Source organism: Prevotella sp. AGR2160, assembly GCF_000424185.1.
GTDB lineage: Bacteria > Bacteroidota > Bacteroidia > Bacteroidales > Bacteroidaceae > Prevotella.
On the sequence record NZ_AUJK01000001.1, the window covers coordinates 1 to 57,671 of the forward strand.

The 57,671-nt window shown below is 53.1% G+C and carries 45 protein-coding genes, 2 tRNA genes and 1 other RNA gene (1 of these 48 running past the window's edge); 28 read left to right on the forward strand and 20 right to left on the reverse strand.

The genetic code is table 11. The annotated features are described in order from the left end of the window. Window positions 1-692: 692 nt before the first annotated feature. From G604_RS0100010 to G604_RS0100030, 5 genes are read right to left on the reverse strand one after another with little or no spacing between them, the layout of a single operon-like run. On the reverse strand, window positions 693-5,120 hold the full coding sequence (locus G604_RS0100010; RefSeq protein ID WP_028908739.1) for a hypothetical protein: 4,428 nt from the start codon (window positions 5,118-5,120) through the stop codon (window positions 693-695). A 15-nt stretch (window positions 5,121-5,135) separates the two neighbouring features. Then, window positions 5,136-6,611: a fimbrillin family protein gene (locus tag G604_RS0100015; RefSeq protein WP_081657582.1), complete on the reverse strand. Its 1,476-nt coding sequence runs from the start codon at window positions 6,609-6,611 to the stop codon at window positions 5,136-5,138. A gap of 3 nt (window positions 6,612-6,614) precedes the next feature. Further along, complete coding sequence (locus tag G604_RS0100020) at window positions 6,615-7,964, reverse strand: fimbrillin family protein (RefSeq protein WP_196801070.1); 1,350 nt, start codon at window positions 7,962-7,964, stop codon at window positions 6,615-6,617. Window positions 7,965-8,013: 49 nt separating this feature from the next. Further along, window positions 8,014-10,761 (reverse strand): hypothetical protein, encoded by a 2,748-nt coding sequence (locus tag G604_RS0100025; RefSeq protein WP_081657584.1) that lies wholly within the window; start codon window positions 10,759-10,761, stop codon window positions 8,014-8,016. Further along, complete coding sequence (locus G604_RS0100030; protein ID WP_081657585.1) at window positions 10,758-12,125, reverse strand: fimbrillin family protein; 1,368 nt, start codon at window positions 12,123-12,125, stop codon at window positions 10,758-10,760. The genes G604_RS0100025 and G604_RS0100030 overlap by 4 nt, the downstream gene beginning before the upstream one ends. A gap of 153 nt (window positions 12,126-12,278) precedes the next feature. Here G604_RS0100030 and G604_RS0100035 point away from each other — a divergent pair, with 153 nt between their 5' ends. From G604_RS0100035 to G604_RS0100045, 3 genes are all read left to right on the forward strand, one after another. After that, a complete protein-coding gene (locus G604_RS0100035; RefSeq protein ID WP_081657586.1) occupies window positions 12,279-13,001 on the forward strand; it encodes a DUF3575 domain-containing protein in 723 nt (240 codons plus the stop codon). Then, entirely contained in the window at window positions 12,998-13,999 is a 1,002-nt protein-coding gene (locus G604_RS0100040) for a DUF5119 domain-containing protein (RefSeq protein WP_028908745.1), read from the forward strand. Before G604_RS0100035 ends, G604_RS0100040 begins: the two co-directional genes overlap by 4 nt. A gap of 158 nt (window positions 14,000-14,157) precedes the next feature. After that, window positions 14,158-15,612, forward strand: a complete 1,455-nt coding sequence (locus G604_RS0100045) for a fimbrillin family protein (RefSeq protein WP_081657588.1) — start codon at window positions 14,158-14,160, stop codon at window positions 15,610-15,612. A gap of 164 nt (window positions 15,613-15,776) precedes the next feature. Here G604_RS0100045 and G604_RS0100050 read toward each other — a convergent pair whose 3' ends face one another. Continuing rightward, on the reverse strand, window positions 15,777-16,619 hold the full coding sequence (locus tag G604_RS0100050) for a patatin family protein (protein ID WP_028908747.1): 843 nt from the start codon (window positions 16,617-16,619) through the stop codon (window positions 15,777-15,779). A 155-nt stretch (window positions 16,620-16,774) separates the two neighbouring features. Between G604_RS0100050 and G604_RS0100055 the strand changes: the two genes are divergently transcribed. From G604_RS0100055 to G604_RS0100065, 3 genes are read left to right on the forward strand one after another with little or no spacing between them, the layout of a single operon-like run. After that, the gene (locus G604_RS0100055) at window positions 16,775-18,175 is read left to right on the forward strand and encodes an aminopeptidase P family protein (RefSeq protein ID WP_028908748.1); all 1,401 of its coding nucleotides are present in this window, start codon (window positions 16,775-16,777) and stop codon (window positions 18,173-18,175) included. Between the two features lie 49 nt (window positions 18,176-18,224). After that, window positions 18,225-19,430, forward strand: coding sequence for an aminopeptidase C (locus G604_RS0100060; protein WP_028908749.1), 1,206 nt, complete (start codon window positions 18,225-18,227; stop codon window positions 19,428-19,430). A gap of 45 nt (window positions 19,431-19,475) precedes the next feature. Then, on the forward strand, window positions 19,476-20,111 hold the full coding sequence (locus G604_RS0100065; protein ID WP_028908750.1) for a hypothetical protein: 636 nt from the start codon (window positions 19,476-19,478) through the stop codon (window positions 20,109-20,111). Window positions 20,112-20,190: 79 nt separating this feature from the next. Here the strand turns inward: G604_RS0100065 and G604_RS0100070 are convergent, their stop codons facing one another. Next, entirely contained in the window at window positions 20,191-20,658 is a 468-nt protein-coding gene (locus G604_RS0100070) for a nucleoside deaminase (protein ID WP_028908751.1), read from the reverse strand. A 140-nt stretch (window positions 20,659-20,798) separates the two neighbouring features. On the opposite strand from G604_RS0100070, the gene dnaN reads away from it, so the two are divergent. From dnaN to G604_RS0100100, 6 genes are read left to right on the forward strand one after another with little or no spacing between them, the layout of a single operon-like run. Next, the gene (gene dnaN / locus G604_RS0100075; RefSeq protein WP_028908752.1) at window positions 20,799-21,923 is read left to right on the forward strand and encodes a DNA polymerase III subunit beta; all 1,125 of its coding nucleotides are present in this window, start codon (window positions 20,799-20,801) and stop codon (window positions 21,921-21,923) included. 4 nt (window positions 21,924-21,927) lie between these two features. Then, complete coding sequence (locus tag G604_RS0100080; protein WP_028908753.1) at window positions 21,928-22,788, forward strand: 3'-5' exonuclease; 861 nt, start codon at window positions 21,928-21,930, stop codon at window positions 22,786-22,788. A gap of 9 nt (window positions 22,789-22,797) precedes the next feature. Next, window positions 22,798-24,012 carry a bifunctional phosphopantothenoylcysteine decarboxylase/phosphopantothenate--cysteine ligase CoaBC gene (gene coaBC / locus G604_RS0100085; RefSeq protein ID WP_028908754.1) on the forward strand — a complete coding sequence of 405 codons (1,215 nt, stop codon included), beginning with the start codon at window positions 22,798-22,800 and terminating at the stop codon, window positions 24,010-24,012. Next, window positions 23,984-24,862, forward strand: a complete 879-nt coding sequence (locus tag G604_RS0100090) for a DUF4835 family protein (RefSeq protein WP_028908755.1) — start codon at window positions 23,984-23,986, stop codon at window positions 24,860-24,862. The genes coaBC and G604_RS0100090 overlap by 29 nt, the downstream gene beginning before the upstream one ends. Before the next feature lie 48 nt (window positions 24,863-24,910). Continuing rightward, on the forward strand, window positions 24,911-26,578 hold the full coding sequence (recN, locus tag G604_RS0100095) for a DNA repair protein RecN (RefSeq protein WP_028908756.1): 1,668 nt from the start codon (window positions 24,911-24,913) through the stop codon (window positions 26,576-26,578). Then, entirely contained in the window at window positions 26,575-28,218 is a 1,644-nt protein-coding gene (locus G604_RS0100100) for a tetratricopeptide repeat-containing serine protease family protein (RefSeq protein WP_028908757.1), read from the forward strand. The genes recN and G604_RS0100100 overlap by 4 nt, the downstream gene beginning before the upstream one ends. 780 nt (window positions 28,219-28,998) lie before the next feature. Here the strand turns inward: G604_RS0100100 and G604_RS0100105 are convergent. From G604_RS0100105 to G604_RS0100125, 5 genes are all read right to left on the reverse strand, one after another. Continuing rightward, window positions 28,999-29,277 (reverse strand): hypothetical protein, encoded by a 279-nt coding sequence (locus G604_RS0100105; protein ID WP_028908758.1) that lies wholly within the window; start codon window positions 29,275-29,277, stop codon window positions 28,999-29,001. A gap of 122 nt (window positions 29,278-29,399) precedes the next feature. Continuing rightward, window positions 29,400-30,464, reverse strand: coding sequence for a glycosyltransferase family 2 protein (locus G604_RS0100110; protein WP_028908759.1), 1,065 nt, complete (start codon window positions 30,462-30,464; stop codon window positions 29,400-29,402). Then, window positions 30,461-30,907: a hypothetical protein gene (locus tag G604_RS13070; protein WP_155941813.1), complete on the reverse strand. Its 447-nt coding sequence runs from the start codon at window positions 30,905-30,907 to the stop codon at window positions 30,461-30,463. The genes G604_RS0100110 and G604_RS13070 overlap by 4 nt, the downstream gene beginning before the upstream one ends. A gap of 4 nt (window positions 30,908-30,911) precedes the next feature. Beyond that, on the reverse strand, window positions 30,912-31,526 hold the full coding sequence (gene recR / locus G604_RS0100120) for a recombination mediator RecR (RefSeq protein WP_028908760.1): 615 nt from the start codon (window positions 31,524-31,526) through the stop codon (window positions 30,912-30,914). A 139-nt stretch (window positions 31,527-31,665) separates the two neighbouring features. After that, a complete protein-coding gene (locus tag G604_RS0100125; RefSeq protein ID WP_028908761.1) occupies window positions 31,666-33,174 on the reverse strand; it encodes a carbon starvation protein A in 1,509 nt (502 codons plus the stop codon). Window positions 33,175-33,280: 106 nt separating this feature from the next. On the opposite strand from G604_RS0100125, the gene G604_RS13075 reads away from it, so the two are divergent. From G604_RS13075 to G604_RS0100140, 3 genes are all read left to right on the forward strand, one after another. Continuing rightward, window positions 33,281-34,660, forward strand: a complete 1,380-nt coding sequence (locus G604_RS13075; RefSeq protein WP_036904165.1) for a glycoside hydrolase family 10 protein — start codon at window positions 33,281-33,283, stop codon at window positions 34,658-34,660. A 71-nt stretch (window positions 34,661-34,731) separates the two neighbouring features. Beyond that, a tRNA-Lys gene (locus tag G604_RS0100135) sits at window positions 34,732-34,804 on the forward strand. 38 nt (window positions 34,805-34,842) lie between these two features. Next, window positions 34,843-34,915, forward strand: a tRNA-Lys gene (locus G604_RS0100140). 40 nt (window positions 34,916-34,955) lie between these two features. Here G604_RS0100140 and G604_RS0100145 read toward each other — a convergent pair. Both G604_RS0100145 and rnpB read right to left on the reverse strand, forming a co-directional pair. Next, a complete protein-coding gene (locus tag G604_RS0100145; protein ID WP_231376002.1) occupies window positions 34,956-35,375 on the reverse strand; it encodes a hypothetical protein in 420 nt (139 codons plus the stop codon). Between the two features lie 40 nt (window positions 35,376-35,415). Continuing rightward, an RNA gene (gene rnpB, locus G604_RS14645) (RNase P RNA component class A) lies at window positions 35,416-35,789 on the reverse strand. Window positions 35,790-35,999: 210 nt separating this feature from the next. Here rnpB and G604_RS0100150 point away from each other — a divergent pair. The 6 genes from G604_RS0100150 (at window position 36,000) to G604_RS0100175 (ending at window position 41,009) form a co-directional block, all read left to right on the forward strand. Next, window positions 36,000-37,484, forward strand: coding sequence for a Do family serine endopeptidase (locus G604_RS0100150; RefSeq protein ID WP_036904168.1), 1,485 nt, complete (start codon window positions 36,000-36,002; stop codon window positions 37,482-37,484). A gap of 176 nt (window positions 37,485-37,660) precedes the next feature. Then, a complete protein-coding gene (locus G604_RS0100155) occupies window positions 37,661-38,521 on the forward strand; it encodes an RNA polymerase sigma factor RpoD/SigA (RefSeq protein WP_028908764.1) in 861 nt (286 codons plus the stop codon). 12 nt (window positions 38,522-38,533) lie between these two features. After that, window positions 38,534-39,187 carry a hypothetical protein gene (locus tag G604_RS14620; protein WP_155941814.1) on the forward strand — a complete coding sequence of 218 codons (654 nt, stop codon included), beginning with the start codon at window positions 38,534-38,536 and terminating at the stop codon, window positions 39,185-39,187. 2 nt (window positions 39,188-39,189) lie between these two features. Further along, the gene (locus G604_RS0100165) at window positions 39,190-40,098 is read left to right on the forward strand and encodes a hypothetical protein (protein ID WP_028908765.1); all 909 of its coding nucleotides are present in this window, start codon (window positions 39,190-39,192) and stop codon (window positions 40,096-40,098) included. A gap of 35 nt (window positions 40,099-40,133) precedes the next feature. Then, complete coding sequence (locus tag G604_RS0100170) at window positions 40,134-40,616, forward strand: S24/S26 family peptidase (RefSeq protein ID WP_028908766.1); 483 nt, start codon at window positions 40,134-40,136, stop codon at window positions 40,614-40,616. A 126-nt stretch (window positions 40,617-40,742) separates the two neighbouring features. Beyond that, entirely contained in the window at window positions 40,743-41,009 is a 267-nt protein-coding gene (locus tag G604_RS0100175; RefSeq protein ID WP_028908767.1) for a PqqD family protein, read from the forward strand. A gap of 138 nt (window positions 41,010-41,147) precedes the next feature. On the opposite strand, the gene G604_RS0100180 is transcribed toward G604_RS0100175, so the two are convergent. Then, window positions 41,148-43,340 (reverse strand): DPP IV N-terminal domain-containing protein, encoded by a 2,193-nt coding sequence (locus tag G604_RS0100180; protein ID WP_028908768.1) that lies wholly within the window; start codon window positions 43,338-43,340, stop codon window positions 41,148-41,150. A gap of 4 nt (window positions 43,341-43,344) precedes the next feature. Then, the gene (locus tag G604_RS0100185) at window positions 43,345-44,151 is read right to left on the reverse strand and encodes a gliding motility protein GldB (RefSeq protein WP_196801071.1); all 807 of its coding nucleotides are present in this window, start codon (window positions 44,149-44,151) and stop codon (window positions 43,345-43,347) included. A 244-nt stretch (window positions 44,152-44,395) separates the two neighbouring features. Between G604_RS0100185 and trxB the strand changes: the two genes are divergently transcribed. Further along, on the forward strand, window positions 44,396-45,325 hold the full coding sequence (trxB, locus tag G604_RS0100190; RefSeq protein WP_028908770.1) for a thioredoxin-disulfide reductase: 930 nt from the start codon (window positions 44,396-44,398) through the stop codon (window positions 45,323-45,325). Window positions 45,326-45,406: 81 nt separating this feature from the next. Here the strand turns inward: trxB and G604_RS13085 are convergent, their stop codons facing one another. The 3 genes from G604_RS13085 to mazG are packed head-to-tail and all read right to left on the reverse strand — an operon-like array spanning window position 45,407 to window position 47,766. Beyond that, window positions 45,407-46,348 (reverse strand): ribonuclease Z, encoded by a 942-nt coding sequence (locus tag G604_RS13085; RefSeq protein ID WP_051220127.1) that lies wholly within the window; start codon window positions 46,346-46,348, stop codon window positions 45,407-45,409. Between the two features lie 2 nt (window positions 46,349-46,350). Then, entirely contained in the window at window positions 46,351-46,911 is a 561-nt protein-coding gene (locus tag G604_RS0100200; RefSeq protein ID WP_028908771.1) for a hypothetical protein, read from the reverse strand. A gap of 6 nt (window positions 46,912-46,917) precedes the next feature. Beyond that, a complete protein-coding gene (gene mazG / locus G604_RS0100205; protein ID WP_028908772.1) occupies window positions 46,918-47,766 on the reverse strand; it encodes a nucleoside triphosphate pyrophosphohydrolase in 849 nt (282 codons plus the stop codon). A gap of 241 nt (window positions 47,767-48,007) precedes the next feature. On the opposite strand from mazG, the gene G604_RS0100210 reads away from it, so the two are divergent. The 3 genes from G604_RS0100210 to G604_RS0100220 all read left to right on the forward strand — a co-directional run bounded on the left by G604_RS0100210 (window position 48,008) and on the right by G604_RS0100220 (window position 53,098). Then, window positions 48,008-50,698, forward strand: coding sequence for a valine--tRNA ligase (locus tag G604_RS0100210; RefSeq protein ID WP_028908773.1), 2,691 nt, complete (start codon window positions 48,008-48,010; stop codon window positions 50,696-50,698). 8 nt (window positions 50,699-50,706) lie between these two features. Further along, window positions 50,707-52,029 (forward strand): clostripain-related cysteine peptidase, encoded by a 1,323-nt coding sequence (locus tag G604_RS0100215; protein WP_036904176.1) that lies wholly within the window; start codon window positions 50,707-50,709, stop codon window positions 52,027-52,029. A gap of 67 nt (window positions 52,030-52,096) precedes the next feature. Continuing rightward, window positions 52,097-53,098 (forward strand): GYF domain-containing protein, encoded by a 1,002-nt coding sequence (locus G604_RS0100220; RefSeq protein ID WP_028908775.1) that lies wholly within the window; start codon window positions 52,097-52,099, stop codon window positions 53,096-53,098. Between the two features lie 1,271 nt (window positions 53,099-54,369). On the opposite strand, the gene G604_RS0100225 is transcribed toward G604_RS0100220, so the two are convergent. Continuing rightward, window positions 54,370-55,158: a DUF4738 domain-containing protein gene (locus tag G604_RS0100225; protein WP_028908776.1), complete on the reverse strand. Its 789-nt coding sequence runs from the start codon at window positions 55,156-55,158 to the stop codon at window positions 54,370-54,372. Window positions 55,159-55,319: 161 nt separating this feature from the next. On the opposite strand from G604_RS0100225, the gene G604_RS0100230 reads away from it, so the two are divergent. From G604_RS0100230 to hisH, 3 genes are all read left to right on the forward strand, one after another. Beyond that, the gene (locus tag G604_RS0100230) at window positions 55,320-56,459 is read left to right on the forward strand and encodes an SPOR domain-containing protein (protein WP_028908777.1); all 1,140 of its coding nucleotides are present in this window, start codon (window positions 55,320-55,322) and stop codon (window positions 56,457-56,459) included. Between the two features lie 6 nt (window positions 56,460-56,465). Beyond that, a complete protein-coding gene (locus G604_RS0100235) occupies window positions 56,466-56,990 on the forward strand; it encodes an FHA domain-containing protein (RefSeq protein ID WP_028908778.1) in 525 nt (174 codons plus the stop codon). A gap of 208 nt (window positions 56,991-57,198) precedes the next feature. After that, a protein-coding gene (hisH, locus tag G604_RS0100240) for an imidazole glycerol phosphate synthase subunit HisH (RefSeq protein WP_028908779.1) crosses the window boundary here: on the forward strand, window positions 57,199-57,671 show its 5' portion. Its footprint extends 115 nt past the window's final position; only the first 473 of its 588 coding nucleotides appear in the window; it begins with the start codon at window positions 57,199-57,201; its stop codon lies beyond the right edge, outside the window.

Consider the following 57,671-nt stretch of genomic DNA (forward strand, 5'->3'; position numbering starts at 1 on the left):
CGGACTGACTTTTATAGCAGCTGCTATATCTTTTTTCTTGGAATTGTTTGCAAGCAACATAGAAATTGCGTACCTTTGCTCTGAAGTCAAATGTTTGTACATAAGCAATGCAAATATATTTGATTTTGGGGAGAAAGCGTTCTCCCCTTTTTCTTTTTATCTGTCATTGCCAGTTTTCTTAACCTATATCAAGTACAAGATATCTTGGGGGCTTCTCGCCCCCAGTCCCCTCGGTGTTTTATGGTATATATTTTTTCAATATATTCCTCAACTCCGATTGCACTTCTATCTTGAACTTGCAAAGCCATCAAACTATATATCTCTATAAAATTGAATATCAACCGATTACGAGCCTATCCGATAAGACTGTTATTCAACGGAGACAGTGTTGTAACTTTCGAAGAAAAAAAATTATCTTCGAAAGAAAATCCTGTCAATAACTACTTTTGATTTCATTACAAAATTACAAATTACAAATTACAAATTGGTCATCTGCACCCCAAGGGGGGGGGCATGGGACAGCTTAGGGGATATATTATATATATAATATATCCCCTACCCTTCACAAAGCGAGCAAATATATAATGAATAGGCAATTTGTAATTTGTAATTTTGTAATTTTCCCATTCAGTAACTCTTTACTCATCCCCTCATGTTTGGCCGGGCATGAGTCGTCCGGCCAAGGCCCCGCCTTACCGGATCACTTTTTTCCCATTGACGATATAGATGCCGGGGGGCAGGGATTGCAGGCGGCTGCTGTCGCCAAGGAAGGCGCCCTGGAGGCTCCAGATGCCACGGCGGACCCTGCTGCCGCTTGGCCGGGGGCTGTCGGCCTCATCCATGCTGATCTCCTTGATGTCCGTCACGGGGCCGTCCTTTTCCGTCTCGTCGCGGTCGGCCACGGCCATCGCCATCATCTTGGCGGGCGAGGCGGTGAGGGGTTTCAGATACGCCCGGTAAGCCGCCAGGGCCTGTTCCGACTGGGTATGGTAGATACGCTCTCCGGCAAAGATATAACTGCCCCCGGGGGCTGTCTCGGGCGCGAAGATGCCGCGGGAAGAATAGTCCTGTGCGGGATCCGTGATGTCCAAAGCGCCGTAGTCCGCCTCCACGGAGACGTTCTTGATGGTGTCACCGCTGCTGATATTCTTCGAGGGACAGATGAAGAAGGGCCGGTTGGCCACCAGCATATGGTAGACATGCTGTGAGAAATAGCCCGTCTGATCCGCGATACTGTCGAAGGTGATGACCTGTGCCTGATCGCCGAAGAAGGCCTTGAATTTTGTCGGTCCTATGGAGAAGGGCAGGCAGATGCCCGTCCATTTTCCCTTCCCGAACTTCCGGTTGATCTTCACGTTGACATTTTTCAGTTCCGTAGCCGTAGATCCCACGGCAGCCGCGAAGACCTTCTTGAAGTCGTCATCATCATTGAGCACGACGGTCTGCTGCCCGGGGTCCATCTTATGAAAATATTCGGGTACGAAGGAGAAGCCGCACGGAGAGAGTTTCGAGCCTTTCTGGAACACGAAATAGGTCTTTCCCGCCTTGACCTGGAAAGTATATCTCACGTAGGCTTTCGAGACCAGCGTATAGCCCTGCGGGAGGTTGATGATCTCCTGACGGGCATAGGTCGGCGTACCGTCATATTTCTTCCATTCCGTCATGATCGAGTCGAGATCGGCGGGGCGGTTCTTATAGTTGGTGACGAGGTCATAGGGGCAGTCCTGATAGGCCTTGGGATTCTGGAACGTGAGTTTATGGTTGGCCAACTGTTTCGTGGCCCAACTGTCATCAAACGTACTTCGATACAGACCCTCGGTATAACTTCCCGCATGGGTGTCCTGGGTACTGTTGCTCGGGAGCAGCGACTTATCGATCACCCAACTGTTGTCCAGGGGTACCTCACGGTCATTCTCATCCATGATAAAGAGAGGTCGGTATTTCAGGACATATCCCGCCTTCAGGTCGTCCCACTGTTGGGAACCGGTATAATCGAGGGCGCCGTTCTGCAGGAGGTAGAGGATCAGCGTTCCGTTCTCCTCGGGCTCAAAGGTGAGATAGGTACCGCGGCACGGGAGCTCCCAGGGGAGATGATCGCCCATGGCAATGGTATCCTGAAAACTCTGATTATCCTCATCACGGGCATCCTGGGTGCCCTGGGAAGCATAGAGGAAGCCGTCAATGGTCATGCCGTTCTGTCCCACGGTATCCGTCTTGGCCTCCTTCCAGGAGTCAAAGATATCTTCCAGCAGCTGCGTCTTCTTGTTCCTGTATTTATAAGGACCGCTGCCGTCCTTCCATCCGCCGAAGGTCATAGTGATTTTCGTAGCCATATTCGTCGTCGACACACGCTCTCCCACACTCGGTTTCTCACCGTCCTGGATGATATAGGACGGGATATCGGAGATGAAGAGATAGAGCCGTGGATGGCGGACCACGGCCGTGCCTTTCTCCTTATTCCATACCGTGGCCTGGATGAGAATCCGGTTGGCATAGCTGCCGGTCGTGGCCTTCGTGATGCCCGAGGTGTTCTTCTTCGGGATCACCGCGCCGGTAGAGGCATCCAACGAGAGATAATCCGCGGGATCGACGCCGTCATTGAGTCCCTCCTTGGACAAGGCGAAGGAGACACGGTCTGAGGGATCATCCAGGAGCGAGCTGATCGTACCGGTGTATCCATTGACGAAGGTCGTGCTCAGCAGGGAGGGCTCCTTGGCGTCATCACCGGCGATGAAGGCCGGCTGATAGTTGATGCCATGGAGGAGGACGGAGCTGTAGGAGCCGTCCGCCGAGCCATAGTTGTAGAAATAATAGGTATGTCCGGCATTCAGCGCCACGGGGAAGCGGTAGGTCCCCTTGGTTGTCGTCACCGGCTCGTATCCATAAGTCCGTACGATCTTTCCGTCACTGACCTCAATGATCTGATACAGGTTTCCGCTCGTCCATTTGCAGTCGATGGAGATGAAGCCGTTGGTGTAAGGCCGGAGAATGACATACATACCATCGTCGGGCACGCCGTTATCATCGACGGCAACGGGATTATTGACCGTGTGCACTTTGCCCCAGTTCGTGCCTTTCTTCTCTCCTTCCTCATCCATATCATTACTGTCATCCGACTGGCCGAGGACCCATTCCGCGTCATCGGGCTCGCCGAACTGTATGGAGAGTCCGGGGATACCGTTGATCACCGTTCCGGAACTCATCTTTCCCGTTCCGGTGAAATGGAATTTGCCATAGGTCACGCTGTCCGTGGCGTCACTGATGATCTCGTAGTCGAAATTGCTCAGGGCGATGCGGATCGTATAGGAGGCATCGGCGGGCAGGGTGTACTTTCCTGTCTTGTCCGTTAAGGTGGCGGAGACCGTCACCTTCAGCATTCCCTCCGCCGTCGTCGATCCGTCATACGATACTTTTCCCGTGGAGGTGTCGATCGAAAATCCTTTCACGCTGCTGTCCGCCGTCATCGTGTAAGCAAGGGAGAAGGCCGACGTGACATCATCGCCGTTACCGTCCCTCACGGAGACATCGGGCTCATTGAAGCCACGGAACGTACCATTCACGATATTTCCCGAGAGGGCGGACTCCGAGAGGCGGAAATGCGTCGCCACCTGCTTGTCGATGACGAGTCCGTAGGGGAAGATGCGCTCCTCCATATACTGTCCGCTGTAGTTCGGCAGGATATTGATGATCATGAAGGGGGCGTTCTCGGCAGTGGCGGGGAGTTCGTAACCCGTATAGTCGATCTTCCAGGTTCCATAATCCGCATGGGGGAAGCACCAGCTCTCCGCCCTGTAGAGGACATAGCGCACGCCCCGGTAGGTGACGGTATCATTCAGTTCGGCACCATTGGTATTTCCCGTCACCTTCACGCCCACGGGGATACCGATCCTTCGGGAGAGGTCGTTGGTGATACTTCCGTTCTGGTCATAGACGGTGATGGTGGGCAGTGCCCAGTTGTCTTTGGAGAGCACCTGATTGCCGGCGTAGAGATGGAAGGAGGCGGGATCGGCCTTCACCGTCCAGGTGATCTTCCGGCCCACGATCTTACAGGTATCCACGGCCTGCGCATAGCCTTGCGGCGCCTGGTAGTCACTGTTCCAGCTCAACCGGTAGGTAGAGACCCGGATGAGGGCCTCACCGTTGATGATCGACTTCACGTAGATGTACCAGGAGCCATAGAAAGCATTATTCGAGGTCCACATGTTGCCGACGACATCCGATTTCTCACCGAGCAGCTCATATTTGTAGGTAAAGAGCAGACTGACGTCATTGCCGTACTTGTCGCGCACGACGGGCACGGGAGCCTTGTAGGTGTTACCATTCTCGCAGACGATACTGTCGCTCTGCGGCCAGTCCATATGCGTGGGCATGACCTCACTGTTGTCCCATTCATACATCCTGACGTTGAAGGTATGGGTGTAAGGCCCGTAAGAGGCGGCATAGCTGCTCTTCGGCGTATAGGTCATGGTCAGCGTCTCCCCGTCGGTCACCGAGGCCGGGGCCTTGAGCATATAGCCATTAAAGAACGGCACATAGGTTTCGGGATCATTCGTGACCTTCGAGATACCGCTGCTCCAGGAATAACTGACGTCATAATAGTCGTTGACGATAGAGTCGTTGAGTCCGTAGAGCGTGGCCGTGGGCAGTCCGAAGAGCTGGGAGGAATGGACGTAGATTGAGTCCTGTGAGAGGACGACGTCAGGGACATAGGCGGGGATGGTGATGGTATAGACGCTCTCGAGATCGCTCACTCCGGCATAGCTGCCGTCGGCGCGTGCCTTGGCAATGATGCGGATGGTATCGACACCGGCCCGCGAGCCGATCTTCACGATGCCGTAGTTCTGCGACACGGAGGTCCCCGTGACGGGGTTCACCGTGGCCTTCTTCCCCTCGATGGTCTTGAGATTGCTCTCCTGGCCCTTGACGTAATAGTTCAGGTAGAACTGGTTCGTCACGTCCTTCGTACCGTCGACGACGGAGACCTGGGGACGCGTGAACTTATATTGGTTGATGGTGGCCGTGAGCGCCGTCGCCGACAACTTCAGCTCCGGAGCCGCCGAGAGACGGCAGAGCGCCAAGAAGGCGAGGAGGACAGTCAGCCAAAAAGTTTTCTTACTCATCTTTTCTTCCTTTCTTCATCGTTTGCTTTTCCTGACCCGGCGGTAGGGCTTCGCCATCCACGGCTTGTCCTCATCCGAAGGATCACCTTCCTTGATATCCGGTCCCTGCAGGTACTCCTGTTGGGTTTTGTCGAAGATGACACTGCTGTTGGTCACGTTCCAGATCTCAATGTCACTGTCGAACCGCACACTCTTGATACCCAGATGGAGGGTGAGGCGGTAACGGCGCGACATCTGCGGACAGTGCTTGAGGATGATCGTACGGACAAGACGGTAAGGGACCTCGGAATAGCCCTTCTCCAGTTTCGTGTCACGGGTTCTGACGATCGTCTTGATCCGGACGCGCAAGACGGGCCACTGTCCGGCGACGGGACAGATCAGCATCGGCTGCAGCTCCTGCCGGTACACATTGCGTGCGGTCGTGACGACACCGCCGGGGACAGAATCCCAGAGCAGGGTTCCCGTGAGATGGTGGGGCTCGGCGAGATGGACGTTGAGCAGGCCGTTGACACCGGCCGTGAGGGCCGTGTCGGCCACGAGGAGGTGGCGCAGGGGCGAGAGCTTCGTCGTGTCGAGGGTCTCCGTCCGGTCAAAGGTCCACTGTCCGCTGCAGAGGTCGAACACGCCCCCCGTGGTCACCGTGGAGGAGAAGGCTCCGGTGATGCTGTCGACGACACCGATCTGCTCGATCATCAGACTGTCGATGGTCATCCGCGTGGTCGACGGCTTGTTGGCGGCGCTGCCGTCGACGATATAGCCGTTATTGTCGACATCGAGAACGGCGAGGATGCCCGTACTGTCGCCTTCCTGCTGCTGGATGCCCCCCACCTTCGTCAAGGCATGGCAGAAATAGAATTTCACCTGTCCGCCGGCCGTGAGCTTCGTCTGGTTGAGGACGGGCGTACCGTCAGCCCCGCGGCCCCAGAGCAGGTCCGTATTCTTCCCGTCATCCTGGGCCAGCCGGTAGGTCACGGCGGGATGGGCGGTGGAGCCGTTACCGGTGAAGGCTGTGATGCCCGTCGTGGCGCCACTGGTGACGGCGCCACGTGTCGAGGCCGCGGTATAGGGGGCATAGGCGAAGAACGACAGTTTGCCGTTACTCCCCGTGCCGTCGACATTCACGCCGTTGGGCCAATATTTCACGGGGTCATAACTCCACGTCACGACACCATCAGCGACCGTGCCGCTGACGAGCTGGTCGTACATGAATCCGGGATAGAAGGTATCCGCGGCATAGTCCTCTGCCCCCGTACTGTAGGCGAAGACGCCGAAGCCCGTGGCCGCCAGTTCTCCGATGCCGAAGATGCTCCCTACCGACGCCGAGGAGGCCCGTGACAGCCCTCCCCTGCTCCCGCGGGTCACGGCGCCGTAGCGACTGGCATAGGCGGAGAAGGCCAGAGGCTCCCCGTCCCCGGCGGGATCGTCCGCCGAGGTGCTGCAGGCCGTCAACAGGACGGCCCCGAAAAGGATCAACCATTCGTTTCTTTTCATCGTCTATGGGGTTATCGTGACTTGTTTGATCGTGACCTCATCCTGAGAATTCTTCGTATAGAAGGTCAGAAGAGGAACATTCCAGTCATAATACGTTCCTTTGAAATAATCAATGTCATCCTGGTCCAGCGTCAGCGTGAGGCTCAATGCCGTACCTGCAGACTGAGCCGGGAGATTCGTCTGATAATAGAGAGAATGGCCATTATCATAGCCGATGGCAACACCCAAGTCATAATTTCTGCTTCCCGAAGTGAAGACATAATCAACCTTGATCTGCGACCCCACTTTCAGGATATGTGTCGTCAGGAAATTACGGAGGGTCTTCTCTTTCCAGATTTCCAACTTACTGTTGGCGCTGGAGATGGACTGCGAGCCTTCCCAGATCCAGTAGTCATCCCCATTCTTCTTGATGACGCTGGAGGAGCTGGGCTGGAGGATAATGGTCCGGCGCGTACCCTCCTGGAGACGGGGAACACCGATCGTTTTCAGTTGAGTGTAGAGGAAGCCGTTACTGCCGTCTGCCGCCGTATAGCGGGCATAGACATAGGCCGTGTCGGGGACCGTCTGGGGAGGGAGGAGGAACCAGCTGGAGACCTGGGAGGTGTCGACGGCGGTGGCATAGACGGTACCGGGAACGGAAGCCGTCATACGGCGCGTACTCGTCGAGCTTTTGCTCGTCAGGGCCGTAGTCAGGCGGGTACAGACCTGCTCCAGCCGTACGGTGTCGAGGGAGGCCACGGTGGTCCCCAGGCCCGACTGACTCAGGTCGACGACGAAGCGCAGGCCGCTCAGCAGGTGATGAAACTGAAAGGTGACGGGATCGGGGGTTTCGACGGTGTCCGGCCAGTACTGATCTGTGATGAGATCCGTGAGCAGCAGGTCCTCCTGGTCCTTGGCATCGGGCTGTACGGTGAAGGACAGGGAACCGGCGCCGCGTCCCTTGCCGATACTGTCGGTGTTGATGTCCACACCCTTCGCCTTCGACCCCGTCGCGCTGAAGGGGTAATAGGCGAAGAAGCTATAGTATACGCCCGGTGACCAGTAACGCGGGGGGGAATAGGTCAGCGTGTTCTGCGGCGTCACCGTCATGGGGGTGTTATACATGAGGTTGGCCGTCTTCGGTGACCAGTTATCCCAGAGCGTATCCCCCTGGGCAAAGGCGAAGGTGCCTACCTGTCCGCCCTCGGGGAGATCACTGCCGCTGACAAAATCTGTCGCCGCGGCACGGGAACCCGGCATGCAGAACGTCATCAGGCGCGATGTCCGCGGCCCGTCGGGCACGCCCGTACTGTCCTCCCCACACGCCGTGAGGAGAAACAGCAGAGCAATATATATCATTGGTGTAAGTTTCATATGCATTTTAAGCTTTTCCTTTCGTAACCAGTTCATCCTTCACGGCTCCTCATTGATCCGTAACGGGACGGATACTCCGCGCCACCCAGGGGGCTGCCTGACGGTTATCATTCGACAGGATATAAAAATCCTTGTTGCTGCCGTTGTTGGCATAATAGAACCACAGAGATCCGGCGCGGCTCACACTGATGCTCCGGTATCCTGCCGTCCAGTAGGAGCCGGCAACGCCCCAGTCATACAACATGCCGTCTGTCTCGCCCCGATAGCCCGTGGCGGGAAAGAAGATCACGTTTCCCGTCTGTGTCATCGTGTAAGGCTCCGTGAGGAAATTGAAACCGATACTCAGCCAGCCGCCAACGGCATTGGCGTCATTGAAATCAGACGAGTTGCCAGCATCTGTGTTGATGAATCCCGAATAGGCATTCGTTGCCGGCACATGGAAGGGATAGGGACAGGGATCATAGATGGTGGGCGTGACCGTGGCGTCAGAGGCCCCGTCACTGGTCTGGTTGGCATCCCACAGATTCAACCGGTCCTTCGGCAGCCAGTGGTTGTCCTTCGGATTCTTCGTGTTCACCAGCATCCAGGTAGGATGGAGGATCGTCGCGCCCACTGCCGTCGCCGCCTTCCCCTGGCCATCAAAACCGGAAACCAGCTTAAACTCCTGAGCAGTAAACTTCACGTTCCCTTCGGGTCCTTTGAAGACGGGAGTATTCCAAATATCAAACGGATCTTTCCGGCCCCATTGATAGTAGGTGTTGCCGCCATTCTGCCAGAAGCCGACATGGGAGGTCACCGTCATCGTTGCCGTCTTCCCTGATTCCGGCTGCTGGAAGACGATGGTGGCCGACCGCTGGGGATAGCTATAGCTCTTCTCATTATAGTCAACATAGCCGAGGTTGACGGGCATCATCTTATACCCCACTCCGCTGCGGTTCGTCACCGTGACCGGCGAGAGATCCTCATCTGTCACCCAGATATGCCAGCTCCAGAGAATCGGGGCGTCAGCAGCTGTAGAACTGTGCAGGGCGATGACGAAGTTGCCGGGATAGATATGGGCGGGATCAACATAGAAGAGGATATAGCCTGTACTGTCCGTAGCATTGAAAGTGGTGATCACATTACTCTGTTTCACCATTTCGTCATCGTTAACGTCCGTCCAGAGGATGGAGGCGAGGCGGGTGTTGGACTGTGCGGAGAGGACCGACTTGAAATAGTCCGTCTTCGTGATCCAGGGCTGTGTGATGGCCAGCCCTTGGGAGTCGTAGAAGTCAGCCAGCACTTGATCGGTACTCACCGTGGGATTGAAAGCGACATGGTTCGTCTTCCCGCCGCGGATGGCATTACCGAAGACCATCGGGATGGCATACCACCCGCCTTTGTGGATGACATAGCAGTTGGCGGTATTTCTCACATTCGTGATATTCCCGTAAGCGTCACGCAGGGAGAGGTCGCCGAGCGTGGCGGCATCACTATAGCGGGAGGCTTTCAGCGCGGCGACCAACGACTTATATTCCGATGTGCCGCCGTAAGGGAAGACATTCCAGGCCCCCTGCATGCGCTCATGATGGGTCTGCGTGTCCTGTACATACGACTGCATGGAGACCGACAGCGTCGTCGTCAGCCCCTGATCACCGGAGACATCCGTGAGAGAGAGCCAGGAGGGGGCTGTCGTCTGATACGTGCCTTCCGTGATATAACCCGCGACCTTCCACGGCTGCACGGCCGTCGTGCCCAGACTCGTCTTCGTGCTCTGGATGGTCACCGAGGAGGAGCCACCGGCGAAAGAGAATTCCACGGAAGGCGTGACGGTGAGGTCGTAGCTCCAGTTGATGGATGACGTGGATACCTTATAGGTACAGATCGTTCCCGCCGTCCATGTCTGTCCGCCGATAGAGGCCTCCAACTGTCCCGTCTTGCCGTCGGTATCGGTATAGTCGAGGACGACACGGGCCGTGGAGGGCAGGGTCTGCGGCAGGAGCATGAAATAGTTGCTGCCCGTCTCGATAAACGTATTCTTGTCCTTGATGACGAGGTCGACGGTATTCGTCACCGTGCCCGTCGTCGTATAACTGTCCCATGTACCCGTCCGGAAATGGTAGGTGGCAACGGTATAGACATTCTCCAACGTCACCTTATTGATCGTGATCCCTTTCTTCACGTCATCAACGGCGAAGCGCACACCCGTGAGCAGATGACTGAAGGTCAGCGGCACCTGGGACGGACGGTCTGTCGAGGGGAAGGTGGCTGAACGGGTACCGAGGAGGTCCTGCTGCGCCGAGGCCGTCGACGGAGTATGATAGGTGAAGGCAAACTCCTTGGCCGTCGTCGTGGTGTTCGCCGTCGTCAGCACCGAGGAGGAGAGGTTCGCGGGGGCATAGGCATAGAAAGCCACGGGATTCGTCGCACTCTTCGGCCACGACTTCCCCGAATACCATCCCGAGGCCTTCGTCACCTCAAAGGGAGCGGTGAAGACGGCTGCCGAGGAGACGGTGTCGAAAGCCACAACATCCATGGCATCATAGAAGGACGATGAGGTGACGGCGGTACCCCGTGAGAGGGCCTTCGGGCGCCCTGCTGCCGGTGCCGCCAGGGTATGGAGGTAGACTCTTCGCCCACCGACGCGGCCGCGCATGGCCGCGACATGCCTCCCCGTCTTCGCCGAAATCGCCGAAGTCTCACGGGTGGCAATGGCGAAGCCGATCCCCCCAGCCGGCCCGTCATCAGTCGTTAACAGGTCGGAGCAGGAAGAGAAGAGAATTACGCCTATAATGAGTGAAAGAGATAATCTGTTCATTGTTCTACCGTTGTAAAATCGAGACTGCCGCCATCTTTGTCGCGCCACTCCTCGACACTGGGGTCATACCAGATCTCTACCGGGTCACGCCACGTATCGGAGGTGACCTTGAAAGAGAGGGACCGGAAACTGATATCGAGCTCGATATGATAGCTCATCCCGGGCTCCAGGGCATCCATGATCAGAGGGGACTCCAGCGTCACCTCCTCACGGTGATAGCCACCCGTGAGGACGAGGGAGGAGTCTACGGTCTGTATCGTATAAGTCACGAGGAGCTGCAGGGCACATTTCTTCAGGGCCGTGTCGGTAGGTACGAGGAGGAGATAACCAATGGTGTTGGCACTGCCGCCCCATGCCCGCTCGTCAGTAGTCTGCAACAAGGGCTTGGCGGTGGCGGTGACCCCTCCCACCCGGCAACGGCTGTTCCACGTCGCCGTGTCCGTCTTGGCCCAGTCGACATCGCGGAGACCGGTATAGAGGGAGGTAGTGTCGAGGTCCAGCGTGGTATGGCCGTAGGGACAATACTGTTGGATACTATCGTCCTCCACGGGATCAGGGTCATAGTCATAACCCTGGTAGTCCCAGAAGGGAGCTGCCGATGAACTGTAGCTGTGGAGGTCGAGCTGCCCCATGCGGGCGATATTCCCCTTGAGCTGCAGCGACTTGATGAGGATGATCGTACCCTGACGGGGATTCACGGCTCCATCCGTGGAGGGCAGACTGGCATCGGAAGCCACGGAGAAGGTCAGACGGCTCAGGGCATGACGGAAATGGAACTTCACCACGCCGTCGTTGGTCTCCTTCGTCTGGTCCATCAGCGGCTCGGCATAGAGGAGATCGGTGGCCGAGGCCGGATAAGGGGAGATACGGTATTGGATTTGCGGATCACCGGCCGTGGCGACATTCGTCATGGCCGTGATCCCCTCACTGTTGCCCGTCTCCTGAAGGCCCTCCGTCGTACTCTTCACGACATCCGTGTAAGGCGCATAAGCGAAGAACGTCAAGCCGCCCGTACCGTCGGCATCGGCATCCGGCCAGTATTTCAGTGGATCATATTCCCAATACTGCGTACTGTTGTTGTACGCCACGCCTTGATTCCACATAAAAACGGGCTTGCCCGTTCCGTCATATTTCTTACCATCCTGATAATAGCCGAAGACGCCGAAGCCCAACCGCTGCAGCTTCGTCAGATTACTGATGCTACTGCGGGAACGGGACGACTTCACATAGGTATCGAAGGAGATGGACATACGGTCCCCTCCCGATGAACTGTCATCGGAGACGCTCTCTGTACACGCCGCTAACAAGGGAACAAAACAGAGGGATGTTATCCTAAACCAGGAAGGAAAAGGCCCTATTCTCATAACTTTGCAAAAGTACTACATATTTCATAGATCACAAAATGAAACTTTATCCTTTTTTTATAATTTAACATATATCTGAGGTATAGAAAGCAGAAATATCGTAATTTTGCAACGAGATAAACGGGAATACGTTCAAGAAGAGAAAGAAGAAATATGCGCAAACTGCTGATAATCCTGTCTTTATTGATGATTATGATCAGTGGCAAGGCCCAGAATGCTGTCTACGACTTACAGTATAAGGCTTTGCGCGACCGCCTGTTGTGGCAGTCCGTGCGCCCCGATACCATCTACCGCTTTATCTTCTCCGATCCCTCCTCCCCTATCAATCCGAAAGCTGCCCCTCTCGTGGTCCCGAAGCCTCCAAAGAAGACCGGGGATCCTGTATTGGCCCTCAAGACGAATCTGCTCTACGACGCCCTCATCACCCCGAATATAGAACTGGAATACTGGCCCTGCCGACATCTCTCCTTCACCGGCGAGTGGCTCTTCCCCTGGTATACCTCTGCAGACCATGCCCGTGCTTATGAGCTGACGGAAGTCGGCGGTGAGCTGCGATGGTGGCCGCGCCCGTATCATTTCTTCCTTGGTGCCTATGGCGCTTGGGGTTATTATGATCTCGAGGCGAAATGGAAGGGTGTACAGGGACATTTCATCTCTTACGGCCTCTCCACGGGATGGCAGTGGCGACTCAGCCGGCATTGGCGGTTGGAGGGGTCCGTGGCCTTCGGCTATCTGAAGAGTCCCTATACCCATTATCGGGATATCAAACACGATGACCGCCTCGTCCGTCAGTATAGTAAGGAACGCACGTATCTGGGTCCGACGAAGATCCGTCTGTCCCTGGTATGGGTCATCGGAGAAAGGAGGCGCCGATGAAGTTCGTTCAACTGTTTGCCGGCTGTCTCCTGCTCCTGTCCTGCGGTGAGAAGGAGTTTCTGGAGCGCCGTGATCTCGTCGATCCCGACGCGCCGACGATGACCACCATCCATGTCGACTGGACAACGCTCTTCGGGAAGTTGCCCTCGGGAATGACCGTGGACCTGTGGGACTCCACGGGAGTCGTACACCGCGATCTGACCAATAACGTCACCTCTTATAGTAAGTACCTGAGCGACGGCCCCTGGCGGCTGCTCATCCATAACCTCTCGGCCGGCGAGTTGAATACGTTCCGGTTAGAAGACGAGGACAACTACGACTCTATCCGTATCACCGCCCTGCCCCTCTCCGACCATACCGCCGAGAGCTGGGAGGGTGACGGCACGATCATCCAGACGCCGGAGCCCTTCGGCATCGCCCTGGACACGCTGGACATCAACAACGAAGAGGAGGCGCGGCAAGACACGGAGGTCGTCAGACCGATCACCACGCCCCTCACCGTCAATATCCATTTCGAGGATATCGAGAACCTGCGGTCCGTGAAGGCCGTCATCAACGGGTTCTCCACAGGCTATCTGCTGACACAGAACCGGCCGGAGGAGAGCAAGGGAAAGTTCTATCTCGACACCTGGACCAAGACGCTCGACGACACGAATAAGAAGAACGGTACCGTCTCTACGACCATCGCCACCTTCGGGCTCCCCGACCGCCATCTCGACATCGCCACACGCGACAGTATGGCCAATATGCTGACCTTACAGATCACCCTGCGCAACGACTCCGTCATCCAGCGGCAGGCGGCCATCGGCAACCGCTTCACCGTCAGCCTCGACGAGTTGGGACTGTCCTTCGCCCAGTATAACCTGTCTGTGACCATCGGCAGTACGACCGATCCGATCCCCCTGCCCAATGTCCCCGACAGCAACCAGAAACAGAGCGGATTCTCGGCCGACGTGGACAAGTGGGAAGATGGCGGAAATACGGACGTTCATTTTTAACCCCCAAAAAAAATCATAAAATTTCTTGCAAAAAATTTGCACAGTTGAAAAATTGTGCTTAAATTTGCACGCCAAATCAAAATGACAGAATTGAAATAATTCTCAATTAAAAAACTATTGCTAAAAGGGATATAAGAATTTATTGAATCTTTAAGGTTATGAATAAGGTTATTAAGTTTGTACCTGCAATGATCGCACTGGCTCTTGCCGGCTGCTCTCAAAGTTCCGATCTCACAGGTGAGGATCAGGCTAACACGAACAAGCAAGAAGTAAAAATTCCTGTTAATATGACGACTTACCAGGCCCGCGCCAATGTGCAGGGCCGTGCCGGTACGGCGGGCAGCATCAACTCCGTCGATGACCTCGTCGCCAAAGGTGGCTTCGGCGTCTTCGCCTATCAGACAGGAAGCAAAGACTATTCTGCCGCACAGACTGAGTTCTACCCCGACTTTATGTACGATCAGCGCGTCAGTGGAACAGCAAGTTCTGATGGCTCTTCCTATACTTGGGACTACACCCCGAAGAAATTCTGGCCGAACGACAACACGGTGGCCGACAACTCCACGAATAATGCCACTGGCGTGAAGAATACCGGCAAGGTCTCCTTCTTCGCCTATGCACCGTATGTCGCTACTTCTGACGCTACCAAGGGTACCGTCGAAGACGCAACCTCTGGTATCACGGGCTTCTCTGCTAACGGAACTAACGGTGATCCGACCGTCAGCTATACCCTTCCTTCCGATGGTAATGTCGTTGACCTCCTCTGGGGTACGGCAGGCTCCAACGGTACAACGACCAATGGTACAGCCCAGGCCGGCAAGACGCTCTCCGGTGGTAAAGGCGCCGTGAATGTAGACCTGACGAAGATGAAGACCGACGGCAAGATCCAGTTTGTCTTCAAGCACGCCCTGGCTAAGCTCGGTGGTAAATCATCTGGTGATGATGTCAGCGGTCTGCTCATCAAGGCAGATCCGGATATTGATATTAAGGACCAGCTCGGCACGAAGGGACCGACGAAGATCACCGTGACGGATATCACCATCACTACCGATCAGCCGGGCACAGATGGTAATCTCGTCGCTCAGAGTTTGGTCAACAGTGGTATCTTCAACTTGGCTACCGGTGTCTGGACTGCAGGAAAAGCAGAAACTGGAACGGTTAAGACAGAGATCACCAACAGCAAAGACAAAGGCAATGCCGTCCTTGCTGACGCTATCGCTGAGCCTGCGACAGTAAGTTCTTTCGATAATCTCCCCGCAGGTGTCACGGAGACCTCACAGAATGTCTACAAGGAAGAGACGAACCCGATGATCTTCATCCCGGGCAGTACGCTTCCGAAACTATATGTCACCATCACCTATACCGTTCGTACCAAGGATGAAAATGTTAAAAATGGCTTCACATCGACCGTCAACGTGATCAGTAAGGTCATCGACTTCAACAGCAAGACGGTGGAGCTCAACAAGCGCTACACCCTCACCCTCATCCTCGGTCTGACGAGCGTGAAGTTTGAGGCTACCGTCAGCGACTGGGAGAAGGCAGAGAGTGGTACCGACACCAAGACGGTGGACAATACTGATGTCTATCTGCCGATCAACGTCAAGGACGCTTAGTCAACAACCGGCAGTAGAAATTAATCCGATCCTTTTGTAGGTGGCTGCAACGTGGCGGCCACGCCAGAGAATCAATTCCCCGCCAACAATATACAAAAAAGACAGAGTAACAGATGATTCATCATCTGTTACTCTGTTTTTTATATCCTCAAGAACGGGGTATCTTATACCTGTTCTTGGCAGAACTTCTCACCCAGTTCGAAGCCTTCCTCATAGAGGCGTTCGAGCTTGGCAGTGTCTTTCTCTATCCGTCCCACCTCCAGCGGGCGCAGCGGACGGATACACGTGATCTTCCCCGCCGCCTCGAGGTCGTCAACGAGCTGTAACTGGCGGTTATACGCCACATGACGCTTGCTCAGGGCCAGCCGCAGCCGCGGATAGTTCTTATAGATGAAGTTCGGTGTCTTCCGGTCCACGCCCGTGTCGCGCCACCCTTTGTTACGCGTCAGGATGACCACGTTATGTTCGTGTCCCGTAGCAATGGCCCGCTCCACGGGGATACTGTCGAGGATTCCGCCGTCGAGCATGGGGATGCCGTCGACCATCACGATCTTACTGACATAAGGCAGACTGCTCGAGGCCCGTACGATATCGAGCGCCCGCTGCTTGTCCTTCGTCTCGGAGAGATACATCGGCCGGCCCGTCAGACAGTTCGTCGTCACCATCTCAAAACCCGCGGAGTGTTTGAAAAACTCGTCGAAGTCAAAAGGCAACAGTTGGTTGGGAAATCGATCATACAACAGTTGCCGGTCGAAGATACAGCCCTGGGTCACGAGATGGCGCAGACCGATATAATGGTAACGGGCGAGGTAGTCGATATTTGAAATGCGTGCCCTCCGCGGCTGACGGGAGATATACGACATGCCGTTGCAGGCTCCCGCGGAGACGGCGACGGTATAGCGGAAGTAGAGCTGGTACTTCATGAAAGCGTCCAGGACACCACTCGTGAAGACACCGCGCATCCCTCCCCCTTCAAGGACAAGACCCGTATTCCAATTGATTTTCAACATACTCAACGCTTCGTTTATTGCTTAATTTATTATAAATTTTCCGTTTTTATTCATTTTTCCATGCAAAGATAATACTTTTTTCCGAAAAAATCTGTAACTTTGCAATCAAATTCCGATCATCAACGGAAAAAGGTAAAAAATTGTAAGAAAATATGTTCAGTAAAGAGACTTATATAGCCCGCCGCGAAGCCTTGAAAAAGCTGGTCGGTCAGGGCGTCATCCTCATCTTCGGCAATAACGAATCCCCTGCCAACTTCCCGTCCAACGGCTACCATCCGTTCCGGCAGGATTCGTCCTTCCTGTATTTCTTCGGACAGAACCGGGACGGACTCGTGGGCGTCATCGATGTCGACAACGACATGGAGACCCTCGTCGGTGATGATATCGACATTGAGGACATCGTCTGGTACGGAAAGGTAAAGACGGTGTCGGAGATGGCCAAGGAAGTGGGGGTCAACTCATCCGCGCCGATGAAGACACTGAAGACCATCTGCAATGATGCCATGGCGAAGAAGCGCAAGATCCATTATCTCCCGCCCTACCGCTATGATATCAAGTTGCAGATCTTCGATCTCCTCGGTATCCATCCTAACCAACAGAAGGACGAGGCGAGCATGCCGCTCATCAAGGCAGTCGTCAAACTCCGTTCTACGAAGACGGCTGAGGAGATTGAGGAACTCGAGCGGGGTGCCGTCATCGGTTATAAGATGCACACCACGGCTATGAAGCTCACCCGTCCGGGCATCCTCGAGCATTACATCGGCGGACAGGTTGACGGTATCGCCAACAGCTACGGAGCCATGGTCTCTTTCCCCACGATCTTCACGCAGCATGGTGAGATCATGCACGGCAACCCGACGATGGCACCGCTGGAGAGCGGACGGCTCGTCCTCTGTGATGCCGGCGCTGAGACCATCAACAACTACTGCAGTGACAACACGCGTACCTATCCGGTCAACGGTAAGTTCACGCAGCGCCAGTTGGAGATCTACTCCATCGTCGAGGCCTGCCATGACTACACGTTGCAGGTGGCTAAACCGGGCGTGAAATGGATGGATGTTCATTTTGATGTCTGCCGACTGATGATCGAGCGCCTGAAAGAGCTCGGCTTCATGAAGGGAGATACCGAAGAGGCGCTCCGCGCCGGTGCCCACGCGATGTTCATGCCCCACGGCCTCGGTCATATGATGGGTATGGATGTCCACGACATGGACAGTCTCGGTCAGACGAATGTCGGTTTCGACGAGGAGACACGTCCTATCCTTGACCAGTTTGGTACGAACTGCCTGCGTATGGGCCGTCGACTGGAGAAGGGCTTCGTGATCACCGACGAGCCGGGTATCTATTTCATCCCTGACCTCATCGACGACTGGAAAGCCAGCGGCCACTGCAAGGAGTTCCTCAACTTCGACAAGCTCGAGGAGTATAAGGACTTCGGCGGTATCCGTATCGAGGATGATGTCCTCATCACCGACGACGGCTGCCGCTTCCTCGGCAAGGACCGTATCCCCTATCATCCGAAAGATGTGGAGGCATTCATGGCCAACAACTAAGTAAATTCAAGATAACAATTATAGTACAAGAAAAAATAAAAGAGATTACATGAGAAAAATTTTCGCAGCCGCCTTGTTAGCCGTGGTGGCTATCAGTGGCAATGCCAAGACGGCCAAAGACAGTGTAGTAAACAAGAACAAGCCGGTCTTCACCGTCATCAAGGAGAACCCGATCACGAGTATCAAGGACCAGAACCGCAGCGGCACGTGCTGGGACTATTCCACGCTGAGCTTCTTCGAGAGTGAGATTCTCAAGAAGACGGGCAAGACCTACGACCTCTGTGAGATGTTCGTTGCCAACAAAACTTATATGGACCGTGCCATCAAGGCTGTCCGCATGCACGGCGATGTATCGTTCTCCGAGGGCGGCTCTTCCTATGATCCTCTCTACTGCATTCAGCATTACGGTATCTGCCCCGAGAGTGCCATGCCGGCTCCCGGCACGCTCTACGGCGACTCCCTCGCCAACTTCGGCGAGTTCTTCAAGGTCATGACACCGTATGTAGAGGGCATTGCCAAGAGTGACAGCAAGAAGCTCTCTCCGGCTTGGAAGAATGGTCTGCAGGGCATCCTCGACGCTTACCTCGGCAAATGCCCCGATAAGTTCGTCTATGAGGGCAAGACCTATACGCCGCAGTCTTTCGCTGCCAGCCTCGGTCTGAACTGGGACGACTATGTGAGCATCACGTCCTATACCCATCATCCGATGTGGAGCCAGTTTGCCGTAGAGGTACAGGACAACTGGCGCTGGCCGATGAGCTACAACGTGCCCATCGAGGATCTCACGAAGATCATCGACAACGCCATCAACAACGGCTATACCATCGCCTGGGGTGGTGATGTCACCGAGGACGGTTTCACGCGCAGCGGTCTCGGTATCGCCTACGACGTGAAGAAGGTCCGTTCCATGGCCGGCACCGACGCTGACCGTTGGTTCAAACTCTCTAAGGATGAGAAGAAGGAGAAGCTCGACTCGCTGGGTGTCACCGCTCCTGAGATCACGCCGACACAGCAGATGCGTCAAGATGCCTTCGACAACTGGGAGACAACCGACGACCACGGTATGCAGATCTTCGGTCTCGCCAAGGATCAGAACGGCCGCGAATACTATATGGTCAAGAACTCCTGGGGTAAATATGGCGATTACAAAGGTATCTGGTATATGACCAAGAACTATATCGCTTACAAGACCATGGACTTCATGGTCAACAAGAACGCTATCCCCAAGGATATCCGTAAGAAATTAGGTATTTAATTTTTGTGTAGGGACATGATTCTTCATGTCCCTTCTTTTTGTGTTATGAATATCGATAAGGACAAGAATAAGGAGGAATTTTGTGAACTGCTGCGCTCTACGAAGCGCGAGGGCGTAGACGATGTCATCGCTGATCTCGAAGACTGGGGCTTCTTTGACGCTCCCGCTTCCGCCGGCCATCATCTCAATGTGGAGGGTGGCCTGACACAGCACAGTATCAATGTCTGCAAAGCCTCACTGATGGTCTACGAGGGAATGTCAAAGCTCGATCCTACCGTAGAGAAGGAAGTGAAGCGCGATCATGTCATCATCGCCTCCCTGCTCCATGATGTCTGTAAGGCAGATATCTACAAGAAAGCATTGAAACGGAAAAAGAATCCCGTCACGGGAATGTGGGAGGATGTCCCCGGCTGGGCCATCTCCTATAAGAAATTCCCGATGGGACATGGAGAGAAGAGTGTCATCAACCTGCTCTGTTCCGGACTCGTGATGTACGATGATGAGATGCTCGCCATCCGTTGGCACATGGGCGCCTTCGGCCTCAACTTCAACAGTTATGAGGATGAGCGCTGCTATGATACCGCCCGCACGCTCTATCCGCTCTGCTCCATCGTCCAGGCCGGCGACAGCCTCGCCGCCTCCATCATGGAACGGGAGGCTGAGGACATCGACAACCTTTGATCCTTTGCAGGGGCCGTCCACCCCCTTCATTTCCCCCGTGCCCGGGGGAAATGAAGGGGGTGGACGGCCCCTGCAATCTTTAATACTTTATTTTCCCTTCGTCGTTCTTCCACATCTCGAAGGCGGCAAGGGCCTCAGCACGCAGAAGCGGGCGCATCGGTTTCTGACGACGGGACGGATCCAGCGCCAGTTCGTGATAGATCATGTCATCATCGAAACCAATCGTGGCAGCGTCCTTACGCGTATTTCCATAGTAAATCTTGTCAAGATGGGCCCAGTAGATCGCCCCGAGACACATCGGACAGGGTTCACAACTCGTAAAGATCTCACAACCGCTGAGATCAAACGTCTTCAGTTTCTTACAGGCCCGCCGGATACAGTTAACCTCCGCATGAGCCGTAGGATCATCGTCAAGGGTCACGGAGTTGGAAGCCTCGGCAATGATCTCACCATCACGGGCAATAACGGCACCGAAAGGTCCGCCACCCTGGCGGACACTATCTTCTGAGAGCGCGATGGCTCTACGCATCAATTCTTCTTTTGTCATTTTTCTTTCTATTTAAATCCCACATTCAAAGGGATCGCAAAGGTACAATTTTTTTTTGGCTTGAATCTTTTTCTATCCCGTTTTTTTTTCGTAACTTTGTCATTGAAATCAGAAACAACTAAAAATAAGAATATATTCTCATGAGAATTACATTATCCAGCACAGCATTGAGCGCCAAACTCAATATGCTTTCCCGAGTGATCAACAGTAAGAACTCCATGCCGATCCTCGACTGTTTTCTCTTTCAGGTTCATGGCGACACCCTCACGGTGACAGCAAGTGACAGTGAGAATGTCATGCAGTGCCACATGCAGTTGGACGAAGCCGACGGCGATGGTGAGTTCTGCCTGAACAACCGTAATATCCTGGATGCCGTCAAGGAGCTCCCCGAACAGCCGCTGACCCTCGACGTTGACCTGGAGGCGATGACCATCAAGGTCATCTACCAGAATGGTCTGTACAACTTCAACACACAGAATGCTGAAGAGTATCCCCGTCTGGAAGCTGTAAACGAGAATATCACGAATATCACCATCGATGCCGGTGTCCTCGTAGATACCATCACGCGTACCCTCTTCGCTACGGGCAATGATGATCTGCGTCCTGTGATGAACGGTATCTATTTCGACCTCACCACCGACTTCCTGACCATCGTCGCCACCGACGGCCATAAGCTCGTCCGTAACCGTGAGATGAATATCAAGGGTGAGAATCCCGCTTCTTTCATCCTGCCGAAGAAGCCCGCCACGCTCATCAAGAACGGCCTCGACCGTAATGCCGGTGAGGTGACGATCCGCTTCAACCAGGAGAAGGCAGAGATCATCTATGCTGATGGTCTGCTCTCCTGCCGCCTCATCGAAGGCCGCTATCCCAATTACAACTCCGTCATTCCGCAGGACAACCCCAATAAGGTCACGATCGACCGCAAGAGTTTCTTCTCCGCTCTCCGTCGTGTACTTCCTTTCGCCAGTGAGAGCACACAGAGCGTACGTCTCCACCTTGAATCAGGAAAGATGGAGCTGACAGCCGAGGATATCGATTTCGCCACGTCTGCCCGTGAGCAGCTCATCTGTGACTACAGTGGCCAGCCCATGGAGATTGGTTTCAAGGGCTCTACCCTTCTGGAGGTCATGAACACGCTCACGAGTGACAATATCGTCATGGCCCTCGCCGATCCCTCCCGTGCCGGCGTTATCACCCCGGAGACACAACCTGAGAACGAAGACATCCTCATGCTTGTCATGCCCATGTTGCTAAACGACTAAAGGAATGAAACTGCATTTAACCAAGCCGCTCATCGTCTTCGACCTGGAGACGACCGGTCTCGACCTCGTTGCTGACCGGATTATTCAGATTTCCTATATCAAAGTACTTCCCGACGGTACCGAGAAACGGGGTAACCTCCTGATTAACCCCGGCAAACAGATCCCGGAGGAGGTCATCGCCCTGACAGGTATCACGAATGAGGCCGTCAAGGACAAGCCGACCTTCAAGGAACAGGCACCGTCACTGGCCGAGGAGTTCAAAGGCTGTGATTTCGCCGGTTTCAACTCCAACCGCTTCGATATCCCCATGCTCGCCGAGGAATTTCTCCGTGCGGGCATCGACTTCGACTTCTCGAAAGCGCGCCTCATCGATGCGCAGACCATCTTCCATAAGATGGAACCGCGTAACCTTGCCGCAGCTTATAAGTTCTATACGGGCCGTAAGATGGAGGATGACCTCGAGGCCCACCGTGCCGACCAGGATACGGAGGCTACCTACCGTGTGCTGCAGGGAGAGCTCGACATGTATGCTCCCGGCAAACAGGAAGAGGCTGACCGTGTGCTCCACAACGACATGGATGAACTCGCGGAGTTCTCCAAACAGAATGATAATGTCGACTTCGCCGGCCGTATCATCTGGCAGCCGCTGACCGACGGCAAGGGCAATGTCCTCCTCGACAAGGACGGCAAGCCGCGCCGCCATGAGGTCTTCAACTTCGGTAAATACCGTGGCTGGGACGTGTCACAGGTACTGCACCGTGATCCCGGCTATTTCAACTGGATGCTCTCCTCCGACTTCACCTTCAACACGAAGCAGGTGCTCACACGTATCCGTCTCCGTGAACTGCAGACGAAGATCAACTAACCACCGCCCATGTTACGCAATAAGAAGATTGTACTCGGCATAACGGGAAGCATCGCCGCCTACAAGGCCTGCCTCATCATCCGCGGCCTCATCAAGGCCGGCGCGGAGGTGCAGGTCGTCATCACGCCCTCGGGAAAGGAGTTCATCACGCCCATCACCCTCAGTGCCCTGACGCACAAGCCCGTGATCAGCGAGTTCTTCTCCCAGCGTGACGGCACGTGGCACAGTCATGTCGACCTCGGCCTGTGGGCCGACGCCATGCTCATCGCCCCATGCACCGCTTCTTCCCTCGGGAAGATGGCCCACGGCATCGCCGACAACATGCTCATCACGACCTATCTGTCGATGAAGGCGCCCGTCTTCATCGCCCCGGCGATGGACCTCGATATGTACCGTCATCCTTCCACGCAGAAGAACCTCAAGCAGCTGAAGGCTTACGGCAACCATATCATCGAGCCCGCCACGGGTTTTCTGGCCAGTGGACTGGAGGGAAAGGGCCGTATGGAAGAGCCTGATGTCATCGTGCGTACCCTCGACGAGTTCTTCGACCGTCAGGAGGCTGCCGCCGACCACTGTCCCCTCTCCGGCCGCCATGTTCTCATCACGGCGGGACCGACCTATGAGAAGATTGATCCCGTCCGCTTCATCGGCAACTACAGCAGTGGGAAGATGGGCTTTGCCATCGCCGAACAGTGTCTGCGCCGTGGCGCCGACGTGACGCTCATCGCCGGTCCTGTTCACCAGCAGTGCAGTCCGCGTATCCACCGTATCGATGTGGAGAGTTGTGAGGAGATGTATAAGGCGGCCACGACGGCCTTCCCGCAGTGTGATGCCGCCATCCTCTGTGCCGCCGTCGCCGATTTCCGTCCCGAAACCATCGCCGATCGGAAGATCAAGCGCGAGAAGGACGATCTCGTCCTCCGCCTTCAGCCAACCCATGACATCGCCGCCGCTTTGGGAGCGATGAAACAGGACGGTCAGCATCTCGTCGCCTTTGCCTTGGAGACCGATCACGAGGAGGCCAACGCCGAACGGAAACTCGAGAAGAAGAACGCCGACTTTATCGTCCTCAACTCCACCCGCAACAAGGGAACCACCTTTGGTACCGACGATAATCAGATCTCTATCATCTCACGAAAAGGAAAGAAAGACTATGCAAAGAAACCGAAGATGGAGGTGGCTCGCGACATTGTCGATGAGCTTGCTCGCCTCTTTGAATCTTAACGCTCAGGAGTTGCAGGCGAAGATCGTCATCAACCACTCCCAGATTCAGGGAACGGACAACACGGTCTTCGACAACCTCCAGCAGTCGCTGACCCAGTTTGTCAACGACCGCCAGTGGACGAACCTGCAGTTTCAGAAGAACGAGCGCATTGTCTGTAGCTTCAATATCACGGTGACGAAATACGACAAGGACGCGAACATGTTCACCTGCAAGGCCCTCATCCAGGCCAACAGGCCCGTGTTCAACGCTGCCTATACCACCACCTTATATAATAATACGGACAACAACTTCGATTTCACCTATTCCCAGTTCGACCAACTGCAGTTCAACGAGGAGACGATCGACAACCAGCTCACGGCGCTCTTCGCCTATTATGCCTATCTCATCATCGGCCTCGATCTCGACTCCTTCGCCCCCATGGGTGGCGAGGAAGTGCTGCAGCAGTGCATGAACCTCGTCAACAACGCCCAGGACCTCACCTTCAACGGCTGGAAGGCCTTCGACAACGACCGGAACCGCTTCGCGATCATCAACGACTATCTCGACGGTGCCATGAAGCCCTTCCGCCAACTGCAGTATGACTACTACCGCAAGGGCCTCGACGAGATGGCGGAGAATGCGGACCGCGGCCGTACGGAGATCGTCACGGCTATCGAGAACGACCTGAAGAAAGCCCATGAGGACAAGCCGCTGAGTACGCTGCCGCAGATCTGGACGGACTATAAGAAAGACGAGCTCGCCAATATCTTCAAGGGCAAGGGAACCCAAAAGGAGAAAGAGAGCGTCTACGAGATCCTCTTCGGTATCAATGCCTCCCAGAACGCGTCGTGGGAGAAAATCAAACAATAAGTCTGAGACCATCATTTGTCATCTCAGTATCAAATCGTTATTTCGATCATGCTCAAGCAACTCTACATACAGAATTTCACGCTGATCACGGAACTGAACATGCGCTTCAACCCCGGCTTCTCCGTCATCACGGGTGAGACGGGAGCGGGAAAATCCATCATCCTCGGTGCCATCGGCCTGCTCCTCGGCAACCGCGCCGACAGCAAGCAGATCCACCCCGGCGCAAAGAAATGTGTCATCGAGGCCCATTTCGACCTCAGCCGTTATGGCATGGATGATTTCTTCGAGCGCAACGGCCTTGACGTCGATCCCAACGACACCATCATCCGACGGGAGCTGACGGCTGCCGGTAAGAGCCGTGCCTTCATCAACGACACGCCGGTGCCGCTGACAACGATGCGTGAGCTCGGTGAGACACTCGTCGACATCCACTCTCAGCACCAGAACCTATTGCTGAAAAAGGATGACTTCCAACTCAGTGTCGTCGACATCATCGCCAAGGACCAAGGCCTACTGAAAGACTATCGCAACGCCTACCAGGAATACCGAAAGGCCGAACAGCAGCTCGAGACGTTGAAGGCGGAGATCATCAAGAGTAAAGAGAATGAGGACTTTCTCCGTTTCCAATTCAAGGAGATTGACGATGCCCATCTGCAGGCTGACGAGCAGCAGACACTCGAGCAGCAGAGTGAGACGATGAGTCATGCCGAAGAGATCAAGACGGCACTGTGGCAGACCGACCAGATGCTCACGGGCGAGGACAACGACCTCGTGGACCAGGTGAAGAATGCCGCCCAAAAGCTCCATAACATCGAAGCCGTCTTCGCTGATGCCAAGGACCTCGCCGACCGCCTCGACTCCTCTTATATCGAATTGAAGGATATCTCCCAGGAGGTCAGCAACAGCATGGAGAATGTGGAGTTCGATCCCCAGCAGTTGCAGGAGATCAACGAGCGCCTCGACACGATCTATTCCCTTCAACAGAAATTCCATGTGGAGACAATCGCCGACCTGCTGAAGATCAAGGATGACATCGACGAACAACTATCCCATATCGATAACAGTGATGCCCAAGTGGCTGAACTCGAAAGCCGCGTCACGAAACTCCAAGAGAAGAGTCAGCAACTCGCTGATCGTCTCTCCCAAGCCCGTGCGAAGAGTGCCCAACAGGTGGAGAAAGAGATGCGTGAGCGCCTCATTCCCCTCGGCATTCCGAATGTCCGTTTTCAGGTGAGTATCACGCCGAAGCCGCTCTCTGCTGACGGCTGTGATAAAGTGGCTTTTCTCTTCAGCGCCAATAAGAACATGCAACTGCAACCTGTAGCCCAAGTGGCCTCGGGTGGTGAGATCGCCCGCGTCATGCTGTCGCTGAAAGCCATGATCAGCGGGGCCGTCAAACTGCCGACGATCATCTTCGATGAGATCGACACGGGTGTCAGCGGCTCCATCGCCGAGAAGATGGCACAGATCATGAAGGAGATGGGCGACAACAACCGTCAGGTGATCTCCATCACCCATCTGCCGCAGATCGCTGCCATGGGCACGACGCACTACAAGGTCTATAAGGAGGACACGCCGGAAGGCACCGTCAGCCACATGCGCATGCTCTCTCCCGAAGAACGGGTGAAAGAGATTGCGCAGATGCTCTCGGGCAGCGACATCACCGATGCCGCCATCAGCAATGCCCGCTCACTTTTGAAATTATCACAAAAATGAAAAAACAAAATATCATTTGGGCAGCCCTGCTGCTGCTCGCCATGCCGGCCTTCAGCCAGAATGCTGCCGTACAGAAAGCGGCCAAGGCCGTCTTCACTTTAAAGACATTCAACCACGGACAGAGTTTGATGACCTGTCAGGGTGTATTTATAGACAACAAAGGTACTGCCCTCACGGCGTTCACGCCCTTCGACGGCGCCGACAGTGCCGTCGTCGTCGATGCTTTCGGCAAGACACGCGCCGTGGATTATATCATGGGCGCCGATGAGAACTACGATGTCGCCAAACTGAAGATTGAAGGCAGTTCTACGGGCGTTGCCCTCGCCTCTTCTGTCAGCGGTGGCTGTACACTGTGGCTCGTTTCGGCCTCCACGGGGAAGACAGCAAGTCAGAAACTCACAGTCGACCACGTCGAACCGTTTGACAATCACTATTCCTACGCCATCACGAAATATGTTGTGGGGGATGCGGATCTCGCCGCTCCCGTTGTCAATGGTGGCGGACAACTCGTGGGACTCATCAAAGGCCTGCCCTCGGGGACGGAGTCCGGCATTACCGACGGTCGTTTCGTCAATAGTCTTCACATGGACGCGCTGAGTATTCAGAAACTCAGTCATACGGGAATCCGTACGGGCCTTCCCGATGATGAGAATGCCGCTGAGGCCACGCTCATGCTCGCCCGTTCTACACGCAGCAAGGCTGACAACTACAAGTATGCCCGTGAGTTCATTGAGAAATTCCCGACGTCAGCAACGGGCTATCAGGCCCTCGCCGAACTCGACTGCAATGCCGGAAAATTCGCCGACGCTGACAAGGAGTTGCAGCTCGGAGTGACTAAGGCCGCCAAGAAAGATGAGGCTTACTCCAATTATGCGCAACAGGTTTACCAGTATGTTGCCTTCACCCCGCAGGGCGGTTATACGCCCTGGACGGCTGACAAGGCCCTCGAGCTGGCCCAGAAAGCCAACAGCATTGCGCCGAATCCGGCCTATCAGCACCAGATTGCGCAAGTGACTTATCTCAAGGGCGATTATCAGAAAGCCTACGACAGTTTTCAGGCGCTGACGAAGACCAATATCAATAACGGTGAACTGTGGTATGAGTCGGCCCAGTGTAAGATGCAGTTGAAAGCGCCCGAAAGTGAGGTGAAAGCGCTCCTCGACAGTGCCGTCAGTGTCGGTCAGCAGAAAGGTATCGTAGCACCGTACTACCTTGTACGCGGACAGTGGCTGCAGAGTAAAGAGGATTATCGCAACGCACTGAAAGACTATATCGCTTACGACACACTCTCCACGAGAGTGGACCCGACGTTCTATCACGCCAAATACGAGTGTGAGATGAAGCTCCACCAGTGGCAGCCGGCCCTCCTCGACATCATGCGCTGCAGTTATCTCAGTCCCCGTGAGCCGCTCTACCTCGCGCAGTGGGCTTCTCTCGAACTTCTCGTCAACCGCTTGCCGCAGGCGATCCAGGTTGCCACAGCCTGTACGAAGGCTGCCCCCGATTTTGCCCAGGGTTATCTCATCCTCGGTATCGCCCAGTGTGAGAATAAGCAGAAAGAAGAGGGTCTCCGGAATCTCCAGAAGGCCAAGGAGCTCGGCGAGACGCGTGCCGGCGAATATCTGAAGAAATTTCAATAACACCTATACACAGCCCCTCTCCAACAAGGAGGGGCTTTTCTTTTCCCTCTGGTAGGTGGCCGCCATGTTGCGGCCACGCAAGGGAATCATTCGGGAACCTGAAAAAACATGTGGCACGAGATTGCCTCCATCAATAATCATCAATATTGAAGGAGCCATTCGCACAGGAAAAATCGGGTGTACCGGTTTTTATTAATTTTTATGGTTTTCGTTAAAATCAACCCGCCGCATTGCACCAAACATGTTTTTGTTGAATGCGACAGAAAACAGTCAGTCTACACCTCCACTGACTGAAAAACGACATCGAAATTCCATCAAGATAAAAAACGGTTCTGGAAAGCGAACCCTTGAAAATGACAAGTAGACATGGCAATTCATCAGCCACACATCGCTCTCTATCGTAGATAATTTTCTAAACACGATGTTTAGAAAATTCTCCACGAAAGATACACTCGCTAAATACGATGTTTACGACCGGGAAATCACGTGTATTTCTGCATAATTATTAATAAAACAGGGTTATATTGCATAAATACGCTGATAAATATGCAAGAAATTTCATCCAGAAAAGCAACAATTTTTCTATTACATTATGAATCAATCAGTTAGCAAATAGCTCCAAAATTCGCTTATTTGCGGCCAATCGTCGGAATTGAGATCCCGATGCGCACGATAAACCTTTACCCGCTGTCAATTTTGAGGGAATCTGCTTAGTAGTTTTGCACAACTGTAAAACAACAAAGAATTCCGGGCGCTTATTGATCATGTTACAATATGAGCTTACTTAATAAGATATGCCATTTTCCCCTTTCCAGGCTCAGCTGCTCGATAAAGTACTTGATAACTCCTATCCTGTTTGTTGAGTCTCACAGCATCATCACTGCCGTCAGGGTTAGCGAAAAAAATATTACCTCTTTTATCAAAGTAAGGCACAGAAACCCCCTTAGCCCATGCCTCAAGGTAAATTCTTTCTACCTCATCATGGACCGCATTGTTTACCTCTTTTATCGTTTTACCGTTTGAGAGTTTCCATTCCTCTATGTCTTCATATCTACACATAAGCTCTTATTTTCTTGCAAATATAAATATAAAAAACGAGACAACAAAGAAATTGCATGCAAAAAGTATAAACATCATCATGTCCTACTCCTTTTACACAAAATCGCCGTCACACCATGAGCTTATCCCAGAAAGTTCGCCGGCACGTTCTCGAAGACATTATCCATCGTGACCATCAGCCGCGACGAGGGATAATAGAGCGCCAACTGCCGCTGATGATCCGACAGCTCCATTTGTTGGAGGATCTTGGCGAACGCGTTATCCTCGGCATTGAAGACCTGATAGTCGACAGACTTCTTCGTTGACGGCGTGAAAAATCCCAGCATCTTACGGATACGGTGATGGAAGAGCCCCAGCAGACTCACGGAGGCCTTCGCCATGATCGCTAAGCGGATAGGCACGGAGAGCAGGAAACTCAGATGACCGTAATGCTTGCGGAAGAAAATCAGCATGGCCTCATAGAAGACATGCACATAACGGAACGAACTCTTCTCCGTGCTCTCCCCCTTATAATGCAGGATATTCAACGGCAGGTAATAGTTCTTCCAACCGCCCTTCAACAAGCGATAACTGAGGTCGATGTCCTCGCCGTACATGAAGAAATCCTCGTCGAGGAGACCGACAGCCTTCAAGGCCTCATGGCGTAGCAGACAGAAAGCGCCGCTGACAATCTCGATCTCTCCGGGACGGTCCCAAGGTAAATCCGACATATAATAATGTCCGAATTTCGGATGATTAGGATAACGCTGGCACAGCCCCGACATCTTATAGAAGGACGTCATCGGCGTCGGGATGCCGCGCCGTGACTCTGGGGCGCGAAGTCCATAGGCATTGAGCATTCTCACGCCAATGGCCCCACTCTTCGGATGAGCGTCGGCGAAGGTAAGGGCCTCGCGGAACACATCCTCCCCGACAATCGTGTCGGGATTGAGCAACAGGACATACTCGCCGCGGGCCTGGCGGATGGCGAGGTTGTTGCCACGGGCGAAGCCGAGGTTACGCAGACTCTCGATGAACGTCACTTCGGGGTGGCGAGGCTTGAGGAAAGGCACGCTGCCATCAGAGGAATGGTTGTCGACGACGATCACCTCACCGTCAATCCCCTCCATCGCCCGCTCCACCGACCGCAGACACTGGTCGAGATAGAACTTCACATTATAGTTGACAATAACAACAGACAGTTTCATTCGCTGATCTCCCTTTCACAACGTCCCTTGGAGGGAAAGACAAATACGAGGGCGATAAGCAGGATCACCGCCATATAGGCATAGCCCGGCACCATCGTGATATAATAGACGATGATATTGACATACAACGGCAGCAACAACAGTTGCAACCGGATGATGCCCCATCGCTGCAAGGCCTCAGCCTTCTTCGCCATCAGTTCGGCATGGACTTTCTTGAATTTGAAGAGATACAATGCCAAGGGTATCAAGGCGATACTCACGATCTGGTCGATACACTCAGTGAGGAAGAGTACTGTAGGATTCTCCGAGAAATCGACAACGGAGAGATCGACAGCACCCGTCTCACAGACGAGGACGATGAGGGCGGCCATCAGCAAGTCGCTGACGGCAAGGATCATCAGTACTTTTTGGGCACTTTCTAATGTTATAGGTTGATTTTCCATGATTTTATTTGTTAAATGGTTGACGGTTGAGAATGGAACGGCCGAGCGTCACCTCATCCGTATACTCCAGTTCATTACCCACGGAGATACCCCGGGCAATGACGGTGAGCTTCACATTCGGATAAGGCGCCAGCTGACGGGAGATATAAAAGTTCGTCGTATCCCCCTCCATCGTGGAACCGAGGGCGAGGATCACCTCGTTGATATCTCCCTTCGCCACACGCTCCACCAAGGAACCGATAGCGAGGTCACTGGGACCGATACCATCCATCGGAGAGATGATACCGCCAAGGACATGATAGAGGCCATGATACTGCATTGTATTCTCCACCGCCATCACATCCTGGATATTTTCCACGACACATACGGTATGGTGGTCACGATGAGGATCACTGCAGATGGGACAGACATCGGTGTCACTGATGTTATGGCATACCTTACAGTATTTCACATCCTTCTTCAGTCGGGCGATGGCATCGACGAAACTGTCTACCTGCTGCTCGTCCTGACGGAGCGTGAAAAGGGCAAGGCGCAGCGCCGTGCGCCGCCCTACGCCCGGCAGGGTGGCAAAGGCGCTGACGGCCTTCTCCAAGAGTTTTGAGGGATATTGCTGATCCAAAATTATAACATATATTATTGATCCATTTGCAGGGGCCGTCCCTTGTGGCGGCCCGTCGGCGGAACGCCGAATCGTCATGCGTCTTTGAAATGCCCTAACGGGCATCGGGCCGCCACAAGGGACGGCCCCTGCAGAGGATCTATTGTTTCCGGTACCACGCGAAGAACCACACGCAGGCGATGACGAGGCAGACAGCGCCGAGGGAGTAGCCGATGTTCACAGGCAGACCGGCGGCCATCGGACTGACGAAGAGGAACGTGGAACATACCGTCGTCATGAAGAGTGCCGGGATCAAGGAGATATAAAACGGTTTCTTTTTCTGCGTCAGATAGACAGTGATCGTCCAAAGCGTGAAGACGCTCAACGTCTGGTTGCTCCAGCCGAACCACTGCCAGATGGTGTTGAAGCCATCAGGATTCTCCATCTGCCAAACGAGCAAGGCGATGGCAGCGGCAAACATCGGGATACAGATGACGAGACGCTTATGGATCTCACGCTGACTCATGTGAAGGCCCTGGGCGATGATCATGCGGGCACTGCGGAACGCCGTATCGCCACTAGTGATCGGCGCTGCGACAACACCGAGGATAGCCAGGATACCACCGAAGAGACCGAGCCAGCCACGACAGACATCCTCCACGACATTCGGCGCCGTGAAATACTGGATGAGCGTCTTGCCGCCGGGGACCTTGACCTGCTGCATAAACTCGTTGATCGTATTGCCATCCAAGCACTCTTTCCAACCACCATAGTAGAAGAAATACATGGAGACGGTAGCCCAGATGAGGGCGACGACACCCTCCGTGATCATGGCACCGTAGAAGACGGCACGGCCATGCTTCTCCGTATCGATACAGCGGGCCATCAACGGGCTCTGCGTACCGTGGAAACCACTGATGGCGCCACAGGCAATCGTCAGGAAGAGACAGGGGAAGAGAGGATTCTTGCCGAGATAGCTCTCCACGCCGAGGATCTTCGGCGGTACATTATTATTAAAAGTGCTCGCATGATCCCAGAGCTCCGGCAGGGCGGGCATCTTCACGAAGAGGCCGACCATCAGCGCCGCTGCCATGAAGAGGAGCGAGAAGGCAAAGATGGGATAGATCTTTCCGATAATCTTGTCGATCGGCAACAGCGTGGCGATGATATAGTAGATGAAGATCACGATGACCCAGAAGAGCGTGGAGCCCCACATATCCTTCAGGATCAGCGCCGGCGAATAGACGAAGACGACACCGACCATCATCAGCAACAGCACGGAGAAGACGAGCATCACCGCCTGCGCCTTCTTGCCGAGATAGGTGCCTACGAGATTGGGCAGGTCGCAGCCGCCATGACGCACACTGAGCATGCCACTGAAATAGTCGTGCATGGCACCGGCGAAGATACAGCCGAGTACGATCCACAGATAGGCCGCAGGACCATACCACGCGCCCATGATGGCACCGAAGATAGGACCCGTGCCGGCGATATTGAGAAACTGAATCATGAAGATCTTCCATGTCGGCATGACGATATAGTCGACACCGTCGGCCTTCGCCACGGCGGGCGTGGGACGGTCATCAGGCCCGAAGACATGTTCCACGAACTTTCCATACAGGAGATATCCGAGGATCAGGGCCACAAGACTTAAAGTAAATGAAATCATTTTATTTGTAAAGTTTGTTTCTTGTGTGAGATAACATTTGCAAAATTACTCATTTTATTTGAGAAACAAAAAAATAGTTGTAACTTTGTGGCAAATTTATCAGAAAATGTCAGTCATAAATAGATTATTCTTTTCGCTCACCCTTCTGGTGCTCTCCCTTTCGGAGGCTCAGGCACAGTGGTTTACCAATCTTCAGCATAACGACAGCACATCCTACTGCCCCAAACGGGAGACGCGCGCCGTATGGCTCACGACCATCGGTGGCCTCGACTGGCCCCGCGGCTACGCACAGACACCGTCGTCCATCGAGCGGCAGAAACAGCAGCTGCGCGACATCCTCGATAAACTGCAGGCCGTCAACATCAATACCGTCATTCTGCAGACCCGCATCCGCGGCACCGTCATCTACCCCTCCGACCTGGAGCCGTGGGACGGCTGTCTGAGCGGATTCCCGGGGAAGTCGCCGGGCTATGACGCCCTGCAGTTCGCCATCGACGAGTGCCACCGCCGCGGCATGCGCCTGGAGGCGTGGATCGTCTGCATCCCCGTGGGCCATCCCAACCAGGCCGGCGTGAAGAATCTGCGCCGCCGTTTCTCAGGGCGCATCAAGACCATCGCCAACGAGTGCTATATGGATCCCGAAGACCCGCGAACGGGCGACTATCTCGCACGACTGTGCCGGGAGATCGTCAGCCGCTATGATGTCGACGGCATCAACCTCGACTATATCCGTTATCCCGAGACATGGAAGATTCGCAAGAACCACGATCAGGCCCGCGCGTATATCACGTCCATCGTCCGTAAGATTCATGACGCCGTCACCAGCGTGAAGCCGTGGGTCACCCTCTCCTGCTCTCCCATCGGCAAGGCCGACGACCTCAGCCGTTTCTGGAGCCATGGCTGGAATGCCTACGAGCGCGTCTGCCAGGATGCTACGGGATGGCTCCACGAGGGGCTCATGGACAACCTCTATCCGATGATGTATTTCCGGGACAACAACTTCTATCCCTTCGCCATCGACTGGAAGGAGCAGGCCCAAGGGAAAGACATCGCTGCCGGACTCGGCATCTACTTCCTCGATCCGAAAGAAGGCTCGTGGCAGATTGGCGATGTCACGCGTGAACTCTATATACTCCGCCGTCAAGGTCTCGGTCAGGCGTTCTTCCGCACGAAATTCCTCCTCGACAACGTACAAGGACTCTATGATTTCCTTCGGACCTTCAACGCCTACCCTGCCCTGCCGCTGACACGCCGCGACACCTATAATATATATATAGGTAACGACACCACTGATGCCCGCAGCCTCATCGCCGTGAATATCCCGAAAGAACAGATGGAGCGGATCCGCGAGAATCTCGGCAACGCTTACGACTATGTCATCACGGAAAATGACGCCGCGGGAAAAGAGCGAATCTACGCCGAAAATACCGGCTCAGGAAAAAATTTTGAAAAAATACGCCGAAAAATTTGGCAGTATCAAAAATAGTATGTACCTTTGCACTCGCATTTCAGAAATGAGTACTTCGGTAACTCGCAGAGATGTAGCAAAATTCGTTTGCGCCCTTAGCTCAGTTGGTAGAGCAACTGACTCTTAATCAGTGGGTCTAGGGTTCGAATCCCTAAGGGCGCACAAACGGAATCAAAGCGATGAAGTCTTTCATCAATCTTGCGCCCTTAGCTCAGTTGGTAGAGCAACTGACTCTTAATCAGTGGGTCTAGGGTTCGAATCCCTAAGGGCGCACGAAAGCGGATGCTTAACGAAAGTTGAGCATCCGTTTTTTTTATTGTTTATATCTCAGCACGGCATGGATGAAGCCGTCCACTTTCGGATCAGCGAGCTTGCGCAGGCGCACCTGGATAATCATCTTCAATAACGACTTGGCGAAGAGGGCCAGAAGGATGCCCAGGGCGATGGCGGCAAAGAGCGTATAAGAACCGAAAGGATAACTCTCCTCGGGGAATGCCGAGAGGATAAGGACGGGAAGAACGATGAGGACACCGGCAATGGTGAGCTGCGTGCGCGGTGACCCACCCATGTCGAGGATAGCCTGTTTATCAAAGAGATAATCATCGAGCTTTTCACGCGACAGGCCGTAGTCTTCCAACTTCGGGAAGGCCGCATCCTGTTCAAACTGTTGCATCTTCCGCGTCACCTGATGCTCGAAGTCATCAAGGATCGGCTTGTCAAGTTCTTTCAGCATAGTCTTCTGCTATTAAGTAATGGTCAAGAAATAAAAAAACGAAAGCAGTGCCCCTGTAAGCCGGGTTCCGTTGCAGTCAGAGACTGCCGCCTGCCATTTATCTAGGACGACGGTCACCCGCCGCCTCAAGCATTCTACCCTCCACAGATGTCACAAGGACAATCGGGCGGACTACCCCTCAGACTGTGGTATACATGAACTTGCAGCCTCCAGCCGGCACAGCCCGCCGGTCACCCGGCGGCTGGTGGTCTCTTACACCACCTTCTCACCCTTACCCCCAAAGGGGCGGTCATTCTCTTCTGCCGTCACCTACTGTCACCAATAGCTTCTATTTTCGGAAGTGAAGCGTCCACGTGCTGCCCGGACTTTCCTCTCGCGCCGCCAAGGACGCCAGCGGCAGAGCCGGGACACTGCTTTCGGGTTGCAAAGGTACAAACTTTTTCTTAAATCAAGAAACTTTCTTTATCATTTCTCCTTTTATTGCTTAAGAACACTTAAGGTCAAAAATTAAATTGTTAAATTGGGATAAAGATAAGCGTCATCATGGCAGATTAACAAATTTTGCGCTTATATTTGCAAGCGATTTTGGAAAATAGAAAATATTCAGTAATAAAGATAACGATTATGACAAAGAACATCAGTAAGTATTTGATCGCCGGTGCTTGTGTCGCTTCGCTGACACTCTCCACAGGCGCTTTCATCAAAGTACAGGCCGCCGAGGCTCCTGCCGTAGCAGCTGCCGGTCAGCCCGTAGACCTTACCTATGCCGCCAGCAAGGCTCTCCCTGCTGTCGTACATATCAAGTATGTCCAGAATTCCAAGACTAAGACCATTGAAGTACAGAGCAATCCTTTCGATGACTTCTTCAGCGATCCCTTCGGCTTCTTCGGTAATCCGAACCAGGGCAACGGCGGCACCCGCAAGCAACAGGTGCAGACGCCGAAGCAGGAAGCCACGGGTAGTGGTGTCATCATCAGCCCGGACGGATATATCGTCACCAATAACCATGTCGTAGAAGGCGCCGACGAGCTGACCGTCACCCTCGACGACAACCGCGAGTTCTCCGCACGGATCATTGGTACCGACAAGGTCACCGACCTCGCCCTCATCAAGATCGATGCCAAGAACCTCCCCACCCTGCCTATCGGCAACAGTGACGACCTGAAGGTCGGCGAGTGGGTCATCGCCGTCGGTAACCCCTACGGTCTGAACAGCACCGTCACCGCCGGTATCGTCAGTGCCAAAGGCCGCAGCATCAACGAGCCGGGAGCCACAACAGGTATCTCCTCGTTCATCCAGACCGATGCCGCTATCAACCCCGGTAACTCCGGTGGTGCCCTCGTCAACACGCGTGGCGAGCTCGTCGGCATCAACGCCATGCTCTACTCTCCTACCGGCAGTTACACAGGTTATGGCTTCGCCATTCCGACGGCCATCATGAACAAGGTCATCAGCGATATTAAGCAGTATGGCAGTGTACAGCGTGCATGGCTCGGTATCAAGGGTGGTGACGTGCTCAACTATATCAATGCCCAGAAAGAAGACGGCAAGAGCGTAGACCTCGGTACCAACGAGGGCGTCTATGTCGACAGTGTCGATCCTGATGGCGCCGGTGCCGCTGCCGGTCTGCAGAAGAATGATGTCATCATCAATGTCGACGGTAAGAAGATCACGAAGATGGGTGAGCTGCAGGAGATCATCAACAGCAAGAAACCCGGTGACAAGGTCACCATCACCTATCTCCATAACAAGAACAAGCACAGCAAGACCGTCACGCTGAAGAACGCGCAGGGCACGACGTCCATCGTCAAACAGGCAGACCTCGATGTTCTCGGTGCCCAGTTCCGTCCTGTCAACGCCGAAGAGAAGAAACAGATGGGTATCAACTACGGCCTCGTCGTGACGAAAGTCAACAATGGTGCCTTCAAACAGGCCGGTATCAACCGCGGCCTCATCATCCAGGTCGTCAACGACCAGAAGATCAGTACGATCGACGAGCTCCAGAATATCGTCAAGTCTGCTTCTACGAGTAAGAGTCCGGTACTCTATATCCAGGGTATCTGGCCCACCGGCAAGAAGGCTTACTACGCCGTCCCGCTGGAGAAATAATTTATGATGTTCCGCCTCAATGTAGGTGCGTGGCCACAATAGGACGACACCTACAATAGGATCAGTGAATGAATCCCCATAGCTTTTCATTAACATAATAATGAAAAACTATGGGGATTTCTTTGTCAAATGAAATAAAATTCGTATTTTTGCAACCAAACTTAATCTGTATGCGCATGAGACAGTTGAAAATTTCAAAGTCTATCACCAACCGTGCGAACGCCTCACTTGACAAATACCTTCAGGAGATCAGTCATGAAGAGATGATATCTCCCGAAGAAGAGGTGGAACTGGCACGCCGCATTAAGAAAGGCGACCGGGAGGCCCTGGATAAACTCACCAAGGCCAACCTGCGATTCGTCGTCTCTGTGGCTAAGCAATATCAGAATCAGGGTCTCTCCCTCCCCGATCTCATCAACGAGGGGAATATGGGACTTATCAAGGCCGCTGAGAAATTCGATGAGACAAGGGGATTCAAGTTCATCTCCTATGCCGTTTGGTGGATCCGTCAGAGTATCCTTCAGGCGATCGCCGAAAAGAGTCGTATGGTACGTCTGCCACTGAACCAGGTCGGCAATGTCTCTAAGATCAGCCGGGCCCTGAACAAGTTTGAACAGGAAAACGAGCGCAAGCCGAGTATCGAGGAGATCTCCATGGAGACCAATATCCCCGAGGACAAGATCGAGGAAGCCATCAAAGGCAACACCCATCATGTCAGTATGGACGCGCCATTCCAGGATGATGAAAACAACAGTCTCGCCGACACCGTCCCGGCCAACACGCCGCCCGCCGATGCCGAACTCATGCAAGAGTCGCTGAAGAAAGAGTTGAAAACAGCCCTCGACACCCTCCTCACCGAAAGGGAGCGCAACATCATTGCGGACACCTATGGCCTCTACGGACCGGAGCTGAGCCTTGAGGAGATCGGAGCCAAGTATAACCTCACACGCGAACGTGTACGCCAGCTTCGCGAGAAGAGTCTGCGAAAGCTCCGCAACAGTGTCGACAGTAAGGTTCTCAAGACATTCTTAGGATAATCATCAACACGTATGAATTTAAAAAAATATATGCTTCTCTCCGCTGCCGCCCTCGTCCTCTCGACGCCGGCAGCTTCTGCCCGTGACGTCATGAAGAAGATCTATATGTATGGTTTCTCCGCCTCTTTCAATGACTCCACGGTCTATGTCTCCGATGTCATGCCCGTCGACTCGGCATGGTTCGATTCCAAGACGAATTTTCTGCGCGGCCGTGACCAGTATTCCGACCAGCTCCGCAACTATTTCAAGCAGAAGGGCATGCCTTTCCGCACCTGCGTCGTGGAATATGCTGCTACGAAGGAGGCTGCTGAGAAAATGCGGACCAGTATGATGACCCGCTATAGTAATCTCAACGAGAAGCAGCAGAAAAAAAACAAGAAAAGAGCCAAACGCGGTGAGAACGAGGTGACCCCGATTCTTTATATCGTCAAGAATATGGACGCTGATTTTGCTTTCAAGTCTTATACCCCTTGGGAAGATACTGTGGAAGGAATGGCCGAGGCTGCCCAGGAGAAAAAGAAGAATAACAAGAAACCGAAGAAAGAGAAACGCCCCGCCGCGCCGAAACAGGGTATGCGCCCAGGCGATGAAGGTCCCGAAAACGGTATGGGGCCCGGTAATGATATGGGCCATGGCATGGGTCCCGGCGGTAACATGAACCGGTAACGATGGGTACAAACAACCAAGATTTTTTCTTCTCACTGGCAGAGATGCCCGTCTGTCTCTCTTTCGCCGCAAGCAAATTTAACAGCATCGACCTCGTTCCGTCGATGCTGCCTTTTTCCTGTGAAAAGCCGAAAGAGGGGAAGTCACTCCTCTTCCATCTGCGCATTGACGACAAGCTACAACCTGTGGAGAAGAGTCGTCGGGAACGGATTCGTAATTTCGATACGGGGAATGGCAATACCATCGTGGACCGTATTGATGACGGCGGCTACCAGTTCATTATCAAGGACCTCAATGGCGGCAGCTGTTGTCTGCTCATCGCCAATGCCGACTTCTCCCGCTGCCAGTGTGCCCTCAACGGCAACTACAACATGCGGAAGTTCGGACTGAATAACGCCCTCATGCTCGTCTTCTCGTTCTCCGCCGCCTGGCATGACACCCTCCTCATCCATGCCTCACTGGTGCGGCAGCACGGCTGGGGCTATGCCTTCATCGCTAAGAGCGGGACGGGAAAGAGCACACAGGTGAGCATGTGGCTGAGATATCTCCCCGACTGTGACTTGATGAATGATGATAACCCCATCATCCGCATCATAGACGGTACACCTTATATATATGGTAGCCCCTGGAGCGGTAAGACACCGTGCTACCGGAATGTGAAAGCGCGACTCGGAGCCCTGACACGTATAGACAGGGCAACGACCAACAGCGTGGAGAAACTGCCGCCCGTCCAGGCCTTCGTATCCGTCCTCCCCTCTTGTTCGAGCATGAAATGGGAGCCGAAACTCTTCAACCGTATCTGTGACACCGTCACGAAACTCATTCAGACAACAGGTATCTATACCCTCCATTGTCTACCCAATGAGGAAGCCGCACATGTCTGCCACGATGCCATCGCCGTAGGGACATGATTCATCATGTTCCGCCACTGCATAAAATGAAACAAATGGAAAAGATTCCGATCATAGAGAAAAAGATGGAGAATGCCATCCTCCTGCCACAGGTCATTGCCCTGATCAATGAGGGACACACGGTGACACTACGGCTGAAAGGCTTCTCCATGCGACCCTTCCTGGAGGACAACCGTGACAAGGCTCTGCTGACGAAAGTACAACAGATTCATGTCGGGGATGCCGTCCTGGCAGAGACAGCACCGAAGCATTTCGTCCTTCACCGTATCGTGAAGATCAACGGTGATGCCGTGACCCTTCGTGGTGACGGCAATATGGGTTGTGAGCACTGTCGACGGGAGGATGTCAAGGCCTTCGCTCTTGGTTTCTATCGGAAAGGGCATGACTACCTCGACAAGACCAACGGCCTGAAGTGGCGTACCTACTCTTTCTTTTGGTGCCGGATGCTCCTTCCCTTCCGCCGTTATCTCCTCGCCGCCTATCGTCGCATCTGGATTCCATGGTTCGGTCCGATGTAGGGACATGATTCATCCTGTTCCGCCCCATATAAAAGTAAAAAAGTAAAAAAGTAAAAAAGTAAAGAAGTAAAAAAGTAAACTTGGCAAACGAAGTTCCGCCAAGAAGAAAAGAATCGAGAAAAAAATATGAAAGCTAAGAAAGGATTCAACCTCCGTGATGTCTGCGGAGCGAAAGTCGTTGTCGCTGAAGGCAAAGAGAATATCGACTTCAGCAATATCATCAGTATGAATGAGAGTTCTGCCTATCTTTGGGAACATATCCAAGATCAGGAGTTCACGGTAGACACCCTTGCAGACCTCCTTACAAAAGAATATGAGGTCGATGCCGACACTGCCCGTCAGGATGCCACCACGCTTGCAGAACAGTGGAAACAGGCGGGGATCATAGAGTAAAGCCTCACCCGTTGGTCTTTTTGCAGGGGCCGTCCCTTGTGGCGGCCCAATGCCCGTAAGGGCATTCCGTAATAGAGAACGGCGTTCCGCCGTCGGGCCGCCACAAGGGACGGCCCCTGCAAAGGGATCAGAAAGGCCTTACAAGTTTTCCTTAAACCACTCCGCGATCTGCCGCAGCAGGTGGTTGCGCGTGTTGCCACCGAAGATACTGTGGTTGCGGTTGGTATAATAATTCTCCTTGAAGTCCTTATCTGCCTGAATAAGGGCTTCGGCATATTCAAACGTGTTCTGCGGATGCACATTGTCATCGGCAGTACCATGGCAGATCAGCAGACGACCATGGAGCTTCGGTGCACGGACGATAGGATTCGTGGCATAGCCATCGGGATTCTCCTTCGGCGTGCGCATATAACGCTCTGTATAGATCGTGTCATACCACCGCCAGTTGGTAGGCGGCGCAACGGCAACACCGGCCTTGAAGACCGGACGGCCCTCGCTCATACTCATCAGCGTGTTGAAACCGCCGAAACTCCAGCCCCAGATACCGATACGGTCCTTATCGACATACGGCAGCGTCTGCAGATACTGTGCTGTCTCCACCTGATCTTTCGACTCCAGATCACCGATCTTCAGATAAGTACATTTCTCAAAATCAGCGCCACGGCCACCGGTGCCTCGTCCATCAACACAGGCAACGATGAAGCCCTGTTGGGCGAGATACATATCAAAAGCACCGCCATTGCCCATACTTCCCGTAGACCAGGAATCAACGACTTGCTGGTTGCCGGGACCACTGTACTGGTAAAGGATAACGGGATATTTCTTAGCAGGATTGAAATCGGCAGGACGGACCATCCAACCGTCGAGATTCACGCCCTCGGAAGTGGTGAAAGAAAAAGTCTCTTTCTTGGTCCATCCATAGTCCGCAATCTTCTTCTTCAGTTCCTTGTTATCCTCCAGGACACGGATCGCCTGGCCTTTCTGATCACGGGCCGTAAAGACATAGGGTGTGTTATAGTCACTCCAGATATTCACGAAATAACGATAATCGCCGGAGAAGAGGGCATTGTTGTTGCCCGGCCGATGCGTCAGCGCTTCCACACGACCATCGGCATGGGCAACATAGACCTGACGGTCATGGGCGTTCTGCTTGTCAGCCTGGAAATAGACATCACCGTTCTTTTCGTCATAGCCATAAACCTGCAAGACATCATAATGGCCATCCTCCACCTGCCGCAACAGTTTGCCGTTATGGTCGTAGAGATAGAGATGCATGTATCCGTTACGGTCACTGGGCACGAGGATCGTCTGTTTCCCGATCATGATACCCTCCATGGCCTCCTCTTTCACATATTTGGGCACCGTCTCCAGAACGACGAGCTGACTCTTCGCCGTGAAAGGATTTACACGATAGAGCCGCAGGGAGTCCTGATGGCGGTTCATGGTATAGGCCATGAGACCATTCTTATCACCGGTCTTGATAATACGGGGGATATAACCGTCAGCTTCCAGCGGCAAATTAACCTGTTGCTTAGTTCCCTTCCTGACGTCATAGCTCCATAGGCTGACGAGGGCATTATCCTCACCGGCCTTCGGATACTTATAGCTATAGTGTCCGGGATAGACGGCATATTCCGTCCGCTCGGGATTACTTCCTTCAAAAAGCTGCAAATCATAGGTCTTCACACGGCTCTCATCATAACGGATCCATACCAGGGCGGAGCCGTCGGCATTCCACGCGAAGGCACGGTTGAAACTAAACTCCTCCTCGTTGACCCAGTCGGGAATACCATTGATAACGGCATTGAACTTACCGTCCGTCGTCACCTGCACCTCTGTCTTTCCGTCAGTGATGAAGAGATTATTGTCACGCACGAAAGCCACATGACGGCTGTCGGGTGACCACGTCGCCACCTGCTGATTGTCTCCCGAGGAGAGCTTCGTAAGATTCTTCGAGGCGATATCATAGATGAAATATTCCGCCTTGAAAGAACGGCGATAAACCGCCTTGCGTTTCGTCATGATCAGCAACTTACGACCATCAGGGCTGATGGTGTAACCATCGACGGAGGTGATACTGTCGGGCGCCGTAAACAGGACGCGCAACTGCTTACCCGTACGGAAAGAATATTCTATGACTTGCTTGTTGTCGGCACTGATAGAGGCATAACGGTCGGTGCCGGGAATGGGGTTAATACCCGTGATATACTTGGCAGAGAAAGCCCCGGAGGTGATAGCCTTCAGATCGAGGTGCTCTGCTGCCTGTGCGGAGATAGAAGAAGCTGACATGGAGATCAATACAGCTGAGAGAAACAAGGTTACTTTATTCATTGAACTAATCAATTATCTTGCTATAATCCTCACTCTTCAGCAGATCCTCAATGCTCACATTCGGATGTGCCTTCATATATTTTGCGATGACATGCACGTAAGGTGTACGGAAGAAATGCGTACCCATAGCCTGATTGGCCACCCACATCATCTTGGCGAAATGAAGATCACGTGTCCGCTGCGGCTGACTCTGGAAGTTGGGCAACGGATAGAGGCTCAACAGATAGAATGTGATACAGTCGGGAACGATATAAGCACGCGTCATCTGCTGGCGCTGATTATAGTTATAGTATTTCTTGTAAAGGAGATAGTTCTCACCCATATATTTATCCAACGAGATACCCACGCTCTTGTCACCAATGACAATACTCTGATCCAAAGCGCCAATCTGAGCATAAAACTCGGGATGCTGCATCGATGGGATCCACTGTTCCAGTTGTTTAAAACTCTTCTCCAGACCATCGTTGATATCATCCATATTGGCATACTCCGTCTCCACATCATTGATGAGCGACTGAAGCGTGGAGTCTTGATAGAACATCAGAAACTTCGTACGGATATCCCGATCCTCAATAGAGCCGAGCTGCAGCATCTTCTCAATGAGGGTACGTGTCTCAATAGGATAGTCGGTATTCATCTGTTGCAAAGCGGAGAAATCACCCGTCGTAAGATAACGACTCTCCAGACGGTCATAGCGTTGTACTTGATAACTAGGTAGGCTAAGATCGTCTTCATAAGGCTTCAACTTGAACTGACAAGACGACAGTACAAGTAGCACAAGGGACAACAGTATGGTGAAAATTTTTCTCAACTATATATTTTAACGAGGCATTCTTTATTTCATTGTTCTTTCAGATGCAAAATTAATTAAAAATAATTTAAAATGCAAATTATCGGCCGAAAAAGTGAAAGAAAATCGTAAATTTGCACAATGATTGCCCTATAACGGACAATTCTCAGGTACTTCAGAACAGCATGACGAATTCTGTGACCTATTTTTAGATAATAACCCCTCTCCTGCAAGACAGGAGACGATACAGAAGAAAGGAACAAATATGGAAAAAATTCAGACACTCATCATCGGCAGCGGCCCAGCAGGCTATACCGCGGCCATCTACTGTGGCCGTTCCGGCTTGAAAACCGTCCTCTATTCCGGTCTGCAGCCCGGCGGTCAGCTCACCACGACTTCGACCGTGGAGAACTTCCCCGGCTATCCACAAGGCGTCGACGGTAATCAAATGATGATGGACCTCAAGGAGCAAGCCGGCCGCTTCGGCGCTGAGCTGCGTGACGGCAGCATCACGAAGGCCGACCTCAGCAGCCGTCCCTTCCATTTCACCGATGACAACGGTCGTGAAATTGAGTCCGACACCGTCATCATCGCTACCGGTGCCAGTGCCAAATATCTCGGTCTCCCTGATGAGCAGAAATACAGTGGTCAGGGTGTCAGTGCCTGCGCTACCTGTGACGGCTTCTTCTACCGCAAACGTACCGTTGCTGTCGTCGGTGGTGGTGACACGGCTTGCGAGGAAGCGATGTATCTCGCCTCATTGGCCAAGAAAGTATACATGATTGTCCGCAAGCCCTACCTCCGTGCCGCGGAGATTCTGCGCAAGCGTGTGGAGGAAAAGGAGAATATCGAGATTCTCTACAACACGAACACCCTCGGTCTCTTTGGTGAGAACGGCGTGGAGGGTGCCCACCTCGTACGTTTCAAGGGAGAGCCCAACGAGGAGAAGTTCGATATTGCCATCGACGGATTCTTCCTCGCTATCGGTCATAAGCCGAACACGGAGCTCTTCAAGGACAGCGGCTTAGAGATGGACGCTCAGGGCTTTATCAAAACCAAGGGCAACAGTCAGGCCACAAACATCGAGGGCGTCTTTGCCGCCGGTGATGTCTGCGATCCCGTCTACCGCCAGGGCATCGTCGCCGCCGGTTCCGGCGCAAAAGCTGCCATAGAGGCAGACAGATTCCTGAAATAGAAGTCCCGTTCGAGAGGGCCTGCCGTTGTGTGCTTGCGCTTTGCAAGCGCAAGGAAGGGAAGGATTGGTGTGTCTCGCATTTCACTCCCCCTTCCCTTCAGGGGAGGGGGCAGGGGTGAGGCTATCCCCTTCATTCGTCAGCACCGTATTGGGGAAGACGGCCTGTGCCTCTTCCAGCAAAATGCTCTCATCCGGATAGCGCGCGCTGTAATGCCCTAAGGCCAATTGACCAACATGGGCATCACGGGCGACGGTAGCCGCCTGTGCCGCCGTGGAATGGAAATACTTCGCGGCAAAGGCCTCCCGGTCATGGGCATACGTCGACTCATGATAGAGGAGGCTGACACCCTCTAAAAGGTTGTGAAGCGTGGGGATATAGCGGGTATCACTGCAATAGGCGTAACTGCGGACGGGATCAGCGGACGTCACCAACTGACTCTGAGCAATCTCCTTGCCGTCAGCCGTCGTCCACCCCGCACCGGCTTTGATATTATTGATCTGACTGATCGGAATACCATAGAAATCGATCATATCCCGACGGATATGCGGCAGTGTCGCCTTCTCCCGGAAGAGATAACCACAGCAAGGCATGCGGTGCTCCAGGGGTATCGTCTCCACCGTTAGGCTCCGGTCCTCATAGATCACCTTGTTTACCGTCGTATCCACAGCATGGAACACGACCTCATAGCCCAGGTCATGACAGAAGAAATCCAACTGTTGCTGTAAGATCGGTCCCAAATCCTTCGGCCCATAGACATGGAGACTTGCTGTCCGGCCCTGCATGCCGAAGGTGGAGATCATCCCGATGAGTCCGAAACAGTGGTCGCCATGGAGATGGGAGATGAAAACGGCGGAGATCTTATTGAAGTGGACACGGGCGCGCCGCAACTGCAGCTGCGTGCCCTCGCCACAGTCGACCATGAAGAACTTACCGCGGATCTCCACGACCTGCGCCGACGGGTTATGTTTCATCGTCGGCATCGCCGACCCGCACCCCAGGATAAAAACATTGAAAGGCTCCAATCCTACTTCTGACGCTTAAAGGTGAAGATACCGTTCTTATTCTCGAGATAGAGACTGTCGGCACCGAGGTTGTCAATATCAAAGGTATCCTTATTCAACAGCAGTTTACCATTGAGGATCTTCCATGTCGTCCACGGATTGTTCTCTGCCTTGGCATACGACTTCACCTGACCACCCTCGAGGATCTCGAAGTTCTTGTCGAGACTCATCCACTTACCCGTGAGCGTCGTGAGGTTGATGATCTTCGTAGCCACGAGATCGCCGCCTTCCTTATGTCCGATGACCGCCATACGATCACCACTGAAGAGACCACCGACAACGGGTGACTGGTCTTCCTCGTCATCAATCATATAGTTCAGCGTGTCACCGGCATCGGTGATAAGTTCCAGGGTATGCATAGCCGTACCATCACCACAGACACCATACACTGTACTGTCGTTGTCATTCTTCTGCGTCTGCTCTGTCTGACTGATTACCGGTGTAGCCTTTTTGCTACTCTGCTTGCAGCCCGCAAAGGCGAAGACCATCCCGATCACGGCTGCCATCATCAACATCTTCTTCATATCCGTTTATTTTTTAGGTTCTTTTCTCTTTGCTTCATTCCATAGCTCGTCCATCTCGCCGAGCGTAAGGTCTTTCAACTCACGTCCCTGCTCCTTGGCTTTCTGTTCCACATAATTGAAACGCCGGATGAACTTCCGGTTCGTCTTCTCCAAGGCGTTGTCGGGATTGAGATGATAGAGGCGGGCAGCATTGATCACGGAGAAGAGGAAGTCGCCGAGTTCCTCGGTAGACCGCTCCTTATCCTCCTTGCGCAACTCGTCTTCGAGTTCACCCATCTCCTCACGGACCTTTGCCCACACATCACTCTTGTCTTTCCAATCGAAGCCGACATTCCGCGCCTTGTCCTGGATACGGTAGGCCTTGATAAGACTCGGCAACGACCGGGGGACACCGCCGAGAACAGTCTTGTTGCCGTCCTTCTCCTTTTGCTTGATCTGTTCCCAGGTCATCTCGACATCGGCGGCCGTGGTGGGCTTGTCGGAGTTATCGGTAGACTTGCTGCCCACAGCCTTCGCCTTCGGATCACCTTCCCATCCCGTCCAGTCGATGAACGGATGGCGGAACATGAGCTTCTCCGCCTCTTTGTTGCAGACATCAGCCATATCAAAGGCGCCACACTCCTCTCCGAGCATGGCATAGAACACGACATGCTCCATGACGTCACCGAGCTCAATGCGGATCTCCTTGCGGTCCTGTGCCATCAAGGCGTCAGCAAGCTCAAACACCTCTTCTATCGTATTGGGTCTCAGACTCTCGAAGGTCTGCTTCCTATCCCACGGACACTCCTTGCGGAGGCGGTTCTGGACATCGAGCAGCCGTCCGAAAGCCTTCATTTTCTCTTCTTTCGTGTGCACGATTCTTATCTTTTACGTTTGTCCTTGCAAAGTTATGGAAAATAATCGAGAAGTGCAAATTTTCCACGGCTATCTTTTATGGTTCCCCTGCAGGGGCCGTCCCTCGTGGCGGCCCGACGGCGGAACGCCGTTCTATTGCTCATTTTTATGGAAAGTATATTGCGTTTTCAAAAATATTTCGTAACTTTGCATCCTAAATAAATATTGTATTTAAAATCGCATTTAAATTCATCAAATCGAAATGGAAATAGCAAGTAAGTATGACCCCCAACAAGTGGAGTCGAAATGGTATCAGTACTGGCTTGACCATAAGCTCTTCTCAAGCAAGCCGGACGGTCGCGAACCCTATACCATCGTCATCCCGCCGCCCAATGTGACGGGTGTCCTCCACATGGGTCACATGCTCAACAATACCATCCAGGATATCCTCGTACGCCGTGCCCGCATGGAAGGCAAGAACGCCTGCTGGGTACCCGGCACCGACCACGCCTCCATCGCTACAGAGGCCAAGGTCGTCGGCAAGCTCGCCGAACAGGGCATCAAGAAGACCGACCTCACGCGTGAGCAGTTCCTCGAGCATGCCTGGGACTGGACACGTGAGCACGGCGGCATCATCCTCAAGCAGCTCCGCAAACTCGGCTGTTCCTGCGACTGGGACCGTACGGCCTTCACGATGGACGAGACGCGCTCCAAGGGGGTCATCAAGGTTTTCGTAGACCTCTACCGCAAAGGATATATCTACCGTGGTGTCCGTATGGTCAACTGGGACCCGAAGGCACAGACGGCCCTCTCCGACGAGGAAGTGATCTACAAGGATGAGCACTCCAAACTCTACTATCTGAAATATTATATCGTTGAGCAGGACAAGGTGAGCCGCAAGAGCCCCGACAATGTCATGCACAAAGATGAGAAGGGCTATTATGCCGTCGTCGCCACGACACGTCCGGAGACGATCATGGGTGATACCGCCATGTGTATCAACCCTGCCGACCCAAAGAACACGTGGCTCAGCGGACTCCATGTCATCGTGCCCCTCGTAGGCCGTGAGATCCCCGTCATCGAGGACTCCTACGTCGATATCCAGTTTGGTACCGGCTGTCTGAAGGTCACGCCGGCCCATGATGTCAACGACCACGCCCTCGGTCTGAAGCACGGTCTGGAGACCATCGATATCTTCAACGACAACGGTACCATCTCCGAGGCTGCCGGCATGTATGTCGGTCAGGACCGTATGGATGTGCGCAAGCAGATCGCCATCGACCTCGACAAGGCCGGACTGATGGAGAAGATCGAGGACTATGACAACAAGGTCGGCTTCTCCGAGCGTACCAACGTGCCTATCGAGCCGAAGCTCTCCACGCAGTGGTTCCTGAAGATGCAACACTTCGCTGATATCGCCCTGCCACCGGTGATGGACGACGAGATCGAGTTCTATCCGAAGAAATACAAGAACACCTACCGCCACTGGCTGGAGAACATCAAGGACTGGTGTATCAGCCGTCAGCTGTGGTGGGGTCACCGCATCCCGGCCTACTATTTCAAGACTGCCGACGGCAAGAAGGACTTCGTCGTCGCTGAGACCGCCGAGGAGGCCCTGAAGCTCGCCCAGGCGAAGAATCCCGCCGTCACCGCCGCCGACCTCGAGCAGGAGAGCGACTGCCTCGACACGTGGTTCTCCAGCTGGCTCTGGCCCATCTCCGTCTTCAACGGTATCAACGAGCCCAACAACCCCGACATCAACTATTATTATCCCACTTCCGACCTCGTGACGGGTCCGGATATCATCTTCTTCTGGGTTGCCCGTATGATCATGGCCGGTTATGAGTACCGTGGGAAGATGCCGTTCAAGCATGTCTACTTCACGGGTATCGTCCGCGACAAGCTCGGCCGTAAGATGTCGAAGAGTCTCGGTAACTCCCCCGATCCCCTCATGCTCATCGACAAGTATGGCGCCGACGGTGTGCGCATGGGCATGATGCTCTCCGCACCAGCCGGCAACGACATCCTCTTCGATGAGAGTCTCTGCGAGCAGGGCCGTAACTTCAACAACAAGATCTGGAACGCCTTCCGCCTCGTCAAGGGCTGGCAGGTGGAGGATATCGAGCAGCCCGCGACGGCACGTATCGCCGTGGAGTGGTTCGACGCCAAGCTCCGTGAGGTCAATGCCGAGATGGACGAGCAGTTCAAGAGCTACCGCATCTCCGAGGCCCTGATGACCGTCTACCGCCTCTTCTGGGATGAGTTCTCCTCCTGGTATCTGGAGATGGTGAAGCCGGAATATGGCAAGCCCGTCGACCGTAAGACGATGGATGCCACGCTCCGCTTCTTCGACAACCTGCTGAAGATGCTCCATCCGTTCATGCCGTTCATCACAGAGGAACTGTGGCAGCATATCTACGACCGCAAGGATGGCGAGAGCATCATGACGGCCGTCCTCGACATCCCCGCTCCTACGGATGCCGACCGTCAGCTCACGGCCGACATCGAGCGCGTCAAGGAGGTCGTCGGTGGTGTCCGTACCGTCCGTAACCAGAAGAATATCGCGCCGAAGAAGGAACTCACGCTACAGGTCATCGGTGAGGATCATCTGAAAGCCTACGACAGCGTCATCAAGAAGATGGCGAACTTGAAGGCCATCGATGTCGTCGAGAGCAAGAGTGCCGATGCCTCCGCCTTCATGGTAGGCACTGATGAGTATGCCGTCCCTGTGGGCGACCTCATCGATGTTGCCGCCGAGCTTGAGAAAGCCCAGAAGGAACTCGACCACCTCAATGGCTTCCTCACTGGTGTCCGTAAGAAACTCTCCAACGAGAATTTCGTCGCCCATGCTCCCGCCGCCGTCGTCGACCGCGAGCGTAAGAAGGAGTCCGATGCCTTGGAGAAGATTCAGGCCCTCAACGACTCCATTGCCGAACTCAAGAAGATGAAATAGATGTTTCTATGAAGCATTACCTCTTTATATTATGCGCCTTCGCCATTGCACTGTTCACCCTGAACAGTTGCAGTGGCGAAGCCGTTGATGTCAACGAAGACTACAACCAGCAGACCATCCTCGTCTTCATGCCCTGGACCGGAGACAGTGGCAGTAAACCCGGGCTGCTGTACTATTTCAGACAGAATATCGACAGTATCTGTGCCGGTATTGTGAAAGCCAAGGGGTTACAAAACGGACGTGTCCTTGTCTATCTCAACAGTTCTGCCACCAAAGCCGCACTCTACAATATACACTATGCCAACTACCAATGCCGTCTCGACACGGTCAAAACGTATGAGGGAACAGGCTACACCACGGCCGACGGTATCGCCACGATCGTCAAAGACGCCTTTACACAAGCCCCAGCCCTCAACTACGCCATGATCATTGGCTGTCACGGCAGTGGCTGGACTTACAAGAGCGACTGGACCAACTACCCCTCCTCTGCAAAGAGCGGCACGTACGCCGGAGCCGATAACTTGCAAGCCCCGGAAGTCTTGAACTTCCATAATCTGTCACGGTTCTACGGCAGTGTCGATGACATCACCAACTATGGCGTTGACATCGAGACCCTCGCCTCAGGTCTTCAGGAAGCGATGTCTTCTCTCTCCTACCCCACAATAGCGCCGAAGTTGCAATATCTCCTCCTTGACGACTGTTATATGGCGAATGTGGAGACGGCCTACACCCTGCGTGATGTCACCAACTTCCTCGTGGCCAGCACAAGTGAGGTGGCCGTTATCGGCATGCCCTATCGTTCCATGTGGAGCAGCATGCATGGCAACAGTCCGTCCTATTCAGGAATGGTAAGCGCTTTTCACACTTTCTATAACAACTACGACATACCTTACGGCACCCTCGCCGCCATCGACTGCCGACAGACGGAAAACCTCGCCGCCATCGTCAAAAGGATCAATAAAGGTGGATATGTTCTTCCTGACTCCGTGACTAGTAAGGTTCAACGCTTAGATGGCTTCTCCCCCGCCCTATTCTATGATTTCGGAAGCTACTTCAAGCACCTCTACAAGTTATCTGCCGACGGCAAACCCGTTGCCATCACAAACATGGATATCTATACGGAACTGACAAACCAGCTCAAGAAGACCGTCATCGCCTCTGAGGCTACCAAAAACATCTTCTCAGTACTGTATCAACTGCCATCGAACTATAACGGCTATTACCAGATCCCCGTTACAGACTTCTCGGGAATGACGATCAGTGACCCCAGTGAGCATCCCGTAGCCTTACGAGGCAAGCAGAAAACAGCATGGTGGCTGGCCACTCATTAACAGCAACGGAAAGTTATTTTACCACACTCTCTTTTTTCAAATTAAAACAACACATTAAAACAACACAATGGAATATTTTCTTTTGGAGAACGGCCAACAGACAGGCCCCTTCTCCCTCGAACAGTTAGCTCAAAAAAATATCACCGCCGAGAGTCTCCTTTGGGCCAATGGCATGAAAGACTGGACACCTGCTTGGCAGATCGATGAGCTCAAGCCCATCCTCATCGCCAAACAGACAGCTCAGCAAGCGGCTCAACAAGCCACACAACAAGGGCCCGATAGTCCGCAGCAGAACCCGCAGGCTGACCAGCAGCAAGGCGCAAACGACCCGGACGCGAACTCTGAAGCCGCCAGTTCGGGCGTGCCGTCGGGTGCCGATGGTTTGCAGGCATCGGAAAGCAAGCCCCGCTGGAAAAGACCTCTCCTCGTCACCCTCTCCATCCTCGCTGCCCTTCTGATCATCCTCGCCATTACAAATCCGTCTGAGGAGGTCCATAAACAGGCTATCAAAACCGAGGTAAGCAGTACCCTCAACAAACTCTCTCAAGGTCAGGAAGCCAACAGTGACGAACAGGATCTTCTTTCAATGGGGATGGATATGATCACACGCATGTTTGCCGGTCCTCTCATTGATACCGTCCTTGACAATGCCGTACAATACCACAACGACCTCTTCTTCTCAAAATGTACTGTCAACATCAATGGGGAGGAACATACCATCAGTTTCGGTATCCTCGGCAAGGTGAAGACGATGAACGATGATGATATCATCCGCGCTATTGAGGGAGAGAAGGATCTCAATGCCGCCTCATCCGACGACAGTCAGATGGATTCCGACAATGATACGGACAATGCAGACGAGAGCGCCGCCAATGACAACACGGACGATACCGACCAGGCTGCTCAGGATATCGCCAGCCAAACCGAGAAGAAAATGAATCAGCTCGCTGACAGTGTCAGCCGTCGTGTACAGCGACAGGTGGAACGGAAAATGAATCAGAAACTCCAGCAACTCACCGATTCCTCCACCATCGATAAGTTCATCAATAAACTTCTTGAATTGATCTGATTGTGCAATCGTTTGTATTAATGAAAGTTAAAGTTAGCGTCTGTGCGGGCACACGCCACACAAGCGCAGAAAATATATTAATGAAAATTTTGATATTAATCAAGAATTCATTATTTTTGCAAGTGTTATCCTGAAAACAATCTTTTTACCTTATAAGGAACTAATACCTATCGAAGATTTGGAGCGGTTGCCTGTGAAGGTCGTCGCTTTTTTTTTGCCCATACCCTTAGAGACTTGGTTGATCATATCCCGCCATCTTTGAACTTGATTGGTCATACTCCGCCCAATGTGGGTGCGTAGCCACAACATGGTGGCCACCTACATGAGGATCAATGCGGGTGCGAGGCTGCACCCTGTAAATGGGGAATATTACATCATCATTTAACAGATGTTTTATTTTTATCCTTTAAAATTTAACGCTTGTTGATTCATTTCTTGTCTTTTGCAGGGTAGAAAACTGAGTTTGAACTTGTTTTTCTAACGTTCGTGCTGTTTTTGGCGAAGAAAACGGATCGGAATTTGATCGGGATTGATTGGGTTATTTGCGGTAACGGGAATATGGGGTGTGAATATGAAATCAAGAAATGAGGGCGATTTGCATAGATATTCGCTCAATTGTCAGGTTTTTTGAGCGGTATTGTCCGGTTTTCTTCAAAAAATTGGGTTGGAGGGTGGCATTCCAAGGCTTTTTTAGGACATTTCCCCACCGTAGGGGCGGCCCTTGTAGCCGTCCTAACACCACATAGAACGGATCATGGACAATCATGTACCCATTGCATCCCGGTTAGGACGGCCACAAGATCCGCACCCTACAGTGGATGTAAAATACTGATAATCAACTGAGATTGGCGTTCCGACAATCTCGGAAGCTTGCATCTTTACACGGACTGGAGGTTACAAGGTTACAGGTTACAGGTTACAAATTACAAATTACAAATCACAATTTGCCGTATTTTGAAGTTTTATGCATTTTAACTGTATATTTTCCCAATAATCTGTAAGTATATTATTTATATATTATATTATAATATATTATAATATAATATATACCTATAGGACGTGGCTGCGCAATAGGGCAAATTGTGATTTGCGATTTGTGATTTGTAATTTGTAATTTGTAATTTGTAACCTGTAACCTTGTAAATGTAACCTGTAACCTTGTAACCTTAAATGCATGAAATAGCCCTGATAAATAACAGAGATAGAAATTTATCTTTCAAGGATAGAAATTTATCTCACGTATTTAGCGGTCGTAAACCACAACTATTCTTTTACAAGCTCATTCTCACTCTCCCCTGAAAGCTGATAAAGGTATTGACGAGATAGCTGGTCTGGTTGTCCGGCACTTGCAGTACGGCCTGATAGGTGATGCCCTTGCTGTCGACTCCTTTGAGGATCATATCACTGAGGATGCACTGCTTCAGATTATCGGGATCCACTACAGACGAGAAATCCCGCTTGTAGAAGTCATGGGAGTATACCTGCTGCGCCCCGTGGAAGAGGCTGATATGGATGATATTGTCGTAATAAATATTGTCGACCTCTACCCCATCATCATTCACTGTCGGCTTTAATACCTTATAAGTTGTAGGATTGATCTGCACATAACTATGGTAGCGCTCTCCACCAGCCATGACGACGGTGTCACGTTTGATGAGCTCATTCTGGTTCAGCGCCACGGTCTTCTGGTGCTGGAAGACGCGGCGGTCCTCGGGGTCGCTGCTCTTGATGAGTTTCACGACATCACCGTCCTGGTTCTTGAACTGGAAGATATGCGGAGCCTGCTTCACGATGGGATATTTCATCTCATGGGAACCCTCCAGATACAGCGTGTCCTCAACAATCTTGAAATACACGGGCTGGACGCTCTCGTCGGAGTAATAGATGGTATCGCCCTTGGCGCGGAAGACTACATCCTCATCGTCCTCATCGATCCATACACCTTGAAGCATCTTCTTGGCCTGGACATCCTCGGGACGCTCGTCCTTTGCCGGCTTATGACTGCAACCGCAGACCAGCAATCCGGCCATGAAGAGATATAATATTCGACTTTGCATCATCTCGTTACTTTTTTGCTAGGGGCTATACGTACTTGCAAAGGTAGAAAAAAGTATCCATTTATAAAAATCTTTCGCCTTTTTTTTGAGTTAAATGATATAAACGCTTGCATATCCCAAAGAATTATTGTACTTTTGCAAAGACTTAAAAGCATAAAAAAAAAGTGATTCATATTGACAGACACATAGAAATACTTCTCCTCAATAACGACTGCGTGATCGTTCCCGATTTCGGCGGTTTCATGGCGCATCATGTCGACGCACGCTATGATGAGAGTGACGGATCCTTTATTCCGCCTCTCCGCACGATCGGTTTCAACCCTCAGCTGACGATGAACGACTCCCTCCTGGCCCAGAGCTATGTGGAAGCCTACGACATCAGTTATCCAGAGGCAGTAGCGCGCATCGATGAAGAAGTCCGTGAGCTCCGCCAGCATCTCGACAACGAAGGCCGCTATGAGCTCAACGACATCGGCGTCCTCTCCCGTGATGAGGAGGGCCATATCGTCTTTGAGCCTTGTGAGGCCGGTCTTCTAACGCCAAGTCTCTACGGGTTGGGCAACTTTGAGATGAAGCCCCTTGCTGCCCTCCGGGCAGAGCAGGAGACAGAATCGGCCCCTGTTATCTCTATGAATGCCACTGTCACGACCAATAGCCGTCAACAAACGGAAGATGACGCCACCGTCACGGCAGAGTGTCGGTCTGCCGTGGCCGCTGAGAATGAGGAACCAAAGACCATCAGCATCCGCGTCAGTCTGTTGCGTAACATCGCCGCTGCTGCCATCGCTATCATCGCCTTCCTTTTCCTCTCCATGCCCCTCGGTCCACAGCAGGGACAGCAGGCACTGCGCAGTAAGATCGACACGGGCTACCTGACACGCCTCTTCCCTGCGGAAACGACCCAGCCGGCCTACCATGTGGCCGTCGCTAACGGTCAGAGTGCCACTCAGCCGTCAACATCTACAGCCGCCAAGTCTGCCGTAAAGACAGTTACCAAGTCTGCCGTAACACCGGGCACGCCGTCGGGTGCTTGCGCTTTGCAAGCGCAAGGAAGCGACACTGCCCGTCCTTTTGCCATCGTATTAGCCTCCCATGTCACAAAGGCTAACGCAGCCGCTTACGTGGCCAAGCTAAACCGCAAAGGATATGTCCATGCCCGTGTTCTCTCCGTTCCCGGAGAGCACACGAAGGTTGTATATGGTCACTATATCAGTAAGGAGGCAGCCGGCAAAGCTCTCAGCAAACTCAGTGATGACTGTAGTGATTTCCGCAACGGCTGTTGGATCATGAAGACTAAAGAGTAAGCGATCATGAAAAGAGTAAGATGTCCTAAATGTGATAACTTCATCACTTTTGATGAGACGAAATACGAGCCCGGTCAGAAGTTGATCTTCGAATGCCCGCAATGTGGCAAGCAGTTTGGCATCCGCCTCGGTGTATCCAAGCTCCGCAACACGCAGAAGGAGGAGCACCCCGACGAGCAGGCCAATGCGGAGGCCTACGGCTCCATCGTCGTCATTGAGAACGTCTTCCACTATAAGCAGGTCATTCCACTCCGTCTCGGCGATAATATTATCGGCCGCTATATGAAAGGCTCCACGGCCAACTGTCCCATTGAGACCAACGACCCGAGCATTGACATGCACCACTGTATCATCAATGTCAGCTACGACAAGCATCACCACTTGAAATATGTCCTTCGTGACGGCCCCTCCTATACCGGCACTTTCGTCGACAACGAGATTCTCGGTGACAAAGAACGCCGTGTTATTGAGGACGGCAGCCTCTTCACCATCGGGGCGACAAGCATCATATTACGGGCGGCGGAAAAATAATTCCCCATATTCCTTGCGTGGCCGCAATATGGCGGCCACCTACAATATCCTTAATATTTTAAGAATGATTTTGCACAGATTTTCCTATAAATACAAGAAAATCGTTCTTCTTTGCTTTTAAGTTGAAACTTTTTCGTACCTTTGCACGGTAAACAGCACACGGGAACCGACTGAATCGTCAGTAACCGTAAAAAATGTAATGCAAGCCATGCAAGTAGCTATTGTCAAATACAACGCCGGTAACATCTACTCGGTGGTCAACGCACTGCGCCGTCTGGGCATAGAGCCACTGCTGAGTGATGACGCAGCGGTACTACAAAATGCCGACAAGGTGCTCTTCCCTGGTCAGGGTAACGCAAGGGAGGCTATGGAATATCTTCGCTCCCACCATCTTGACACCGTCATCCGGGACCTCCGGCAGCCTGTCCTCGGCATCTGCGTAGGTCAGCAGCTCCTCTGCCGTCATTCTGAAGAGGGAGATGTCGACTGCATCGGTATCTTCGATGTCGATGTCCGCCGTTTCCGTCCCCAGCGCCATGAGGATAAGGTCCCTGCCATGGGGTGGCAGGAGATCACGCCGAAGGGAGAGCTCTTCACCTCCCTTCCACCCCACCCCTATGTTTATTTCGTACATAGCTATTATGTGCCCTTGTGCCCCTGGACGGCAGCCGAGGCCGATTA

What these genes read in the sequence shown, in the direction of transcription:
- G604_RS0100110 (WP_028908759.1), bottom strand. Translation starts at nt 30,464, where the DNA reads ATGAAACTGTCTGTTGTTATTGTCAACTATAATGTGAAGTTCTATCTC.
- G604_RS0100105 (WP_028908758.1), bottom strand. Translation starts at nt 29,277, where the DNA reads ATGTGTAGATATGAAGACATAGAGGAATGGAAACTCTCAAACGGTAAA.
- recN (WP_028908756.1), top strand. Translation starts at nt 24,911, where the DNA reads ATGCTCAAGCAACTCTACATACAGAATTTCACGCTGATCACGGAACTG.
- G604_RS0100090 (WP_028908755.1), top strand. Translation starts at nt 23,984, where the DNA reads ATGAGCTTGCTCGCCTCTTTGAATCTTAACGCTCAGGAGTTGCAGGCG.
- G604_RS0100155 (WP_028908764.1), top strand. Translation starts at nt 37,661, where the DNA reads ATGAGACAGTTGAAAATTTCAAAGTCTATCACCAACCGTGCGAACGCC.
- G604_RS0100100 (WP_028908757.1), top strand. Translation starts at nt 26,575, where the DNA reads ATGAAAAAACAAAATATCATTTGGGCAGCCCTGCTGCTGCTCGCCATG.
- G604_RS13070 (WP_155941813.1), bottom strand. Translation starts at nt 30,907, where the DNA reads ATGGAAAATCAACCTATAACATTAGAAAGTGCCCAAAAAGTACTGATG.
- G604_RS0100010 (WP_028908739.1), bottom strand. Translation starts at nt 5,120, where the DNA reads ATGAGTAAGAAAACTTTTTGGCTGACTGTCCTCCTCGCCTTCTTGGCG.
- G604_RS0100145 (WP_231376002.1), bottom strand. Translation starts at nt 35,375, where the DNA reads ATGCTGAAAGAACTTGACAAGCCGATCCTTGATGACTTCGAGCATCAG.
- G604_RS0100220 (WP_028908775.1), top strand. Translation starts at nt 52,097, where the DNA reads ATGGAATATTTTCTTTTGGAGAACGGCCAACAGACAGGCCCCTTCTCC.
- trxB (WP_028908770.1), top strand. Translation starts at nt 44,396, where the DNA reads ATGGAAAAAATTCAGACACTCATCATCGGCAGCGGCCCAGCAGGCTAT.
- G604_RS0100055 (WP_028908748.1), top strand. Translation starts at nt 16,775, where the DNA reads ATGTTCAGTAAAGAGACTTATATAGCCCGCCGCGAAGCCTTGAAAAAG.
- G604_RS0100065 (WP_028908750.1), top strand. Translation starts at nt 19,476, where the DNA reads ATGAATATCGATAAGGACAAGAATAAGGAGGAATTTTGTGAACTGCTG.
- G604_RS0100180 (WP_028908768.1), bottom strand. Translation starts at nt 43,340, where the DNA reads ATGAATAAAGTAACCTTGTTTCTCTCAGCTGTATTGATCTCCATGTCA.
- G604_RS0100170 (WP_028908766.1), top strand. Translation starts at nt 40,134, where the DNA reads ATGGAAAAGATTCCGATCATAGAGAAAAAGATGGAGAATGCCATCCTC.
- G604_RS0100200 (WP_028908771.1), bottom strand. Translation starts at nt 46,911, where the DNA reads ATGAAGAAGATGTTGATGATGGCAGCCGTGATCGGGATGGTCTTCGCC.
- G604_RS13075 (WP_036904165.1), top strand. Translation starts at nt 33,281, where the DNA reads ATGTCAGTCATAAATAGATTATTCTTTTCGCTCACCCTTCTGGTGCTC.
- G604_RS0100015 (WP_081657582.1), bottom strand. Translation starts at nt 6,611, where the DNA reads ATGAAAAGAAACGAATGGTTGATCCTTTTCGGGGCCGTCCTGTTGACG.
- G604_RS0100060 (WP_028908749.1), top strand. Translation starts at nt 18,225, where the DNA reads ATGAGAAAAATTTTCGCAGCCGCCTTGTTAGCCGTGGTGGCTATCAGT.
- G604_RS0100020 (WP_196801070.1), bottom strand. Translation starts at nt 7,964, where the DNA reads ATGAAACTTACACCAATGATATATATTGCTCTGCTGTTTCTCCTCACG.
- G604_RS0100125 (WP_028908761.1), bottom strand. Translation starts at nt 33,174, where the DNA reads ATGATTTCATTTACTTTAAGTCTTGTGGCCCTGATCCTCGGATATCTC.
- G604_RS0100080 (WP_028908753.1), top strand. Translation starts at nt 21,928, where the DNA reads ATGAAACTGCATTTAACCAAGCCGCTCATCGTCTTCGACCTGGAGACG.
- G604_RS0100235 (WP_028908778.1), top strand. Translation starts at nt 56,466, where the DNA reads ATGAAAAGAGTAAGATGTCCTAAATGTGATAACTTCATCACTTTTGAT.
- G604_RS0100210 (WP_028908773.1), top strand. Translation starts at nt 48,008, where the DNA reads ATGGAAATAGCAAGTAAGTATGACCCCCAACAAGTGGAGTCGAAATGG.
- G604_RS0100150 (WP_036904168.1), top strand. Translation starts at nt 36,000, where the DNA reads ATGACAAAGAACATCAGTAAGTATTTGATCGCCGGTGCTTGTGTCGCT.
- G604_RS14620 (WP_155941814.1), top strand. Translation starts at nt 38,534, where the DNA reads ATGAATTTAAAAAAATATATGCTTCTCTCCGCTGCCGCCCTCGTCCTC.
- G604_RS0100040 (WP_028908745.1), top strand. Translation starts at nt 12,998, where the DNA reads ATGAAGTTCGTTCAACTGTTTGCCGGCTGTCTCCTGCTCCTGTCCTGC.
- coaBC (WP_028908754.1), top strand. Translation starts at nt 22,798, where the DNA reads ATGTTACGCAATAAGAAGATTGTACTCGGCATAACGGGAAGCATCGCC.
- G604_RS0100030 (WP_081657585.1), bottom strand. Translation starts at nt 12,125, where the DNA reads ATGAGAATAGGGCCTTTTCCTTCCTGGTTTAGGATAACATCCCTCTGT.
- G604_RS0100035 (WP_081657586.1), top strand. Translation starts at nt 12,279, where the DNA reads ATGCGCAAACTGCTGATAATCCTGTCTTTATTGATGATTATGATCAGT.
- dnaN (WP_028908752.1), top strand. Translation starts at nt 20,799, where the DNA reads ATGAGAATTACATTATCCAGCACAGCATTGAGCGCCAAACTCAATATG.
- G604_RS0100175 (WP_028908767.1), top strand. Translation starts at nt 40,743, where the DNA reads ATGAAAGCTAAGAAAGGATTCAACCTCCGTGATGTCTGCGGAGCGAAA.
- G604_RS0100215 (WP_036904176.1), top strand. Translation starts at nt 50,707, where the DNA reads ATGAAGCATTACCTCTTTATATTATGCGCCTTCGCCATTGCACTGTTC.
- G604_RS0100165 (WP_028908765.1), top strand. Translation starts at nt 39,190, where the DNA reads ATGGGTACAAACAACCAAGATTTTTTCTTCTCACTGGCAGAGATGCCC.
- G604_RS0100225 (WP_028908776.1), bottom strand. Translation starts at nt 55,158, where the DNA reads ATGATGCAAAGTCGAATATTATATCTCTTCATGGCCGGATTGCTGGTC.
- G604_RS0100070 (WP_028908751.1), bottom strand. Translation starts at nt 20,658, where the DNA reads ATGACAAAAGAAGAATTGATGCGTAGAGCCATCGCGCTCTCAGAAGAT.
- G604_RS0100025 (WP_081657584.1), bottom strand. Translation starts at nt 10,761, where the DNA reads ATGAACAGATTATCTCTTTCACTCATTATAGGCGTAATTCTCTTCTCT.
- G604_RS0100045 (WP_081657588.1), top strand. Translation starts at nt 14,158, where the DNA reads ATGAATAAGGTTATTAAGTTTGTACCTGCAATGATCGCACTGGCTCTT.